The organism is Ruegeria sp. BHSB172 (assembly GCF_059613165.1).
Genome location: NZ_JBXWRZ010000008.1, coordinates 53,934 through 109,455, shown reverse-complemented (window position 1 = coordinate 109,455; position 55,522 = coordinate 53,934). Strand labels below are relative to the sequence as shown.

General features: G+C 63.6%; 55 protein-coding genes, 1 tRNA gene and 1 riboswitch (2 of these 57 only partly in view). Of the genes, 23 read left to right on the top strand and 33 right to left on the bottom strand.

Annotation, left to right across the window (positions count from 1 at the left end):
* From AC2FM3_RS06760 to AC2FM3_RS06745, 4 genes are all read right to left on the bottom strand, one after another.
* Positions 1-192, bottom strand: partial view of an exodeoxyribonuclease VII small subunit gene (locus tag AC2FM3_RS06760; RefSeq protein ID WP_496680127.1) — the 5' portion only. 51 nt of this gene lie to the left of the window's left edge; only the first 192 of its 243 coding nucleotides appear in the window; it begins with the start codon at positions 190-192; the stop codon falls past the left edge of the window.
* Positions 189-1,115 carry a histone deacetylase family protein gene (locus AC2FM3_RS06755; protein ID WP_496680126.1) on the bottom strand — a complete coding sequence of 309 codons (927 nt, stop codon included), beginning with the start codon at positions 1,113-1,115 and terminating at the stop codon, positions 189-191. The genes AC2FM3_RS06760 and AC2FM3_RS06755 overlap by 4 nt, the downstream gene beginning before the upstream one ends.
* 69 nt (positions 1,116-1,184) lie before the next feature.
* Positions 1,185-1,886, bottom strand: a complete 702-nt coding sequence (locus AC2FM3_RS06750; RefSeq protein WP_496680125.1) for a response regulator — start codon at positions 1,884-1,886, stop codon at positions 1,185-1,187.
* A complete protein-coding gene (locus AC2FM3_RS06745; protein WP_170391323.1) occupies positions 1,883-2,395 on the bottom strand; it encodes a MarR family winged helix-turn-helix transcriptional regulator in 513 nt (170 codons plus the stop codon). The genes AC2FM3_RS06750 and AC2FM3_RS06745 overlap by 4 nt, the downstream gene beginning before the upstream one ends.
* 158 nt (positions 2,396-2,553) lie before the next feature.
* Between AC2FM3_RS06745 and AC2FM3_RS06740 the strand changes: the two genes are divergently transcribed.
* Positions 2,554-3,420, top strand: a complete 867-nt coding sequence (locus tag AC2FM3_RS06740) for a branched-chain amino acid aminotransferase (protein WP_170340845.1) — start codon at positions 2,554-2,556, stop codon at positions 3,418-3,420.
* 59 nt (positions 3,421-3,479) lie between these two features.
* On the opposite strand, the gene cobO is transcribed toward AC2FM3_RS06740, so the two are convergent.
* The 5 genes from cobO to AC2FM3_RS06715 all read right to left on the bottom strand — a co-directional run bounded on the left by cobO (position 3,480) and on the right by AC2FM3_RS06715 (position 7,397).
* Entirely contained in the window at positions 3,480-4,079 is a 600-nt protein-coding gene (cobO, locus tag AC2FM3_RS06735) for a cob(I)yrinic acid a,c-diamide adenosyltransferase (RefSeq protein ID WP_496680123.1), read from the bottom strand.
* A 56-nt stretch (positions 4,080-4,135) separates the two neighbouring features.
* Entirely contained in the window at positions 4,136-5,071 is a 936-nt protein-coding gene (locus AC2FM3_RS06730; RefSeq protein ID WP_496680121.1) for a DMT family transporter, read from the bottom strand.
* A 32-nt stretch (positions 5,072-5,103) separates the two neighbouring features.
* On the bottom strand, positions 5,104-5,778 hold the full coding sequence (locus AC2FM3_RS06725) for an HD domain-containing protein (RefSeq protein WP_496680119.1): 675 nt from the start codon (positions 5,776-5,778) through the stop codon (positions 5,104-5,106).
* Positions 5,762-6,862, bottom strand: a complete 1,101-nt coding sequence (gene aroC / locus AC2FM3_RS06720) for a chorismate synthase (protein ID WP_496680117.1) — start codon at positions 6,860-6,862, stop codon at positions 5,762-5,764. Before aroC ends, AC2FM3_RS06725 begins: the two co-directional genes overlap by 17 nt.
* A 94-nt stretch (positions 6,863-6,956) precedes the next feature.
* On the bottom strand, positions 6,957-7,397 hold the full coding sequence (locus AC2FM3_RS06715) for a 6,7-dimethyl-8-ribityllumazine synthase (RefSeq protein ID WP_496680116.1): 441 nt from the start codon (positions 7,395-7,397) through the stop codon (positions 6,957-6,959).
* Between the two features lie 117 nt (positions 7,398-7,514).
* Positions 7,515-7,669: riboswitch (FMN riboswitch) on the bottom strand.
* Between the two features lie 54 nt (positions 7,670-7,723).
* Here AC2FM3_RS06715 and AC2FM3_RS06710 point away from each other — a divergent pair.
* Positions 7,724-8,338 (top strand): FMN-binding negative transcriptional regulator, encoded by a 615-nt coding sequence (locus AC2FM3_RS06710; RefSeq protein WP_496680114.1) that lies wholly within the window; start codon positions 7,724-7,726, stop codon positions 8,336-8,338.
* Positions 8,339-8,350: 12 nt separating this feature from the next.
* On the opposite strand, the gene AC2FM3_RS06705 is transcribed toward AC2FM3_RS06710, so the two are convergent.
* On the bottom strand, positions 8,351-8,794 hold the full coding sequence (locus AC2FM3_RS06705) for a c-type cytochrome (RefSeq protein ID WP_496680113.1): 444 nt from the start codon (positions 8,792-8,794) through the stop codon (positions 8,351-8,353).
* 473 nt (positions 8,795-9,267) lie between these two features.
* Between AC2FM3_RS06705 and petA the strand changes: the two genes are divergently transcribed.
* The 6 genes from petA to AC2FM3_RS06675 all read left to right on the top strand — a co-directional run bounded on the left by petA (position 9,268) and on the right by AC2FM3_RS06675 (position 13,564).
* A complete protein-coding gene (gene petA, locus AC2FM3_RS06700) occupies positions 9,268-9,828 on the top strand; it encodes a ubiquinol-cytochrome c reductase iron-sulfur subunit (RefSeq protein ID WP_496680112.1) in 561 nt (186 codons plus the stop codon).
* A gap of 12 nt (positions 9,829-9,840) precedes the next feature.
* On the top strand, positions 9,841-11,172 hold the full coding sequence (gene petB / locus AC2FM3_RS06695; RefSeq protein WP_496680111.1) for a cytochrome b: 1,332 nt from the start codon (positions 9,841-9,843) through the stop codon (positions 11,170-11,172).
* An 18-nt stretch (positions 11,173-11,190) separates the two neighbouring features.
* Positions 11,191-11,976 (top strand): cytochrome c1, encoded by a 786-nt coding sequence (locus AC2FM3_RS06690; RefSeq protein ID WP_496680110.1) that lies wholly within the window; start codon positions 11,191-11,193, stop codon positions 11,974-11,976.
* 210 nt (positions 11,977-12,186) lie between these two features.
* Complete coding sequence (locus tag AC2FM3_RS06685; RefSeq protein WP_496680109.1) at positions 12,187-12,435, top strand: PepSY domain-containing protein; 249 nt, start codon at positions 12,187-12,189, stop codon at positions 12,433-12,435.
* An 8-nt stretch (positions 12,436-12,443) separates the two neighbouring features.
* On the top strand, positions 12,444-13,019 hold the full coding sequence (locus tag AC2FM3_RS06680; protein WP_496680108.1) for a cytochrome b/b6 domain-containing protein: 576 nt from the start codon (positions 12,444-12,446) through the stop codon (positions 13,017-13,019).
* Positions 13,016-13,564, top strand: a complete 549-nt coding sequence (locus tag AC2FM3_RS06675; RefSeq protein ID WP_496680107.1) for a helix-turn-helix transcriptional regulator — start codon at positions 13,016-13,018, stop codon at positions 13,562-13,564. The genes AC2FM3_RS06680 and AC2FM3_RS06675 overlap by 4 nt, the downstream gene beginning before the upstream one ends.
* Here AC2FM3_RS06675 and mtaB read toward each other — a convergent pair.
* Positions 13,546-14,802, bottom strand: a complete 1,257-nt coding sequence (gene mtaB / locus AC2FM3_RS06670) for a tRNA (N(6)-L-threonylcarbamoyladenosine(37)-C(2))-methylthiotransferase MtaB (protein WP_496680105.1) — start codon at positions 14,800-14,802, stop codon at positions 13,546-13,548. The genes AC2FM3_RS06675 and mtaB overlap by 19 nt on opposite strands.
* On the bottom strand, positions 14,799-15,641 hold the full coding sequence (gene dapF, locus AC2FM3_RS06665; protein ID WP_496680103.1) for a diaminopimelate epimerase: 843 nt from the start codon (positions 15,639-15,641) through the stop codon (positions 14,799-14,801). Before dapF ends, mtaB begins: the two co-directional genes overlap by 4 nt.
* Before the next feature lie 211 nt (positions 15,642-15,852).
* Between dapF and AC2FM3_RS06660 the strand changes: the two genes are divergently transcribed.
* Positions 15,853-15,928, top strand: a tRNA-Lys gene (locus AC2FM3_RS06660).
* Between the two features lie 513 nt (positions 15,929-16,441).
* On the opposite strand, the gene AC2FM3_RS06655 is transcribed toward AC2FM3_RS06660, so the two are convergent.
* The 7 genes from AC2FM3_RS06655 to AC2FM3_RS06625 all read right to left on the bottom strand — a co-directional run bounded on the left by AC2FM3_RS06655 (position 16,442) and on the right by AC2FM3_RS06625 (position 22,799).
* Positions 16,442-16,972, bottom strand: coding sequence for a thermonuclease family protein (locus tag AC2FM3_RS06655; protein ID WP_496680102.1), 531 nt, complete (start codon positions 16,970-16,972; stop codon positions 16,442-16,444).
* A 189-nt stretch (positions 16,973-17,161) separates the two neighbouring features.
* Positions 17,162-18,346, bottom strand: a complete 1,185-nt coding sequence (locus tag AC2FM3_RS06650; RefSeq protein WP_496680100.1) for a site-specific integrase — start codon at positions 18,344-18,346, stop codon at positions 17,162-17,164.
* Positions 18,347-18,610: 264 nt separating this feature from the next.
* A complete protein-coding gene (locus AC2FM3_RS06645) occupies positions 18,611-19,144 on the bottom strand; it encodes a DUF3833 family protein (protein ID WP_496680098.1) in 534 nt (177 codons plus the stop codon).
* The gene (locus tag AC2FM3_RS06640; RefSeq protein ID WP_496680096.1) at positions 19,141-19,758 is read right to left on the bottom strand and encodes a DUF3833 domain-containing protein; all 618 of its coding nucleotides are present in this window, start codon (positions 19,756-19,758) and stop codon (positions 19,141-19,143) included. The genes AC2FM3_RS06645 and AC2FM3_RS06640 overlap by 4 nt, the downstream gene beginning before the upstream one ends.
* Entirely contained in the window at positions 19,755-20,978 is a 1,224-nt protein-coding gene (locus tag AC2FM3_RS06635; RefSeq protein ID WP_496680095.1) for an MFS transporter, read from the bottom strand. The genes AC2FM3_RS06640 and AC2FM3_RS06635 overlap by 4 nt, the downstream gene beginning before the upstream one ends.
* Positions 20,978-21,514, bottom strand: a complete 537-nt coding sequence (locus tag AC2FM3_RS06630; protein WP_496680094.1) for a hypothetical protein — start codon at positions 21,512-21,514, stop codon at positions 20,978-20,980. The genes AC2FM3_RS06635 and AC2FM3_RS06630 overlap by 1 nt, the downstream gene beginning before the upstream one ends.
* Entirely contained in the window at positions 21,465-22,799 is a 1,335-nt protein-coding gene (locus tag AC2FM3_RS06625) for an NAD(P)/FAD-dependent oxidoreductase (RefSeq protein ID WP_496680092.1), read from the bottom strand. Before AC2FM3_RS06625 ends, AC2FM3_RS06630 begins: the two co-directional genes overlap by 50 nt.
* Before the next feature lie 239 nt (positions 22,800-23,038).
* Here AC2FM3_RS06625 and AC2FM3_RS06620 point away from each other — a divergent pair, with 239 nt between their 5' ends.
* Entirely contained in the window at positions 23,039-23,764 is a 726-nt protein-coding gene (locus AC2FM3_RS06620) for an SDR family NAD(P)-dependent oxidoreductase (protein ID WP_496680091.1), read from the top strand.
* Between the two features lie 3 nt (positions 23,765-23,767).
* Here AC2FM3_RS06620 and AC2FM3_RS06615 read toward each other — a convergent pair whose 3' ends face one another.
* Positions 23,768-25,420: a DUF6504 family protein gene (locus tag AC2FM3_RS06615; RefSeq protein WP_496680089.1), complete on the bottom strand. Its 1,653-nt coding sequence runs from the start codon at positions 25,418-25,420 to the stop codon at positions 23,768-23,770.
* 66 nt (positions 25,421-25,486) lie between these two features.
* Positions 25,487-25,774 (bottom strand): I78 family peptidase inhibitor, encoded by a 288-nt coding sequence (locus tag AC2FM3_RS06610; RefSeq protein ID WP_496680087.1) that lies wholly within the window; start codon positions 25,772-25,774, stop codon positions 25,487-25,489.
* Between the two features lie 130 nt (positions 25,775-25,904).
* On the opposite strand from AC2FM3_RS06610, the gene AC2FM3_RS06605 reads away from it, so the two are divergent.
* Together AC2FM3_RS06605 and AC2FM3_RS06600 are read left to right on the top strand one after the other, a co-directional pair.
* Entirely contained in the window at positions 25,905-27,017 is a 1,113-nt protein-coding gene (locus AC2FM3_RS06605) for an S-(hydroxymethyl)glutathione dehydrogenase/class III alcohol dehydrogenase (protein ID WP_496680086.1), read from the top strand.
* Between the two features lie 89 nt (positions 27,018-27,106).
* Entirely contained in the window at positions 27,107-27,826 is a 720-nt protein-coding gene (locus AC2FM3_RS06600) for an NYN domain-containing protein (RefSeq protein ID WP_496680084.1), read from the top strand.
* A gap of 8 nt (positions 27,827-27,834) precedes the next feature.
* Here AC2FM3_RS06600 and AC2FM3_RS06595 read toward each other — a convergent pair whose 3' ends face one another.
* The 6 genes from AC2FM3_RS06595 to AC2FM3_RS06570 form a co-directional block, all read right to left on the bottom strand.
* The gene (locus AC2FM3_RS06595; RefSeq protein ID WP_496680082.1) at positions 27,835-28,773 is read right to left on the bottom strand and encodes a DMT family transporter; all 939 of its coding nucleotides are present in this window, start codon (positions 28,771-28,773) and stop codon (positions 27,835-27,837) included.
* 115 nt (positions 28,774-28,888) lie between these two features.
* Positions 28,889-29,302 carry a group III truncated hemoglobin gene (locus AC2FM3_RS06590; RefSeq protein WP_496680080.1) on the bottom strand — a complete coding sequence of 138 codons (414 nt, stop codon included), beginning with the start codon at positions 29,300-29,302 and terminating at the stop codon, positions 28,889-28,891.
* A gap of 16 nt (positions 29,303-29,318) precedes the next feature.
* The gene (locus AC2FM3_RS06585; RefSeq protein WP_496680078.1) at positions 29,319-32,273 is read right to left on the bottom strand and encodes an error-prone DNA polymerase; all 2,955 of its coding nucleotides are present in this window, start codon (positions 32,271-32,273) and stop codon (positions 29,319-29,321) included.
* A 283-nt stretch (positions 32,274-32,556) separates the two neighbouring features.
* Positions 32,557-33,015: a hypothetical protein gene (locus AC2FM3_RS06580; protein WP_496680076.1), complete on the bottom strand. Its 459-nt coding sequence runs from the start codon at positions 33,013-33,015 to the stop codon at positions 32,557-32,559.
* A 19-nt stretch (positions 33,016-33,034) separates the two neighbouring features.
* Complete coding sequence (locus AC2FM3_RS06575; protein WP_496680074.1) at positions 33,035-33,601, bottom strand: hypothetical protein; 567 nt, start codon at positions 33,599-33,601, stop codon at positions 33,035-33,037.
* Between the two features lie 304 nt (positions 33,602-33,905).
* Positions 33,906-34,898 (bottom strand): ABC transporter ATP-binding protein, encoded by a 993-nt coding sequence (locus AC2FM3_RS06570; RefSeq protein ID WP_496680072.1) that lies wholly within the window; start codon positions 34,896-34,898, stop codon positions 33,906-33,908.
* Positions 34,899-34,987: 89 nt separating this feature from the next.
* Between AC2FM3_RS06570 and AC2FM3_RS06565 the strand changes: the two genes are divergently transcribed.
* From AC2FM3_RS06565 to polA, 3 genes are all read left to right on the top strand, one after another.
* The gene (locus AC2FM3_RS06565) at positions 34,988-35,164 is read left to right on the top strand and encodes a zinc-finger domain-containing protein (protein ID WP_005980050.1); all 177 of its coding nucleotides are present in this window, start codon (positions 34,988-34,990) and stop codon (positions 35,162-35,164) included.
* An 81-nt stretch (positions 35,165-35,245) separates the two neighbouring features.
* The gene (locus AC2FM3_RS06560; protein WP_496680070.1) at positions 35,246-35,716 is read left to right on the top strand and encodes a hypothetical protein; all 471 of its coding nucleotides are present in this window, start codon (positions 35,246-35,248) and stop codon (positions 35,714-35,716) included.
* Between the two features lie 70 nt (positions 35,717-35,786).
* Positions 35,787-38,588 (top strand): DNA polymerase I, encoded by a 2,802-nt coding sequence (polA, locus tag AC2FM3_RS06555; RefSeq protein WP_496680068.1) that lies wholly within the window; start codon positions 35,787-35,789, stop codon positions 38,586-38,588.
* Positions 38,589-38,637: 49 nt separating this feature from the next.
* Here the strand turns inward: polA and AC2FM3_RS06550 are convergent, their stop codons facing one another.
* Positions 38,638-38,868, bottom strand: coding sequence for a DUF2798 domain-containing protein (locus tag AC2FM3_RS06550; RefSeq protein WP_496680066.1), 231 nt, complete (start codon positions 38,866-38,868; stop codon positions 38,638-38,640).
* Between the two features lie 76 nt (positions 38,869-38,944).
* Positions 38,945-39,697 carry a hydroxypyruvate isomerase family protein gene (locus AC2FM3_RS06545; protein WP_496680064.1) on the bottom strand — a complete coding sequence of 251 codons (753 nt, stop codon included), beginning with the start codon at positions 39,695-39,697 and terminating at the stop codon, positions 38,945-38,947.
* A 174-nt stretch (positions 39,698-39,871) separates the two neighbouring features.
* Between AC2FM3_RS06545 and AC2FM3_RS06540 the strand changes: the two genes are divergently transcribed.
* Entirely contained in the window at positions 39,872-40,816 is a 945-nt protein-coding gene (locus tag AC2FM3_RS06540) for a DMT family transporter (protein ID WP_496680063.1), read from the top strand.
* On the opposite strand, the gene AC2FM3_RS06535 is transcribed toward AC2FM3_RS06540, so the two are convergent.
* Positions 40,813-41,394, bottom strand: a complete 582-nt coding sequence (locus AC2FM3_RS06535; RefSeq protein ID WP_496680061.1) for a DUF1285 domain-containing protein — start codon at positions 41,392-41,394, stop codon at positions 40,813-40,815. The two genes, AC2FM3_RS06540 and AC2FM3_RS06535, sit on opposite strands and share 4 nt — an antisense overlap.
* A 65-nt stretch (positions 41,395-41,459) precedes the next feature.
* On the opposite strand from AC2FM3_RS06535, the gene AC2FM3_RS06530 reads away from it, so the two are divergent.
* The 6 genes from AC2FM3_RS06530 to AC2FM3_RS06505 all read left to right on the top strand — a co-directional run bounded on the left by AC2FM3_RS06530 (position 41,460) and on the right by AC2FM3_RS06505 (position 50,884).
* Entirely contained in the window at positions 41,460-42,467 is a 1,008-nt protein-coding gene (locus tag AC2FM3_RS06530) for an AAA family ATPase (protein ID WP_496680060.1), read from the top strand.
* The gene (locus tag AC2FM3_RS06525; protein ID WP_496680059.1) at positions 42,464-43,339 is read left to right on the top strand and encodes a DUF58 domain-containing protein; all 876 of its coding nucleotides are present in this window, start codon (positions 42,464-42,466) and stop codon (positions 43,337-43,339) included. Before AC2FM3_RS06530 ends, AC2FM3_RS06525 begins: the two co-directional genes overlap by 4 nt.
* On the top strand, positions 43,336-46,098 hold the full coding sequence (locus AC2FM3_RS06520; RefSeq protein WP_496680058.1) for a DUF4159 domain-containing protein: 2,763 nt from the start codon (positions 43,336-43,338) through the stop codon (positions 46,096-46,098). Before AC2FM3_RS06525 ends, AC2FM3_RS06520 begins: the two co-directional genes overlap by 4 nt.
* Positions 46,095-48,137 (top strand): hypothetical protein, encoded by a 2,043-nt coding sequence (locus AC2FM3_RS06515; protein ID WP_496680056.1) that lies wholly within the window; start codon positions 46,095-46,097, stop codon positions 48,135-48,137. Before AC2FM3_RS06520 ends, AC2FM3_RS06515 begins: the two co-directional genes overlap by 4 nt.
* 65 nt (positions 48,138-48,202) lie before the next feature.
* Positions 48,203-50,413: a response regulator gene (locus tag AC2FM3_RS06510; protein WP_496680054.1), complete on the top strand. Its 2,211-nt coding sequence runs from the start codon at positions 48,203-48,205 to the stop codon at positions 50,411-50,413.
* Positions 50,414-50,740: 327 nt separating this feature from the next.
* Positions 50,741-50,884, top strand: coding sequence for a hypothetical protein (locus AC2FM3_RS06505; protein WP_496680052.1), 144 nt, complete (start codon positions 50,741-50,743; stop codon positions 50,882-50,884).
* Here AC2FM3_RS06505 and yaaA read toward each other — a convergent pair.
* The 3 genes from yaaA to AC2FM3_RS06490 form a co-directional block, all read right to left on the bottom strand.
* A complete protein-coding gene (gene yaaA, locus AC2FM3_RS06500; protein ID WP_496680050.1) occupies positions 50,875-51,645 on the bottom strand; it encodes a peroxide stress protein YaaA in 771 nt (256 codons plus the stop codon). The two genes, AC2FM3_RS06505 and yaaA, sit on opposite strands and share 10 nt — an antisense overlap.
* A gap of 34 nt (positions 51,646-51,679) precedes the next feature.
* A complete protein-coding gene (gene recQ / locus AC2FM3_RS06495; RefSeq protein ID WP_496680048.1) occupies positions 51,680-53,719 on the bottom strand; it encodes a DNA helicase RecQ in 2,040 nt (679 codons plus the stop codon).
* A 76-nt stretch (positions 53,720-53,795) separates the two neighbouring features.
* The gene (locus AC2FM3_RS06490) at positions 53,796-54,083 is read right to left on the bottom strand and encodes a YggT family protein (protein ID WP_005980077.1); all 288 of its coding nucleotides are present in this window, start codon (positions 54,081-54,083) and stop codon (positions 53,796-53,798) included.
* A 131-nt stretch (positions 54,084-54,214) separates the two neighbouring features.
* Here AC2FM3_RS06490 and AC2FM3_RS06485 point away from each other — a divergent pair, with 131 nt between their 5' ends.
* Positions 54,215-55,522, top strand: the 5' portion of a protein-coding gene (locus AC2FM3_RS06485; protein ID WP_496680046.1) for an MFS transporter. Its footprint extends 60 nt past the window's final position; the window shows 1,308 of its 1,368 coding nt (coding positions 1-1,308); it begins with the start codon at positions 54,215-54,217; its stop codon lies off the right edge, out of view.

The window sequence follows — 55,522 nt, the reverse complement described above, 5'->3', positions numbered from 1 at the left end:
CGTGATGGCGGCCACTTTCTCCTCGGCGCGCTTCAGCTCTTCCTCGCAGCGTTTCTTCAGCTTGGCGCCGCGCTCGTACAGGGCGATCGACTGGTCCAGCGCCACGTCGCCGCGCTCCAGTTGGCCGACCACGGCCTCCAGCTCTTTCATCGCCTGCTCGAATGTCATCTGTTCAACGGGGGTCTCGGTCATCGGGCTGCCTTCATCAGTTCTTCAACATGGGCGCGTGTGGCTTTGGCCAGTGCGTTCAGATCATACCCACCTTCCAGAGTCGAGACGATACGGCCGTCACAGACCTCATCGGCAATGGCGCAGAGCTCGGCGGTGATCCAGGCGAAATCCTCGGTTTCCCAGTTCAGATTGGCGAGCGGATCCTCCTTGTGGGCATCGAACCCGGCAGAGATCACGATCAACTCGGGGCGGAAGCTGCGCAGCCGCGGGAACGCCTTGTCACGCCACGCCGCCCGCATTTCCGCGCCGCCCGTGCCTGGCGCCAAGGGCAGGTTGAGCACGTTGCCATGCGCACCGGTTTCATCAGGTCGCCCGCTTCCTGGCCAGAGTGGCATCTGCTGGCTTGTGATGACCAGCGCCCGCGGCTCGTCCCACAGAATGTCCTGCGTGCCGTTGCCATGGTGAACGTCGAAATCCACCACCGCCACGCGGGCCAGACCATGATGGTCCAGCGCGTGTTTCGCCGCCAGCGCTGCGTTTCCGAACAGGCAGAACCCCATGGCTGTCGCGGTCTCGGCGTGATGCCCGGGGGGGCGGATCGCGCAGAACGCGTTGCGGGCCTCTCCGCCCAGCACCATGTCCACGGCACGAACCACCGCCCCCGCCGCGCGATAGGCCGCGTCCACCGAGCCGGGCGACATGAAGGTGTCGGCGTCGATCTGCGTAAATCCCTCCGCCGGCCGCGCATCGCGGATGCTGCGGATGTAGCTTTCGGGATGGATGCGCAGCAGGTCGTCATCCGCCGCCAGCGGCGCCGTCACCCTGTTCAGATCCAGCGGTTGCAGCACGTGCAGGATGTGCTCCAGCCGCGCGACGCGCTCGGGGTGACCATCTGGTGTGACATGCCCGAGGCAATCTGCATGGGTCAGAAGTGCAGTTTTCATGGCTGTCCCCTGTTCATCTGGCCAACAAATATCCTCGCCGAAGGCAAGAATCGCCGCGCAGCGGCAAAATCAATCCGGCGCCAGCATATAGCCCGCGCCCCGCACCGTCTGCAGATAGCGCGGCTGCTTGGGGTCTTGCTCGATCTTGCGGCGCAGGCGCGTGATCTGCACGTCCACCGCACGCTCCTGCGCCTGCCCCTTGTCGCGCCCCAGATCCTCGACCAGCTTCGACCGGCTGATCGGCTCGCCCGGCTGGGCCGAAAAGATCTTCATCAACTGGCTTTCGGTGGCGGTCAGCCGCACCGGCTCTTCGCCCTGCCACATCTCGCCGCGTTCGATGTCATAGCGGATCGGCCCCAAATGCAGGATCTTGGTGGCCGTGTCCTGCGATGTGGTTTCCGGCATCCGCCGCAGGATTGCGTTGATCCGCAGCAGCAGTTCCTTGGGTTCGAACGGCTTGGCCAGGTAATCGTCTGCTCCGGCTTCCAACCCGGCGATCCGGTGCTCGGTCTCGCCGCGTGCCGTCAGCAGCAGAATCGGCGTGTCATGCGTCTCGCGCAGGGCACGGGTCAGGCTGACACCATCCTCGCCCGGCATCATCACATCCATCACGATCAGGTCGAAATCCAGCCCCGACAGGACCCGCCGCGCATGGGCGGCATCACGCGCCGCGGTCACAAGAAATCCGCTGCGCATCAAGAATTTCTTGAGCAGATCACGGATGCGTTCGTCGTCATCGACGATCAGAAGATGGGCGTCCACGTCGCTCATGAAGTTGAATCCCGCAGTTTCGTGTAAGCCCGACGCATATCAGCATCCATCATCGCTTCAAGAACCTTGCGGAACCCGGCAACCGCCTCGGGGCCGGCTTCCTTGTAGGCCGCGCGCATCCGGGCGCGCTGGGCGTCCGACAGCTGCGCCTCGAGCGCCTTGCCCTTTTCAGTCAGGTACAGGTGGCGTTCGCGCTTGTCGACGGTGCCGACCCGGCTCTCGACAAGGCCGTCGTCGATCAGCGTGCGCAGCACCCGGTTCAGCGACTGCTTGGTCACCCCCAGGATCGCCAGCAGGTTGTTCACCGTGGTGCCCGGCGCACGGTTGATGAAATGGATCGCCCGGTGATGCGCCCGGCCATAGGCCATTTCGCTCAGAATGCGGTCGGGGTCGGCGGTAAAGCCGCGATAGGCAAAGAACATCGCCTCGATCCCCTGCCGAAGCTGTTCATCTGTCAGAAACAACAGGCTTTCTCCGCCAAAGACCGGGGCGGGGCGGATCTCGGACATATCGGGCCTCATTCGTTACACGCCCCGACTTTAAGTCAGCGTTATTGACATTCCAAGGGCGGACAGGTATCGAATCGCAGTTTTTGCGCAATTTTGTGTCCGGGTCGGACCTAAGTGGCGCAACAATCGGAAATGTGACCCGGGTCAGGAGGTTTCGGATGGCGGGATATGACGATCGTGACGGTGTCATCTGGATGGATGGCGAATTTGTGCCCTGGCGCGATGCCAAGGTGCATGTCCTGACCCATGCGATGCACTATGCCAGCTCGGTCTTCGAGGGCGAGCGTGCCTATAACGGCAAGATCTTCAAAAGCCGCGAACATTCCGAGCGGTTGATCAAATCGGCCGAGGCGCTGGACATGCCGATGCCTTACACGGTTGATCAGATCGAGGCGGCCAAGGCCGAAACGCTCGAGAAAAGCGGCCTCAAGGACGCTTACGTGCGCGCGCTGGTCTGGCGCGGCTCGGGCGAGGATATGGGCGTGGCCTCGGCGCGCAACCCGGTGCGCATGGCCATCGCGGTCTGGCCCTGGGGCGCCTATTATGGCGATGCCAAGATGCAGGGCGCCAAGCTGGACATCGCCGAGTGGAAGCGGCCCAGCCCGGAAACCATCCCGGTCCATGCCAAGGCGGCGGGGCTGTACATGATCTGCACCATCTCCAAGCACAAGGCCGAGGCCAAGGGCTGTTCCGATGCCTTGTTCATGGATTACCGCGGCTATGTGGCCGAGGCGACCGGCGCCAACGTGTTTTTCGTAAAGGATGGCGAAGTGCATACGCCGCTGGCCGACTGCTTCCTGAACGGCATCACCCGCCAGACGGTGATCCAGATGCTGAAAGACAAAGGCATCACCGTACACGAACGCCACATCCTGCCCGAGGAGATGGCCGATTTCGAACAGTGCTGGTTGACCGGCACCGCGGCCGAGGTCACGCCGGTGGGCCAGATCGGCGAGTACACTTTCGAGGTCGGCGACCTGACCCGCGAGATCGCCAACGACTACGAACAGCTGGTCCGCAGCTGATGCATACGAAAAACGGGCGCCGTTGACGGGCGTCCGTTTTTTCTTTCGCGTCGAAATATTCAGAAATCGATGCCGCGCTGGGCCTTGATGCCGGCCTGAAACGGGTGCTTTTCTTCGGTCATTTCGGTGACCAGATCGGCATAGTCGCGCAGCGCCTGCGGCGCGTCGCGCCCGGTCAGAAACACGCTGGTCCGGTCCGAGCGCGCCTTCAGCCCCTCGATCACCGCGTACACCGACAGATATTCATAGCGCAGGGCGATGTTGATCTCGTCCAGCACCACAAGGTCATAGTCGCCGCTGGCCATCAGGTCGCGCGCCTTGTCGAAGGCGGCGGTGGCGGCGGCGATGTCGCGGTCGCGGTCCTGGGTGTCCCAGGTGAAGCCTTCGCCCATCGTGTGCCAGGTGACCAGTTCGCGCTCTTCGAAGAACCGCCGCTCGCCGGTCTTCCATTTGCCCTTGATGAACTGCACCACGGCGACCTTCTGGCCCCAGCCCAATGCGCGGATCACCACGCCGAACGCGGCCGAGGATTTGCCCTTGCCCTTGCCGGTGTTGATCAGCACCAGCCCGCGGCCGGGATCCACGGCCTCGGACACTTTCTTGCGGTGCTGGGCCTGCACCTGTTGCATCTTCTGTTTGTGGTCCTGTGCGTCGCTCATGGCAAAACCTCGTTGATTGTCCGCGCCAACCTAGGCGATGGGCGCGAAAGGTAAAGTCAGGGTTTGTGATCGGTCAGCGACCGCGCCTTGCCGCGTTCCAGACCCAGCTGGTGTTCGCGCCAGATCACCACCGCATTGCCGGCGATCACCAGCGCCGCCCCCAGCAGGATCGCCAGGGTCGGCAGTTCGTCAAACCAGACATAGCCGATGAAGATGGCAAACAGCATCGATGTATAGTCATAGGGCGCCAGCATCGAGGCCTGCCCGAACCGGTAGGACGAGGTCACCAGAATCTGCGCGACGCCGCCGATCAACCCCATCGTGATCAGTATCAGCAGCTGGTTCAGGGTGGGCGCGGTCCAGCCCCAGAACACGGTCAGCGCCGACAGCAGCGTGGCGGTCATCGAGAAATAGAAGACGATCGCGGCGGGATGGTCGACCTGCACCAATTGCCGAATGTGGATCTGCACGAAGCCGCGGGCCACGGTCGCGCCCAGCACGCACAGCGCGCCGATCGTGGCGCCGGTGCCCAGATCGGCCGAGCCCAGCCGCGGCCAGATCATGATCAGCACGCCCAAAAGCCCGATCGCCACCGCGCCGATGCGGATCAGGCGGATGCGCTCGCCCAGCAGCAGCGCCGCCAGGATCAGGGTGAAGATCGGGGTGGCATAGCCGATCGCCGTAACCTCGGGCAGGGGCAGCAGGCTGAGCCCGGTAAAGGTCAGACCCATGGCGGTGGTGCCCAGCACTCCGCGCCAGAAATGGCCCATGGGCTTCCTGACGACAAAGCCCTGCGCGAGTTCCCCGCGCGAGATCAGCCAGGCCACGATCACCGGCACCGCGAACAAGGAACGAAAAAAAACCATCTGGCCCGGCGGGAAATCGGCTGACAGCGCCTTGACCAGCGCCGACATCGCCGTGAACAGGAACAGGGCGCTGAGTTTCAGCGTCACGGCAAGCACGGGGCGGTGAGAGGTCAGGGATTGGGCCATCGGCGCGAGCCTGCGCCTTTGCGCGGCAAAGATCAACGGGTCGGATTGGGGCGTGTCCAGCTGTCGGGCAGGGGGCTGCCGATCTCTTCGGCGAATTCGGTCAGAAACCGGATCATGCGCCGGACCCGTTGCTGCGCGATCTGCCGTCCGGCCTCGGTCAGCATGTCGTCGGGCAGGGCCAGCAGCTTCACCTTCCAGTGGTCGATCGAATAGTGCAGATCGTCCAGCGGCCGGTGGGCTGCGAACGGATCGGCCGGATCATAGAGCGTCCGCCCCAAAGCGCCGGACACCGAGAAATTCCGCGCGATCCCGATAGCGCCCAGCGCATCCAGCCGGTCGGCATCGCGCAGGATGCGCGCCTCGGGCGTCTCGGGCGGGATGTTGGCGGAAAAACTGTGCGCCTCGATCGCGTGGCGGGTGGCGGCGATCTGGGCATCGCTCAGGCCTAGTTCCCGCAGAACAGGCTCGGATTCTTCGGCCGACCGGCGCGAGGCCAGGTGCCGGTCGGGGTCGTTCTTGGGCAGGTTGACCAGATCGTGCAGATAGCAGGCCGCCAGCAGTACGGTCCTGTCGGTTTGCGCATCGGCGATGGTGCGGGCATTGACCCAGACACGGTCTAGATGGGCCAAGTCATGGGCCGGGTCGGTGATCATCCGCTGCGCGACGACCGCGCGCAGGCGGTCGCGCAGCTCAGCCAATCCGTCCACGGTTTTCACCGATCTGGCCGCGATGCAGCAGCAGGTGATCCAAGATCACGCAGGCCATCATCGCTTCGCCCACCGGCACGGCGCGGATGCCGACGCAGGGGTCGTGGCGGCCCTTGGTGATGATCTCGGTCTCTTCGCCCGATTTGGTGATGGTCTTGCGCGTGGTCAGGATCGATGAGGTGGGCTTGACCGCGAAACGTACCACGATGTCCTGCCCGGTCGAGATGCCGCCCAAGATGCCGCCCGCGTGGTTCGAGCTGTATTGCGGGCCGTCCTGGCCCATGAAGATCTCGTCGGCATTGGCCTCGCCGGTCAGCTCGGCGGCGGCCATGCCTTCGCCGATTTCCACGCCCTTGACAGCGTTGATCGACATCATCGCCGCGGCCAGATCGGTGTCGAGCTTGCCATAGACCGGCGCGCCGAGGCCCGCGGGGACGCCGCGCGCCACCACTTCGACCACCGCGCCGACCGAATTGCCGGATTTGCGCAAATCGTCCAGATAGGCTGCCCAGTCCTCGGCGGCTTTTGCATCTGGGGTCCAGAACGGGTTCTGTTCGATCTGCGCCCAATCAAAGTTGGCCCGGTCGATCCGGTGCGGGCCGATCTGGGTCATGTAGCCGGTGATCTGGACGTTGGGCGCGATCTGCTTGATCGCCTCGCGCGCCAGCCCGCCCGCGGCCACCCGCGCCGCCGTTTCGCGGGCCGAACTGCGCCCGCCGCCGCGATAGTCGCGGATGCCGTATTTCTGCCAATAGGTGATGTCAGCATGGCCGGGGCGGAACTTTTCCATGATGTCCCCGTAATCCTTCGAGCGTTGATCGGTGTTCTCGATCATCAGCTGGACGGGCGTGCCGGTGGTCTGGCCTTCGAACACGCCCGACAGGATTCTCACCTGATCGGGCTCGCGCCGCTGGGTGGTGAACTTGTTCTGGCCCGGTTTGCGCTTGTCCAGCCAGTGCTGGATCATGCCCTCGTCGATCGGGACGCCGGGCGGGCAGCCATCGACCGTGGCGCCCAGCGCGGGGCCGTGGCTTTCACCCCAGGTGGTGACGCGGAAAAGGTGTCCAAAGCTGTTCATCGACATGGGGCATGCTCCTTTGAGGGTCGTGATTAACGGCGAGAGCCTGCCGCCTCAAGCGGATTTGCGGTCGGGGCATCGCTGCCCCAACCCAGTGTGCCTAGGCCGCACGGGTCAGTGCGGCGCGGGTTTCGACGATTTTCAGCGCCGCCCGGGCTGCCTCGCGCCCTTTTTCCACGAAATGCGCGCGGTAGATGGCGGTGTGATGGTCGGTTTCCTGGTACTGGTGCGGCGTCAGCGACACCGACAGGACCGGCACGCCGCTTTCGAGCCCTGCGCGCATCAGCCCGTCAACGACGGCCTGCGCCACGAAATCGTGCCGGTAGATGCCGCCATCGACGACAAAGGCCGCGCAGGCCACGGCGGCATAGCGGCCCGTCTGGGCCAGGTCGCGGGCCAGCAGGGGCATTTCGAACGCGCCCGGCACGTCGAACACATCGACCTGATCGGTGGGGATCAGCTCCAGAAATCCGTCCAGCGCGCGGTCGACGATATCGGAATGCCAGTTGGCTTTGACGAAGGCATAGCGGGTGTGTGTCATCATGATCTCCTTTCAGCTTGGTGGCCTGCTGGCGGATGCGAACGGTTTCGCTGCCAGCGCGGCATGACACGTCACCCAAGGCGATCACGGACAGTCGCGCCCTTGGCGGGGCGCGCTGCTCGTTCTCTTTCATCCGGACTGTAACCGTCGGCTCTGGCCTCTCACCAGATCTGCTGACACTCTGCCGGTTGGATGGCAGAGCCGCTCGCGGGCTGGCGGGCCTGGGCCCGCATACCGCCGGTGGGGAATTCCGCCCCGCCCTGAGAACGGCGCGACCTTGCCAAGCGCACGCGCGATCTGCAAGACCTGTCGACAGGAGGACGGCCATGCACCCCAACCCAGCCTTTCGCGCCGAGGACCGCGCGCGCCATGTGGAGTTTGCCCGCAGCCGGGGGTTCGGCGTACTGGCGCTGTCCGCTGACGGCCCGCCATTGATCAGCCATGTGCCCTTTCTGCTGTCCGAGGATGGCGCGGTGGCCGAGCTGCATCTGGTGAGGTCGAACCCGATCGTGCGGGCGCTGGCCGACCCGAAGGTGGCGCGGATCGCGGTTCAGGGGCCCGACGGCTATGTTTCGCCCGATTGGTACGGGGTCGCGGATCAGGTGCCCACATGGAACTATGTGGCGGTCCACCTGACCGGCTGGCTGGAATTGCAGCCCCAGGACCGGCTGAGCGATCTTCTGGATCGGCAATCGGCCTTTTTCGAAGAGCGGCTGAAGCCCAAGCCGCTCTGGTGCGCCGACAAGATGGACCCGGCAGCGCTGGAGCGCATGATGCGCATGATCGTGCCCTGCCGGTTGCAGATCACTCAGATCGACGGCACCTGGAAACTGAACCAGAACAAGCCCGAGGCGGCGCGGCTGGCCGCCGCCGGGCATGTCGAGCAATACGGGATCGGCACCGAGCTTGGTCAACTGGCCGCCCTCATGCGCGAAGTCTGATCCGATTACGCTTCAGTCGCTGAACGTCGCCAGATAGGCGGCGATATCCTCGGCGCCTTGCTTCAGCTTGATGCTCATGTTCGGGCGGGCGGTGTCGTCGTTCAGGAAGTCCCGGATGAACCCGATCGGGTCGCGGGCGTAGGCGGCGATGTTCTCTTGCGTCCAGACCAGGCCGTTTTCACCAGCGCGGATCATGTCATCGGTGAACATGCCGATGGGCAGCCGTTCACTGCCGTTCAGATAATCGTTTTCGGTTCCTGCGGTCCTGCCGACCACGCCATAGAGATTCGGGCCCGTGATGCCGCCTTTGACCAGAACCTCGCCATCCTTGATGATGGCGTGGCAGGACGAGCAGCGGTTGTAGAGTTTCTCGCCGCGCGCGGGGTCGCCTTCAGCCCAGGCTTGATGGGTGGCGGCGACCGTGACCAGCAGGACGGCGGTTCTGAATAATGTCATGGGACTCCTCGATCACTGCGTTCGCGCGCGCGCCGAATTGCGTCAAATCTGACTGGTCCGCAACCCAAAAATGCGCGCCATGGTTGTTGAAAAAATGACTTGAAAATAAAAATTTGGCGGATTCTCGGTCGGCCACTGCCCCGGATGCTCGAGGGCCTGCCGGTCCGTATGGTGATGCCCGGCGCTCATTGTGCGCGGGCCCGGATCACCGCCCGGCCGGAGCGACGACGCCCCGGGATTCGCCTGCCGCGTGATTCGCGCGTTCACCCAGGGATTTCCGCCGTTTCGGGGCAAAGTTCTTGAAAAATGACCCCCGCATTGTGACATGAATGCCCAGATGCGGCGTAGTGCGCGCCTATGACCGCTGGACGAACCGTTTTCTCCCGGCTAGATACCCGCGATGAGACGCCGCTTTGATGCGGTGCTGATGCATGTTTGCCCGAAAGCCGGGCGCTGGAATCGGAGAAAACCTCGTGTCCCACGCAGAAGACCACGAAGGCACCCGCAGAGATTTCCTCTACTACGCCGCCGGCGGCGCAGGTGTCGTTGCGACGGGTGCCGCCGTATGGCCCCTGATCAACCAAATGAACCCCTCGGCGGACGTTCAGGCGCTGTCCTCGATCCGCGTGGATGTCAGCGGTGTCGAGGTCGGCACCCAGATCACCGTCAAATGGCTGGGCAAGCCGGTGTTCATCCGCCGCCGTACCGAAGAAGAAATCCAGCTGGCGCGCGAAGTGTCGCTGGACGAGTTGCCGGATCCGATTGACCGCAACGCCAACAAGCCTGGCCTGCCGGCCACAGACGAGAACCGCACTCTGGACGAGGCTGGCGAATGGCTGGTGATGATGGGGGTGTGCACTCATCTGGGCTGTGTGCCGCTGGGTGACGGTGCAGGCGACTTCCAAGGCTGGTTCTGCCCGTGCCACGGGTCGCACTATGACACCGCGGGCCGCATCCGCAAGGGCCCGGCCCCCGAGAACCTGCATGTTCCGGTTGCCGAGTTCCTCGACGAAACCACCATCAAGCTGGGTTAAGGAGGCGCGCTGATGTCCGGTATCCCGCACGACCATTACGAGCCGAAGACCAAGGGCGAAAAGTGGCTGAACAGCCGCCTGCCCATCGTCGGCCTTCTTTACGACACCCTCTTGATTCCCACACCCAAGAACTTGAACTGGATGTGGATCTGGGGGATTGTGCTGGTCTTCTGCCTGGCACTGCAGATCATCACGGGTATCGTCCTGGTGATGCACTACACCCCGCATGTCGATCTGGCCTTTGCCAGCATTGAACACATCATGCGCAACGTAAATGGCGGCTTCATGTTGCGGTACCTGCACATGAACGGCGCCTCGCTGTTCTTTGTGGCCGTCTATATCCACATTTTCCGCGGTCTGTACTACGGTTCCTACAAGGCCCCGCGCGAGGTGACCTGGATCATCGGCATGCTGATCTATTTGCTGATGATGGCCACCGCCTTCATGGGCTATGTTCTGCCTTGGGGGCAGATGTCCTTCTGGGGCGCAACCGTGATCACCGGCCTGTTTGGCGCGATCCCCTTCGTTGGCGACGCGATCCAGACCTGGCTGCTGGGCGGACCCGCCGTGGACAACGCCACGCTGAACCGTTTCTTCTCGCTGCATTACCTGCTGCCCTTCGTGATTGCGGGGCTGGTCATCGTGCATGTCTGGGCCTTCCACACCACCGGCAACAACAACCCCACCGGGGTTGAGGTTCGTCGTGGATCGAAAGCAGAGGCCGAGAAAGACACCTTGCCGTTCTGGCCCTATTTCGTGATCAAGGACCTGTTTGCGCTGGCTGTCGTGCTGGTCGTGTTCTGGGCAATCGTCGGCTTCATGCCGAATTACCTGGGCCACCCGGACAACTACATCGAAGCCAACCCGCTGGTTACGCCCGCGCACATCGTGCCCGAATGGTACTTCCTGCCGTTCTACGCGATCCTGCGTGCCTTCACCAGTGAAGTATGGGTCGTGCAGTTCGCCAGTTTCATCACCGGTGGCATCATCGACGCCAAGTTCTTTGGTGTTCTGGCGATGTTCGGTGCAATCCTGGCCATGGCGCTGGCGCCCTGGCTGGACACTTCGAGTGTGCGGTCGGGCAAGTACCGCCCCATGTTCAAGTGGTGGTTCTACCTTCTGGTCATCGACTTCTTTGCCCTGATGTGGCTGGGAGCCATGCCCGCAGAGGAACCCTATGCGACCTTCTCGCTGATCGCCTCCGCCTACTGGTTCGCCTATTTCTTCGTGATCCTGCCGATCCTCGGCGTGATCGAGAAGCCCGAGCCGCAGCCGGAAACCATCGAAGAAGACTTCAACGCGCATTACGGCAAGGCTGACGCCGAAGCCACGCCGGCCGAGTAAGAAGAGGGACGGGAAACCATGTTCAAGAAACTTGCAATCGGCGCCGCGTTTGCCATCGCTCTTGCTCCTGCTGCGGTTTCCGCAGCCGGGGGCGGCGAACAGCACATCGAAGACTTCGCGTTCTCGTTCGAAGGGCCATTCGGCACCTGGGATCAGAACCAGCTGCAGCGCGGCCTGCAGATCTATACCGAGGTCTGCGCGGCCTGCCACGGCCTGAAATACGTGCCGCTGCGCGATCTTACGGCGTTGGGTTACTCGGAAGAAGAAGTCATCGCCTATGCGGCTGGAACCTTTGAGGTGTTCGACCCCGAGCTGGACGATTTCCGTCCGGCCAAACCGACAGACCATTTCCCCGAAAATGACGGTGTGGGCGCACCAGACCTGAGCCTGATGGCCAAGGCGCGTGCGGGCTTCCACGGGCCTTACGGTCTGGGAATCAACCAGCTGGTCAAGGGCATGGGTGGTGCGGAATACATCGCCTCGTTGCTGGACGGTTATACCGGCAAGGAAAAGGAAGAGGCCGGCACGGTTCTGTATGAAAACACTGCCTTCCCCGGCGGCTGGATCTCGATGGCCCCGCCCCTGTCGGACGATCAGGTCGAATTCGCCGATGGTCACGAAGCCACCGTCGAATCCATGTCACAGGACGTTGCTGCGTTCCTGATGTGGACGGCCGAGCCGAAGATGATGGAGCGCAAGCAAGCCGGCTTTGTCGGCGTGCTGTTCCTGACCATCCTGTCGGTGCTGTTGTACCTGGTGAACAAGCGCCTGTGGGCGCCGGTCAAGGGTAAGAAATCCGCCTGATCCGTCAGGGACCATACCAAAGACACCAAGGGCCCCGCGCATCGTGCGGGGCCCTTTTTCTTGCCGGTCCGTTGGCGGGTTCCTGCCGTCAGCGTCGGCTTATCCCGGCCATCTAAGCCCAAAGAATATGGTGCCGCGTGCCACCTGCCGGCAGTTTCCGTTTAGCGCCGGACTGCATGGCGCGTTCACCTGAACCGAGGAGACCACCACATGAAATTCCCTTTCATCGCAGCCGCTTTGCTTGTTGCCGCCCCCGCGCTGGCCGCCGATCTGGCGCCCGACATGGAACTTGGCAAAACCGAAGACGCCGTGCGCAGCGCACTGATCGAGCTTGGCTATGACGTGCGCAAGATCGAAGAGGAAGACGGCGAGATCGAAGCCTATGTCGTCAAGGACGGCGAAATGGCCGAGGTCTATGTGGATCCGGCAACCGGCAAGGTCTCGAAGGTCAAGGGGTGAAGTCGGACATGCCCGGTTTCAACCTGGCCGAAGGTGGGCGCGACAGCGTCCGCCTGGTGCACGTTTGGGACCCGTTGGTGCGCGTGATTCACTGGTCTGTGCTGGCCGGTGTGTTGTTGAATGCGGTCGTCACGGACCCCGAAGGGGACCTGCATGAAATCATTGGATATGCCACCCTGGGTCTTGTCTTGTTGCGGCTTGTCTGGGGTTTTCTGGGGGTCCAGACGGCGCGGTTCACGGCGTTTCCGCCCAACCCCCGGGCCGCGCTGGCCCATACGGGCGAGATCCTGCGTGGAGACCGGACCGTTCACCTGTCGCACAACCCGCTGGGGGCGTGGATGGCCTACAACATCTGGGCCACGCTGATTGTGATCTGCATCACGGGGATCATGATGGGCACCGTTCGGTTCTTTGGGTTCGAATGGGTCGAAGAACTGCACGAGCTTGCGTTCAACTGGCTGATGGTCTCGGTCGTACTGCACGTCTGCGGGGTTGTGCTGGACCAGCGCAGGACCGGTGTTGCTTTGGTCAAAGCCATGATAACAGGAAGCAAGAACATTCCTGATGGAATTTCGACAAAATGAAGAAACACATTCTCGAAACTCTTTGGCCCGGGGATACGGATGTGCGCCGGGCCAAGATTCTGACCGCGATGATCATTGTCCAGGTCTTGTGTGCCACGTTCTTTCTGATCGATGTCATTCTCGATTTCGATGCGGGCGGGCACCCGACGCATCTGGCGCTGGAAACCTTCGTTGCGGTTGTTCTGGGCGCTGGAATCTGGGTTCTGATGGTCGAACTGCGGGCGCTGCTGGTTCGGATGGAGCAGGCAAGGCAGGGCTTGCGCGTGGCACGGGGGGAATTGGCCCAAGTGATCGATGGCTTCTTTGATCGCTGGGGCCTGACCGGCGCGGAACGTGACGTTGGCCTGCTGATCCTCAAAGGATTCGACAACGAAAACATCGCGCGTATCCGGGGCCGGGCGGTCGGAACCGTGCGCGCGCAATCCGCGTCAATTTATGCCAAGGCAGGTGTGGATGGCCGGGCCCGGTTGATCAGCGTGTTCTTCGAAGAGCTTCTGGCCAATGATACCCCAACCGGGGACGCCGGTCAGGCGGTCAGCCGTTGACCATCCAGTCCGATGATCCGGGCCGTCACGATCTGTCCTTCGGGTTGCGGAGTCGTGAATGAAACCTCGGTGAACTGCTCGGTCCGGCCCATGTGGGGATTCTCCGTCAGGATGTGATGGGTCTTGCCCAGCTGTGCCGCCAAGTGCTTGGCAACCTGCGCGTCGCCGGCCGCCCGCAGCCGCGCGGCACGATCCTTGATGACGGCGCCGTTGACCTGCTGCGGAATGCGCGCGGCGGGGGTGCCTTCGCGTTTGGAATAGGGAAAGACGTGCAGCCAGGTCAGGTCGCAGTCGGTCACCAGTTTCAGCGAGTTCTGGAAATGCGCCTCGGTTTCCGTCGGAAAGCCCGCGATGATGTCGGCGCCAAAGGTGATCTCGGGGCGCAGCTTGCGGACCTCTTCGGTGAATCGGATGGCATCGTCGCGCAGGTGGCGGCGCTTCATCCGTTTCAGGATCAGGTCGTCGCCATGCTGCAGGGACAGGTGCAGATGCGGCATCAGGCGCGGCTCGGTCGCGATGGCCTGCATCAGATTCTCGTCCACCTCGATCGAATCGATCGAGCTGATGCGCAGGCGCGGCAGATCGGGCACCAGTTTCAGGATGCGCATGACCAGATCGCCCAGCTTGGGGCTTGCGGGCAGGTCGGCCCCCCAGGATGTCAGGTCGACGCCAGTCAGCACGACCTCGTTATAGCCCCGGTCCACCAGCCGCTTGATCTGGTCCACCACCACGCCCGCCGGGACGCTGCGCGAGTTGCCGCGGCCATAGGGGATGATGCAGAAGGTGCAACGATGGTCACAGCCGTTCTGGACCTGCACATAGGCGCGCGAGCGGGTGCCGAATCCGTCGATCAGGTGGCCGGCGGTTTCGGTGACCGACATGATGTCGTCGACCTGCACGGTCTCGGTCTCGCCGATGAAATCGGCGGCCATGCCTTTCCAGGTCTCGGGGCGCATCTTTTCCGTGTTGCCGATCACCGCATCGACCTCGGCCATTTCGGCAAAGGTCTGCGGTTCGGTCTGCGCCGCGCAGCCGGTCACGATCAGGCGCGCATTCGGGTTCTCGCGGCGCAGCTTGCGGATCTCCTGCCGGGCCTTGCGCACGGCCTCGGCGGTGACGGCGCAGGTGTTCACGATCACCGCATCCGTCAGCCCGGCCTGTTGCGACAGCTCTTTCATCGCCTCGGTCTCGTAGGCGTTGAGCCGGCAGCCCAGCGTGGTGAATTTCGGCGGGTTCATCCCAGCGTCCTCAGGAATTCGGGCGTCAGCGTGCCCGAGAAGACATGGCAGGTGGGGCCGGTCATCCAGACGCCGTCCTCGCGCCAGTCGATCCAGATGGTGCCGCCGTCCAGCTCGATCTGCACCTTGCGCCCGGTCAGGCCACGCCGCGCCGCCGCCACGGCCGTGGCACACGACGACGAGCCCGAGGCCAGCGTGATGCCCACGCCACGCTCCCACACCCGCATGCGGATGTGATCCGGGCCGATGATCTGGGCGATTTGCACATTGGTGCGCTGCGGATAGAGCGGGTGATGCTCATAGCGCGCGCCGAATTCCTCCAGCGGAATCGCCTCGGCGTCTTCGACGAAGAAGGTGCAATGCGGGTTGCCCATGCCGGTGGCCACCGGTCCGCCTTCGATCGGCAGTTCCAGCGTATCCACTTCTTCGGCCAACGGAATATCGGCCCAGTCCAGCTGCGGGTGCCCCATGTTGACCGAGGTCAGCCCGTCGCCTGCGTCCCGCGCCAGCAGCGTGCCGTGGCTGGTGGTCAGCGTCAGTTCGGATTTGCCGCTTTCCTGCATCAGGAACCGGGCGATGCAGCGGGTGGCGTTGCCGCAGGTGGCCGAGATCGACCCGTCGGCATTGTAGAACACCAGATGCGCATCCGATTCGCCGTTTTCGATGACGGCCAGCTGGTCGAATCCGACCCCGAATTGCCGGTGTCCGATCCCGCGCGCCAGCGCCGGCGTGATCTGCACCGGATGCGCGCGCGCGTCCACAATGACGAAGTCATTGCCAAGCCCGTGCATCTTCATGAAGGGCAAACCAGTGTCGGGTCGCTGTTGCATGGCGGGCATATAGCCTTGCCGCAGACATGAATCCAGCCCGGCGCGAAGATTCCTGAAAAAAGGGGTTGACCCCCCGCCGCCTCAACCCTAATTAGGCCGCCTATCGGGACGCCGGGAACACACTGATTTCAGGCGGAACGCGGTGCAAAAAAGGTCTTGTACCCGGTGGGGAAAATGCCTTAGACAGCGCCACGGATCACAACGATCCAATGAAAAGAGTGGGCCGTTAGCTCAGTTGGTAGAGCAACTGACTTTTAATCAGTGGGTCGCAGGTTCGAATCCTGCACGGCTCACCACTTTTTCCAATATAATCAATAACTTGTGGGTGTGAGGATTTTCTTGCGCCGGTACGCTTCATCTGCCGGAAGCAATACGGAAGCACCGTAACAGCCATTTTCACCGCTATTAGCCGTTGCAACTCCGTCACATTTCCCGCGTATGGACGAGGCGATCTCGAAACAGGGTTTCCGTTCGCTGTGCGCCAATTAGGTCCCGAACGCGTGCCACCAGTTCATCGGACAAGTCTGAGTTAACTTCATCCCGCAAGGTCATGCCGAAGTCTATTTCGTCCGCCACGCCGATTTCTCCGCCGAAAGTTTATTGGCCTGATGCGATTGCGTCCTGCTGTTGGCCGAGCAAGAGAAGCCCTTGCTATGGTTTCAGGGTGCTCAAATCTTCCTAATTAAACGATACGTAGGGAACCAGCTGCCCTAGCCATCCAACAATTTAAGTCCTACGCAGCGTGTAGGTAATTACTTTACTACGCATAGGCGCGGCTTGTGTAACGAGCTGCAAGCAAATTGTTGACCTTACGAATCAAAGCTCTTCAAGCGGCCTTGCTGTCTGGCAGCGGCGCGCCACAATTTTTTTCTGATCCCCGGCGGCTCAAGGTGCCGATACTTGCCGCCCGAGAATTTGGGCCAATCGAGTGCCAGACCTTGTCGCACGAGTTCCGCTGCAATGTCGGTTCCGTCCGGCAGAAAGCAATTCGCCACGATACGGTCGTAAGAAACCTCTTCCCTGATTACTGCCGTAACGACCTTACCTTTACACATCCCAATCACTGCGTACTTGGCCTTCTTTCCCCAAGGGTGATCAAGTTCGGGGGCGTCTATTCCCGCTATCCTGATCTTAGTGCCGCTGATGACAATAGTGTCGCCATCAATTACGTGACACTTGCCCTTTAAAGTTTCTGTTGTCGGAACTCTAACGGGCTGGTGCTCACCAGTTGAGCGCTTAGGGGGAATGCGCGGTCGCGAGGAATTCCGCGTCGAAAAGTCAAAAACTTGCGCACTTTTTGAAGGAGGTCGAAAGAAAATACGAAGCAGCGCCTTGAACATTGTTCCCTTTCAAGTGACCAGATAATGCAATGCACTCGATATTGATGATCTGTAGCGACAAAAACAAGGCGACCTTTTGAAGGTCTTTCGTCAAGTTTAAGGCCGTCAGCCGTTCATACCTATCCTATACATAGGGAACTGGCGGCCTGAATTGCCGAATGAATTGGGTTCTACGTAACGTATTAGTTTCTATCTAACGACCCGCAGGCGTGCGGCACGTGGATCTTTATGTACGGCACGCGCCAGACGCGCTGCCACCGATCCCGCCGCGCGCTGCACCGCATCGTCGGCCAGATGCGCATAGCGCAAGGTCGTGGTCAGGTTCTTGTGCCCCATGATTTCCTTGAGGGTGAACGGGTCGATCCCGTCCTTCATCGCCACCGAGGCATAGGTGTGCCGCAGATCGTGTATACGCACGTCGTCCAGCCCTGCCGCCTTACGTATACGCCGCCACGGCTTTTGCAGATTGTTCAACGGCCCATGTTCCGACTCGCCTAGAATTACGTAGGGGTTTCCCGGTTGCCGGGGCAACTCCATCAGAATGTCATAGGCTTCGCGAGGCAACGGGATGCGCCGCCGCCCGGTCTTGCTGTCGGGCAGTTCCAGATGGTGCGTGGTCACATAGTCCCAGCGCAGCGTCAGAATCTCGCTGAGGCGGCATCCGGTGTAGATTAGCAGCAGGAGTGCTGAAACCACGTAAACGGACTCTGTGCCCGCTTCCAGCGCCTCTGCCAGCACCTCGCCAAGCCGTACCTGTTCTTCGTCTGACAGGTAGCGTTTCTTTTCTTCTTCGCGATACTTCTTGATGCGGCGGGCCGGGTTCGATCCCGGCTGCCGCAACCCCCAGTCTTCGGCCAGGTTGAACAGCTTGGACAACATCGCCGCCGCCCGGTTGGCCTGATACGGGGTTTCGCGCAAGGCATGGTGAAACGCAACCACATCAGCGCGGGTCACTTCCGCAATGGGCAACGGGCCAAGCCGGGGCCGGATGAAGCGACGGATGATGCTGTGATAATCGCGGGCGGTGGTCGGCTTGCAATGCTGCTCGACATATTCTTCCAGAAAACGGTCGCAGAGCCCCGCCACGGTCGGTGCGCGGCGCTTGGCCTGTCTCTCGGCGGATGGGTCGGAGCCGCGCGCTACGTCGCCCAAAAGCTGCTTGGCCCGTGTCCGGGCCTCGTCGGCGGTCAGGACCCCATGCTGGCCGATGGTGATGCGTCGGGTGCGGCGTCCGGCCCGGTACTGGATCAGGTAGGTCTTCTTGCCGGAAGGATAGACCCGCAATCCGAAGCCGCGCATGTCCCGGTCCCAGACGAAGTATTCTTCATCTGAAACGGTAAGCCCTTCGACGGCACGCTTGGTCAGTTTGAACATATCCAGAACACTCCTTGCTTCCGGCCTGCTTCCGGAAGCTATACGGAAGCAAATGGCGGCGAATTCTGGCGTTAGTCATGGCGTCAGGGCGCAGTCACGGTGAATGTAATTATTTGTTTTTGCGTGATTTTTGTCAGTGTGGCGAAATCTGGCGAAATGCGGCGAAATCGCACTGGCCGTTCTTTTAATCAGTGGGTCGCAGGTTCGAATCCTGCACGGCTCACCACTTTTTCCTAAGACTGACCAGGACGCCGCGTGGCGTGGTTACTTCTTTTCGAAGAACAGCACGACTTCGCCCAGCCGGATGCCAAAGCGCGACACGTAGGCGCGGTTCAGCAGGCGGTCATCGTCCAGCAGCCACATCCAGTCATCGAAATCGACGCGCATCGTTCCGTCTTTCACCGGCAGGTCGATGCGGTATTTCCAGTTGAACGTATCGCCGCGCTCGGTTCCCGACGCGGTGCCCAGAACGCCGGGCGCGGTGCCGGTCCAAGTATCCTCGCCGGTTTTGGTCAGGGTCCAGATGCGCTGTTCAGTGGCGCCGTCGTCATAGACGAAATCTTCGACCAAGGTCAGCGTCTTGCCGTCCCATGTCCCGTTGATGTCGACCGTGAACCGACGGGGGATGTTGCCCAGTACGTCCTGGAACTGCCCATAGGCCACGGTGTGGCCCTCAAAGAACTCTTCGAGGTTCAGCTGGCGGTCCGACAGAAAAGTGCTCGGAACTTTTGGTTTGAAGGCGCAGGCCGCCGTCAGCAGCAGGCACGCGAACGCCAGTCGTTTGATGAGACGGGTCATTGCAGGGCCCTCGGGTCGGCGGTGCGGTCATGACCGTTTGCGCCGGGCACATGCGCCGTCTTTTCTGGCGGGGCGGGGCGCATCGTGGCGACCAGCTCGGCCACCTTCAGGCCGAACTTGCGCATCTCCGAGCGGTTCATGATCGCGCCGCTCTCGGTCAGGTACATCCAGTCGGTGACGTCCAGGGTATGGCCCCCGGCATCTTCGGGCAGAACGATGCGATAGGTCAGCCTGACCGTCGCGCCCGAGATCACGCCGCGGCCTTCGCCGACGATGTCGTCGGCGGTTGCGGTAAAGCTGTTGCCTGCGCCCATGGTCAGGTACCATTTTCGGTTCATCTGCTTACCGTTCGAATAGGTGAAATACTCGGTCAGAGTGCCGGAACTGCCGTTCCATTCCCCGATCATCCGCGCCACGAAGCTGTTCGACATCTTGCCAGTCGGGCCATAGATCAGCCCTTCGGACAGGATTTCCCCGTTCAGATTGTCCTTCAACGAGAAATCGGGGCCGGTTCCGGCATAGTCCGACGGCGATTGCGAGCGAAAGCTGAGAAGGCGGGCTTTGACCGTGATCAGGGCCAATACGGCCAGTGAGGCAATCAGGAGAAATGTCATTTTGCGGGTACCTCTGTAGGCAGCGTCAGGACCATTCCGAACGCGCCGAGTTTCAGGATGCAGGGCAGCACGGCATAGGCGAGGTTGAGCGTTTCCAACGCCTGCGCCGAATTCGCCTGACCGGGCACAAAGCCGCTGCGTTCCAGCAGCGGAAGGGTGAAGAATGCGGCCAGAGCCAGCCCCAGTTTGCCGGCGAAAGACCAGATGCCGAATGCGGCCGAGGCATTCAGCCCCGCGCGTGTCAGCACCACCGAGAACATGGCCGGCAGAACCACCATGTCCGCCCCCAGCGCCGCCCCCGACGCCAGGCAGATCACCGCGAACCCGACCAGGTTGCCGGGCGCCAGCATGGCCGCGCCGACAAAGCCCAGAATGGCCAGCGGCATCGCAATGATCAGAGTCTGTTTCGGGCCAATCCGGTTGCTGAGCCGCGCCCAGAGCGGCACTGTGGCCCCGGCGCTGAGGAAGAACAGGATCAGCAGTGGCCCGGCCTTGCCCGGCAATTGTAGCCGGTCCTCGACGAAGAACAGGAACAGGGTCGAGGTGATCGCAACCGGCAGGCTGTTGACCAGCGCCAGCGCCAGCAGACGCAGGGCCCCGGCCTGACCCAGCCCGTCGAACGAAAGCCCCTGCCCGGTGATGGGCGCGCGCCGCCAGATCGGCAATGTCAGCACCATCGTGGCCACTGCCAGCCCGCCTAGAAACAGCCCGAAGGCCGGGTAGCCCTGCGCGCCCGCGCCCAGGGCCACGAACAGCGCCGGAGCACTGGCGGCCAGGACCACGCCGGCCAGTTGCCCGCCTTCACGAAAGGCGGCGAGGGTCATCAAATCGCGCGGCGTGGCCTGTTTGGCCAGCGTCGCGCTGCGACCATAAAGCAGGATGGTGCCCAGGCTGTAGGCGGAAAACAGCAGGATCAGGATCGCCACGAGGGCTCCGACGCTCGCCCCCTGCGGCAGTGAGAACAACAGTGGAAAACCGACCGCCAGACCCCCTGCGGCCAAGACGGCAAAACCCATCTGTGCGCCGGGCCAGCGGTCAATGGCCCAGCCGATCAGCGGGTCTTGCACCAGATCCACCAGCCGGATCAGCAGCAGAACCGTGCCGATCACGCCCAGGCCGATCCCGAGGTTCACCGCTGCGAAACGCGGCAGGTGGATGTAGAGCGGGATACCCGCCGCAGCAAGCATCAGCGCATAGAGGCTGACACGCGGATACAGCATCACTGACCCCGCAGCTGTCGCGTAAAGGCGGCGGACCGGGTGTTGTTGCCCAGGAAGATCGACATGAAACTGCGCTTGATCCCCGGATGGGACAGGGTGCAGGTCTTGCGCCCGTTGCGCCAGAACTCGATCGCGTCGGGGCCTTTGGTGACAGCTACATAGCTGTCACCGGCACCGACCGCCTGATAGCAGGTTTTCAGCTGCGCCTCGATCGGGGCGCTGTTGCCTTGCCGGGCCATCTCGTCCAGCGTGGAGTCGATCAGCGCCTTTTGCTTCAGCGATTTCCGATAGGTCAGCTTCAGCCCGAAATCCTGCGACCAGTTCAGCGGACCGCCGCCTTTGGTGAACAGCTGCGCATCATAGATCGGCAGGCCGAGGAACCGGAAGGTGGCGGTGCCACGCTGTTCGGCATCGGGCAGCACGTTGGTGACGGGCGTGGCCGCCAGCCCGGCAGGGGCCAGCAGAACCAGGCTCAGGATCGCTGCGTTACGGGCTGGCCGTAACTGGGACAGCGACGCTTGGATCAGGTCTCGCATTTTCAGCTCCGATGGTTTGCGGATCGCCGTTCAACAGCCCGACCACATGCATCGCGCTGGCGATTCCGTCTTCGTGGAACCCATGCCGGTTGTAGGCGCCGGCGAACCAGGTCCGATTGCGGCCCTGCATCTCGCGGATCTGGCCCTGCGCCTTCAGCGCGGCCTTGTCGAACACCGGATGGGCGAATTCCACCTCGTCATAGATCTTGTCGGGTGCGATGTCGGTGGACGGGTTCAGGGTGACGAACAGGGGGTCGCTTTCGGGGATGTTCTGCAACCGGTTCATCCAGTAGGTCACGCCCACCTTCCCCGCCTGCGAGCGGTAGGTCCAGCTGGACCAGCAGGCGCGGCGGCGCGGCATCTGGCTAGGATCGCAATGCAGCACCGCGCGGTTGGGCTGATACCGGATCGCGCCCAGCGCCGCGGCCTCGTCGGCGGTGGCGTTCTGGCCCAGAATGGCCAGCGACTGGTCGGAATGGGTGGCCAGGATGATCTCGTCATATTGATCCGAGCGTCCCTGCGTCTGAACGGTCACGCCCAAGGCGTCGCGTTCGACGCTCGAGACCGGCGCGCCCAGGCGGATGTCGCAACCCCGGCCGCGCAACGCGGATTCGAGCCGCCGGACATATTCGATGCTGCCACCCTTGACGGTCCACCACTGGTGCTGGGCGCCGCGTTTGCTGGACAGCAAGGCGTGGTTGCGGAAGAACTGCACCAGCGACCGCGCCGGGAACTGATCGACGAACTCCACCGGAGTGGACCAGATCGCGCCGCACATCGGCATCAGATAGTTGTTACGGAACCAGTGGCCCAATCGCATCTGGTCAACCAGTTCACCAATCGTAGTGTCATCATCCCGAGCGGCCTCGGGCGCTTCTTTGCCAAAGCGCAGGATGTCGGCGATCATCTTGTAATAGGACGGCCGCACGAGGTTGCGCTTCTGCGCGGTGATGGTGCGCAGGTTGTTCAGGCCATATTCGATGCGTCCATTGTCGATGGTTGCGCCAAAGCTCATCTCGCTTTTCATGACCGGCACGTCCAGTTCACCGAACAGCTTGGTCAGATAGGGATAGGTGGCATAGTTGAATACGATGAACCCGGTATCGACCGGTTGGTCGCCGTTGCGGCCTGCCATCACAGTGCGCGCGTGTCCGCCCAGACGGGGTTCGGCCTCATATAGGGTGACGTCGTGACTTTCTGACAGGTAATAAGCCGCTGATAATCCTGAGATGCCTGCGCCTACAATTGCGATTTTTTTCCGTACGCCCCGGGTTTCGTCGAACATGCCATCCTCTTTATGCGACATTTTACAATAGGATACGCAGGGTAGGCCGGAGCGGATCAAATCCGCGCCATGTTTTTCCCTGATTCCCGCTGATCGGTGGGCAGTGCGTCAGGATTGCATCAATCGCGGTTGTTGGTGATCCGAGGCCCGCCCGTCCGCGTAATGAGCAATGTTATGATCGAGACAACCCAACCCAAAACCGCGGCTGTTCACGCTTCGGCATATGCGAACCGCCCGGCATGAGCAGTTTTGACCGAAAAACCTACTGGATCGTAGGCGCCAGCGAAGGGCTGGGCAGGGCGCTCGCCGAGGCCTTGGGCGGTCAGGGCGCACACCTTGTGCTGTCCGCGCGCAATGCCGAGCGGCTAGAGCAGATCTGCGCCGCGCTGCCCAATGCTCGCGCGGTGCCGCTGGACGTGACCGATCTGGCGCAGGTGCGCCGCGCCGTCGCCGAGATCGGCCCGGTCGATGGTCTGGTCTACAACGCCGGGGCCTATGAGCCGATGCGCGCGCAGGACTGGCAGACCGAAGCCGCGCTGGCCATCAGCGACGTGAACTATTCAGGCGCGCTGCGGGTTCTGGGGGAAACCGTGCCGGCCATGGTGCAGGCGGGGCGCGGGGACATCACTCTGATCGGGTCGCTGGCGGGCTATCACGGACTGCCTGCGGCGATCGGGTACGGGTCCAGCAAGGCGGCGCTGATCTCGTTGGCCGAAACGATGCGGCATGACCTGGCCGGAACCGGGGTGACGGTGCGCATCGTCAATCCGGGGTTCATCAAGACCCGGCTGACCGACAAGAACAGCTTCAAGATGCCAATGCTGATGGAGCCCGAAGACGCCGCGCAGCGCGTGCTGCGCGCAATGGCGCGCCGGCGCTTCCGTACCGACTTTCCGGCGCCGTTCTCGTGGGTCATCCGGCTGATCGATTACCTTCCGGATTTTCTGGTCTATCGCGGAAAATAGACTCTAACCAAAGCGCCCTTGGCAGAACCAGCCTGCCGACATGGTGCCGCCATGGCCGTAGAACAGCCATAGCCGCTCGCCCTGCTCGGTCACCACCACCCAGTAATCGCGCACGCCGCTGCGCCAGTTGGGGTCATCCAGCCACCATTCCGGCGCGATCCGTTCCGGGCCGGTGGCCTGCGCCAGTTGCCAGTCGCGCCCGCGCCAGCGGAAGCTGGTGGGCACATCCGGGTGGTCGGGGGCCATCACCGGCTCGGGCCTCCACATCAGCAGGGGGCGCGGGCGCGGCGGGGCGGGCCAGTCGCGCGCCGGTTCCGACCAGGCCGCCGCCAGCGTCTGCGCGGTTTTCTCGGGGATGTGCGAGGCCGCCGGGTGTTGCCGCGTGATCGCCTCGAGCCCCACCCGCGCGCCCAGTTTGCCGATCAGATCGTCCAGCGCGGTGTTCCCCTCCAGCCGGTTGCGGACGGCGCGGCTGGCCTCGGCATGGCCGGTCAGGGTGCGGGCATGCACCGGCTCGGTCTGCACCGCCGCAAGGCGCAGCATGTCGATGCCATAGCCTGCGTCGATCTGATCGATTTTCATCTCTAACAAAGGGCGAATGCGGTGTTTGTCATGGCTCGGGCGGGCCAGCCCGATCTCGACGATCTCGGCCGCCTGATCGGTGCGGTGCGCCTCGAGCCGCAGGGTCCGCGCCCCGCGCGCCTTTTCCTCCAGCCGCGCGCACAGGGTCGGCAGCATCCGGTCGATGGCGGCCATCACGTCCTCGGTCAGGCCGATCGGGTTGGGCAGGGTCATCCGCACCGCAAAGTGATGCGGGGGCCGCGCGGGCGAGACCGGCTCGGGCGCGCTGCCCATCGCCTGATCCAGCCGCAGAACCAGACCGCGCCCGAACCGGCGGGCCAAACTGGCACGCGGCTGGCCCAACAGGTCGCCGATCCGCCGCAGGCCCAGCCGGTTCAGCTGCGCCACGGTCTGGTCGTCCAGCCGCAGCGCCGCGATGGGCAGGGGGGCGAGCGCGCCATAGGCCTGCCCCGGTGGCGCGATCCGGGCCCCGCCGCCCACGGCCACCACCTGCGGCGCGGCGCCGCCCTTGGTCCAGTGCCGCCGCTTGCCAGCCCGGGCGCGGGTGGCGCGGGCCTCTTGGGAAATGGCGTCGCCATTGCGGTCCGAGGTGGCCTCTTGCCCGGCATAGCGCGCCAGCGCCCAGGCTGCGCCCAGCGTGTCGGCGATACCCATCTGCACGCTCAGCCCCATGTCGGCGCAGTCGGTCTCGATCACGTCCAGCAGCGCCTCTTCGCCGCCGAACAGATGGGCGCAGCCCGACAGATCGACGATCAGGCCATCGGGGGCCTCTTCGGCGACCCAGGGGCTGAACTTGCCCGCCCAGCGGCGCAGCGCGGTCAGAAAAGCAGCCTCGGCCGGGGCGTTGCGGGGGCGGGTGACAAGGGCCGCGCACATGGCATGCGCATCGCGCACCGGCTGGCCCACGTGCAGCCCGGCGGCCTGTGCCTCGGTATTCAGCGAGGTGATGACCTGCATGTTCGACTGTTCGGCCACCACCGCCAGCGGCCCGGAGTGCAGGCCCCGCGCGGCGCGGATCAGCCGTTCGGCCCCCAGACGAGGAAACCACAGCGAGAGTATTCGGCGTTTGGGCATCGGGCAGACATCAAAATGTTCTCATTTCGTTCTAAGCGAGAACCGTCCCCCGAGTCGAGTCCGCCCTTATCCGCAGGTCAGGCGCTGGATGATCCCGGCTCCGTTCACATAGACGTTCAGCCGGTCGATACGGTAATCCTGCGTGGCGATGTCGTCGGGGCCCAGAACGCGGCTTCGTTCCGGCAGGCTGGCCTGAATGGTCGAGACCGGCTGCCCGACGGAATCGGCAAATGGCTCTCCCTTGCAGAAGGCCAGATCCACCGGGGCGGGTTCGGCCTCCAGCGAGGCGGGCTCGGGCAGGTCGGTTTCGGCGCAGGCGGTCAGCAGGATCAGGATCGGGATGAACCGGTGCATTGGCGCTCCTCTTTTCGGCAATGTCGTTTCTGAAATATCAATGGCTTGGAGACCCTGCCATGAAAGCACAGTTGAAAACACCCTGCAATTGACGCAGGGTCGTGCGAAATTGACAGGGAGACATAGCAACATGCGAACCCGTGCCGCCGTTGCCCTTCAGGCGGGCAAGCCCTTGGAAGTGATGGAGGTGAACCTCGAAGGCCCCAAGGCCGGTGAGGTTCTGGTCGAGATCAAGGCCACCGGCATCTGCCACACCGATGAATTCACCCTGTCGGGTGCCGACCCCGAGGGGCTGTTCCCGGCCATTCTGGGCCATGAAGGTGCCGGTGTGGTGGTCGAGGTCGGCGAGGGCGTGACCAGCCTGAAGCCGGGCGATCACGTGATCCCGCTCTACACTCCCGAATGTCGCGAGTGTGAATACTGCCTGCACCCCAAGACCAACCTGTGCCAGGCCATCCGCGAGACGCAGGGCAAGGGCCTGATGCCCGACGGCACCTCGCGTTTCTCGACGCTGGACGGGGATCCGATCCTGCACTACATGGGCTGCTCGACCTTCTCGAACCATACGGTTCTGCCCGAGATCGCGCTGGCCAAGGTGCGCGAGGACGCGCCGTTCGACAAGATCTGCTATATCGGCTGCGGCGTGACCACCGGCATCGGCGCGGTGATCAACACCGCCAAGGTGGAAATCGGCAGCCGCGCCATCGTGTTCGGCCTGGGCGGCATCGGCTTGAACGTGATCCAGGGTCTGCGTCTCGCCGGGGCCGACCAGATCGTCGGCGTCGACCTGAACCCCGCCAAGCGCGAGATGGCCGAGAAATTCGGCATGACCGATTTCGTCAACCCCGCCGAGGTCGAGGGCGATCTTGTCCCCTATCTGGTGAACCTGACCAAGGGCGGTGCGGACTACACCTTTGACGCCACCGGCAACGTGCAGGTGATGCGCGCGGCGCTGGAATCGGCGCACAAGGGCTGGGGCGAATCCATCATCATCGGCGTGGCGCCTGCGGGGGCCGAGATCTCGACCCGTCCGTTCCAGCTGGTCACCGGCCGGTCGTGGCGCGGCACCGCCTTTGGCGGCGCACGCGGGCGCACGGACGTGCCCAAGATCGTCGACTGGTACATGGAAGGAAAGATCGAGATCGACCCGATGATCACCCACACCATGGGTCTGGACGACATCAACACCGGCTTCGACCTGATGCACAAAGGCGAAAGCATCCGGTCTGTGGTGATCTACTGACAATCGGAAATTGCAAGGGCGGGGTTTAAACCGCCCTTTTTGCCTCTTATCTTCAGAGCATTGATAAATACCTGAATAGAGAGACTAAATTGACCACTGAAGCAACGGAACGCCTGGCCGTTCTGATCGACGCCGAAAACGTCCCGGCTAAACACGTCGCCGAAATTTTCGAAGAAGTCGCCACATTGGGAGAGGCGAGCCTGCGCCGGATCTACGGCGATTTTTCCGGCGGTATCCCGCAGGGTTGGAGCGCCGAGAAACTGGCGGAATACGCCATCGTACCGCACCAGCAATTCGCCAACACAACCGGCAAGAACGCCGGAGACATCGCCATGGTGATAGACGCGATGGACATTCTGCATTCGGGCCGTTTCGACGGGTTCGTGCTGGTGTCCTCGGACAGTGATTTCACCCGGCTTGCCAGCCGCATCCGCGAGCAGGGTTTGAGCGTGTTCGGGATCGGCGAGGAAAAGACGCCCAGCGCCTTCAAAAACGCCTGCAACCGCTTCATTCGCATTGAGAACATCAAAAAGGAAGAAACGAATGGCGGCGAGAGGGCAAAGACAGCTCAGCTCAAAAAAGAGATAAATCATGCATTCCAGTTAATCCGGAATGTCGTGCTCAAATCCGAGGAACCGGACGGATGGGCGGGCCTTGGCTGGGTGGGCAGTCAGCTGAGCATGAACTATCCGGATTTTGACACGCGAACCTATGGCTTCAAGCGGTTGAGCGACTTGGTACGAGCCACCGGGAAGTTCGAGGAAACAGGCGAAAACGGCGGCCTGAAGATCAGGCTTAAAGATCAGTAGAAGCCGCACTACGACCCTGGCCGCGCCGAGGCGCCGGTGTCGGAACGCGGCGAACGCACGCGCAGAACCGGTTTGTTCGGCGATACATTGGCCCGGCTCTCACGCCAGACAACGAATACTCCGGACGCGATGATGATACTGGCCCCGACTGCGACCCAGACATCTGGGCGTTCGCCAAAGAAAACCATACCAAAGATCGTGGCCCAGATGATCTGGCTGTACTGGCTGGGGGCGACCACGCCAGCGGGCGCCGCGCGATAGGCCAGGATGATCAGGTGCTGGGCGATCACCGAAAACACGCCGACCAGCGCCATCATGGCCAGATGAAGCAGGGACGGCGGCTGATAGACGGCTGGTTGGGCCAGGCTCATGACCACGATCGCCAGCAGCATCGGATACAGGATCAGCACCGCCGAGCGTTCCTCGTTTCCGATCTTACGCACCAGCACGGATGCGAACGCGCTGCAGAACGCAGCCGTCAGGGCGGCAATGTGGCCCAGGGTGATTTCGGTCGCGCCGGGGCGCAGGACGATCAGCACCCCGATCAGGCCCACGCCCACCGCGGCCCAGCGTTGGGCGCGCACGACCTCGCCCAGTATCGGGATCGACAGGACGGTGACGATCAGCGGAAAGGAAAACAGCAGCGAGTAGACTTCGGCCAGTGGCAGGACTGAGAAGGCGTAGAAGGCACAGGACATACCCGTGACCATCAGCCCCGAGCGCAGCATGACCAACCATGGATGGCGAGGCAGGAAGTTTCCAGTGGCCTTGTCCGCCAGAATCGTGACCGCCATCGGCACAAAGGAAAACAGCGTGGCGAAAAAGATGATCTGCAGCACCGAATAAGTGCCGCCCAGCGTCTTGATCAGCGCGTCATGGGTGGCAAAGACGGCAAAACCGAGAAAGGCAAAGCCAAGTCCCTGAACGGTGGAGTTCTGTTTGCTCATATGGCTGGCCCCGGGCGGTTGGATGCAGTGGTAGGTGTCTGAGGCCTGATTAAACCCAATCGGCAGAGTCGGATAGCCCAAACTTTACCGCTAACATTCCTGCGGGACCGGCCGTTCAGCGCAAGATCGGCGGTGCCCCGGCCGGTTGGCGGGCGGCCGCGACACCGGCCTGCATTCCCGCCCTGATACGGCGGGCCAGCGCCACCCAAGGAGTGGCCGTTTCCGGGGGCAGGGTGCCGTGGGCGACCTTTTCGAACAGGTCCAGCCAATGTGCGAACATCTCGGGTTTCACGTCCGGACGCTCGACATGCACGCGCTGCGGATTGCCGCTGTAGACGCGCTCGAACAGGATGGCGTTGCGCCAGAAAGCGGCGATCTGGTCCTCATGTGCGGGCCAGTCGGTGACGTAACGGTTGAAGATCGGGCCTAGCAGGGCGTCCTGCCGGACGCGGGCGTAGAATGCGGTGACCTGCGCCCGGATCTGGTCGGACGTGGCGGGAAAACGTGGGGGTAGCACGGGCCGGGACATGGTCGGGGCTTTCAATTCAGGCTCTGTTCCGAGCCGATACCGCGTTTTCCGGCCCGGATGCAGGGGCGGAATTGTCGCGCTGCCCCGGCGTCAGCAGGTGCCGCAGCAGGGCCACCGGATGCGCCCGCAGGCTCAGGCGGGTGGCGACGTAATCCTCGACCACCTGTTCGCCCAGCGACATCTGCGGCAGATGGGCGGCGGGCTCGTCCAGCGCCTCACCTTCCAGATCCTGCGCGAACAGTGGCAGGGGCCTGGCGGTGGCGATCGCCTTGGCCTGCCACAGAGCCTCGCGCCGGGTCAGGCCGCAGGCGGCAAAGGCATCGGCCTCGGCCAGACGCTCGATCACCGAGGGGCCAAGGCCCGCGCGGCGCCAGACGTCGTCGACCTGGTGGTAGCCGTTGCCGCGCGCGGCGGTCAGCCAACTGGCGTCCTCCTCGCTTAGGCCCTTGATCTGGCGAAAGCCCAGCCGCAGGGCCAGCCCGCCATGGCCGTCGGGCTCCATCACGTTGTCCCAGAAGCTGGCATTGATGCAGACCGGGCGCACCTGCACGCCATGTTCGCGCGCATCGCGCACGATCTGGGCGGGGGCATAGAACCCCATCGGCTGCGAATTCAGCAGCGCGCAGGCGAAAATCCCCGGATGGTGGCACTTGATCCAGGCGCTGGCATAGACCAGCAGCGCAAAGCTGGCCGCGTGGCTTTCGGGGAAGCCGTAGGAGCCGAACCCCTCGATCTGCGAGAAGCAGCGTTCGGCAAATTCGGCGTCATAGCCGTTGCGCTGCATCCCGCGCAGGAACAGGGTGCGGAATTCGCTGACATTGCCATGCTTCTTGAAGGTCGCCAGAGACCGCCGCAGCCGGTCGGCCTGTTCGGGGGTGAAGCCCGCGCCGACGATGGCGATCTGCATCGCCTGCTCCTGAAACAGCGGCACGCCCAGCGTCTTACCCAGCACCTCGCCCAGTGCGTCCGAGGGGAAGCTGACCTCCTCCTCGCCGTTGCGGCGGCGGATATAGGGATGCACCATGTCGCCCTGGATGGGGCCGGGGCGGATAATGGCGACCTCGATCACCAGGTCATAGAAATTGCGCGGCCGCATCCGGGGCAGGAAGTTCATCTGCGCTCGTGATTCCACCTGGAACACGCCCACCGAATCCGCGCGGCACAGCATGTCATAGACCGCCGGGTCTTCGGGCGGCAGGGTGGCGAGCGTATAGCTGGTCTGGTGGTGCTGGGCGATCAGGTCAAAGGCCTTGCGGATACAGGTCAGCATGCCAAGGCTCAGGACATCGACCTTGAGGATGCCTAGGGAATCGATGTCGTCCTTGTCCCAGCAGATGACCGTGCGGTCCTCCATCGTGGCGTTTTCGATGGGCACCAGCTCGTCCAGACGGCCCTCGGTGATGATGAACCCGCCTACATGCTGGGACAGGTGGCGGGGGAAGCCGTTGATCTGATGTACCAGTGTTAGAGTCTGTTTTAGTCGGCGATCCTCTGGGTCGAGGCCGATCTCGCGCATCCGCTCGGCCTCGAGACCCGCGGTCGAGAAGAACCCCCACAGCTGCGAGGACAGGGCGGAAATCGTGTCCTCGGTCAGGCCCATGGCGCGGCCCACCTCGCGGATGGCGCGCTTGCCGCGATAGTGGATCACCGTGGCGCACAGCCCCGCGCGGTGGCGGCCATAGCGTTCATAGATGTGCTGGATCACCTCTTCGCGGCGTTCATGTTCGAAATCCACGTCGATGTCGGGCGGCTCGTCCCGCGCCTCGGAGACGAAGCGTTCAAACACCATGGTGCCCATCTCGGGGCTGACCGAGGTGACGCCCAGGCAATAGCAGACCACCGAATTGGCCGCCGACCCGCGCCCCTGGCACAGGATCCCGCGGCCGCGGGCAAAATGCACGATGTCGCGGACGGTCAGGAAGTAGGGCTCGTATTTCAGCTTGCCGATCAGGGTCAGTTCATGCGCCAGCATCGCCTTGACCTTTTCGGGCGCGCCGGCGGGATAGCGCCATTTCAACCCTTCATGCGCCAGCCGATGCAGGCGCTGGGCGGGGGTTTCGGTGCCGCTGACCTCGCTGGGATATTCATAGCGCAGCTCGTCCAGCGAGAAGGTGAGTTCCTGGCTGAGCGCATACGCGCGGGCCACGGCGCCTTCGTGCCCCTTGAAGATGCGCAGCATCTCGGCCTCGGACCGCAGGCGCTGTTCGCCATTGGCCAGCGCGTGGCGGCCCAGATCGTCCACCTTGCGGCGCAGCCGGATCGCGGTCAGCACATCGGCCAGCCGGCGGCGCGACCCGTGATGCATCATCGGCGCGGCGCTGGCGATGGTGGGCAGGCCCAGATGGCGCGATTCAGTCTCTAACACTTGGAAAAATGCCGTATCCGCCCCGTCATAGCGGGGATGCATCAGCAGGTGCATACGCCCGGCAAAGCGGCGCGTCAGCTGTTGCGCCTGTGTCCGCCATCCGCTCGCGCCGCCGGTCGGACGGCCCGCCTGTGGCCAGAGCAGCAGGTGCAGACCGTCGGAAAACTCCAGCAGGTCGGACAGGTGCAGGATGCAGTCGCCCTTGGCCGCGCGCAGCCGTCCGGTGGACAGGAGGCGGCACAGGTTGGCCCAGCCCTGCCGGTTGATGGGCAGGGCGGTGACGGGCGGGGCATCGGTAAAGATCAGCCGTGCCGCCGGGATCAGGCGCGGCACCGCATGCACCGGGAACGAGGGCGGTTTCGGGATGTGATTGGGGCAGGGCGGGCCGATGGGCGTGTTCCGCTCCTCCCACGCGCGGCGTTCACGCACCTTGCGGGCGATCTCGCGCGCCTGGGTGTGGGCGCGGACGATGCCGGCCACCGAGTTGTCATCGGCGATGGCGATGGCGGGCAGGCCCAGGGTGACGGCGCGCTCCATGTACTCCTCGGGGTGCGAGGCCCCGGTGAGGAAGGTGAAGTTCGACGTGATCGACAGCTCGGCATACATGGCGAGTCGTCATTATATTCTTGTTTTGTTCTTTTTCGAGTCCTTGTCTGCATTGCGCAGGAAACGGGTTGTCGATTCAGGTCCGGTGAAGTTTTGGTTCGAGCCCTGAGCGGACGTGTCGTGCATTCGCAGCAAACATCACCTTGGCTGGCTTCAAAGCTATCTTTGCATTTGTGAACCGATTGGATTGCAGCTTGGAAATCTACCTTCCGATCAGCGCGAAATCTGGGCTCAGCTCGCCACAGAGATATGGCTGTTCTTGCGCCCCGTGGTCGAAATGTAACTATTTGATTTCGAAGCTTTCAGTTGCGTGTAAACTCAGTTTCGCCCGCGCGTAAGCCGGTTTCCAATTCAATGTTGTCATAAAGCAAGGCGCGCAAAGTTTGCATCCGCCACCATTACACGCATTCTTAAAAAAGGTGAGATTTCTTAACAATGTCTGTCGACCGACCTTTATCTCACTCTTGGAGAGCATGAACTTCAGGTCTGTCTGAGGCACGACCCCTTCGTTCACGTGTAAGCCACAGACTGCTGCCTTGCCCCCAACATTTATTGATGCATACGCGATTATTGTTTCCCCTTTCTGCTGCGCAAGCCACGTTACGGTCGTTTTTCTGAACTGCTGTTCATTGCCTTTTAGCGCGAGGCATCCTTCCAGAAACTGCCCCTCTGCATGCGTGGCTGAAACGGAACAGGCGAGGAGGGTCAGTACGATTGCGATTTTCGAAAGAGTAAAACTCATGGCCTCGCTCCCGGTCTGACTACGGTTTGTTCGACAGTGAGCATTCGATTGCCCGTTTGAACGCCTTTGAGAGATCATCTCCATCGTTCGGAAAAGTCACAAGCAGTCTGCCGCGGTTATCATGAATAGAAATCGGCTTACCCTGCGAGATGAAGGAGCGGAACGTGGCCATGGAGATCGGGCGGCCAGCAAGAAAGTTGTGGCTCATCCCGGAAATCATCGAGCCTCCATAAAGTGCCTCAGGAATCCGAATTTCCCGCGAACCGGACTTCAACGTTAACTTTTTCCTGCCGAAGGAATAATCCCATCCCTTTTTGGATGCGTAGAACGACCAAGCCTGATCATTCTTCGCCTCGAACTCTAAGGATCCATCTTTGGAAAACAGCACCGCGCTACAGAGCGTATAGCGCCCTTTCTGTCCAGTTTGGGCTATGACAAATGTCGCAGGCTTCTTCACCACATACCAATACCCGAATCGTTCAACTTTTTCGCTCTTGCGGGTAGCCGGATCGGCCCACGCGACAGTCGAAAAACAAATGAGCGAAAGCAGGAAAAATGCAGGTCGAGATACTCTTGCTAGGGTCATCAATGGGCAAACTCCTACCTTTCAGAAAATTCAATTCGAGTAGCTTTCTCAGGATAGGGTTCCTCCGGCTTCCGTCATTGAGGTATGTCAAACTCTCGCTGGCTGGCAAAATGACCTGCCCCTGGTTTGCGTTACCTGGCCAACACCGTGCTTCGCCCATGTTTCCGCAAAACAGTTGTGCCTGGTGAACGAAGCGAAAGACAACTTCGTCCACAATGCGCTTATGCAAGGGCGGCGTGGCGAGTGGTCTTGGTTGTTCTGCAAAAAACCTCATCTGCCCAGACCGAAGTGGCACGGTGCCTAGTCACAGCTTGACCCGGTGCAGGCCTCGGCGCGGCTGGTTCTGATCATCGGCCGGGGCATCGTCAGCGCGCGCGGAGGTCAGGGCCAGGAACACGTCCTCGAGATCGGCCTCCTCGGTGCGCACGTCGCGGATGCGGATGCCGGCCAGACGGACCGCCTCGAGCACCTGCTCGGCGCTGGTTTCCGGGCTGCGGTAGTGCAGCGCGAGGCTGCCGTCGTCGCGCAGGCTGGCCTGAACGCCGGGGGCGGCGGGCAGGGCGGTCACGGGGGCCTCGGGGGTGATGACCATGGTGCGGCCGTCCATGCGGCCCAGCAGGTTGGCGGTGCTGTCCTGCGCGACCTTTTCCCCGTGGTTGATGATGGCGATCTCGTCGCACATCTCCTGCGCTTCTTCCAGGTAGTGGGTGGTCAGGATGATGGTCATGCCCTGCTGGTTCAGCTTGCGCACATTGGCCCACAGCATCTGGCGCAGTTCAATGTCCACGCCGGCGGTGGGTTCGTCCAGCACCAGGATTTTCGGGTGGTGCACCAGCGCCTTGGCCAGCAGCAGCCGCCGCCGCATCCCGCCCGACAGCGTGCGGGCATAGGCCTCGGCCTTGTCGCTGAGGCCGACCAGTTCGAGGATCTCGTCGCTGCGCCGCTGCGATTTGGGAACGCCGTAAAGTCCCGCCTGCACCTCGAGCGCGCCGCGGGGGGTGAAGAACGGGTCGAGGTTCAGCTCCTGCGGCATCACCCCGATGGCCGCACGGGCCTGGCGCGGGTTGCGGTCCTGGTCATAGCCCCAGATCGTAACCTGGCCGGCGGTCTTGATCACCAGCCCTGCGAGAATGTTGATCAGGGTCGATTTGCCTGCGCCGTTCGGCCCCAGCAGGCCAAAGACCGACCCGCGCGGGATATCCAGGTCAATGCCCTTCAGCGCGTGTTTCTCGGGTTGGCCCTTGCCGCCGCGATAGGTTTTGCGCAGGCCGCGAAGGCTGATCGCTGCATCGGTCATTGCTGGCTCTTGCCCCCGGTTTCTTGATCGCTCATAAACGCACCTAATGCATGCCCGCGAGGCCGACAACCAGTGAAGGATCGCACGCCGTGACAATCGAAGCTCCGGAAACCAAGATCGTCGAGACAAGCCGCGTCGCCTGCGATGGCGGCGAGGGCGCGCTGGGCCATCCGCGCGTCTGGTTGCAGATCCCCGAAGATCAGGGCTGGGTCGAGTGCCCCTATTGCGATTGCAAATATGTTCTGAAGGACGCACAGCAACACTGATTGCCCGCCCAACCGCAGTCCGCCCAAATCTCGCCGCGATTTTCATCCAGTGCGTTGGTGTGACAAACGTGGGTGTGAATGATGACCGATATGACTGCTGCTGATTCCGGGAATCCGGTTTTTGGATGGGTTGGCTTTTGCCTTGCGGCACTGGCCCTGTTCGCAGCCCTGTTCGTGTTCTGGGCAGGGCCATTCGCGCCGCAGCAATCCACCGGCGTGACTCTGGGCGAACTGGCCGCCGAGTTGGGTAAATCGACCCTGCGGGCCGCCGCGGGGATGGAGCAGCCCGCGCCGATCGCACCCACCCGCGATCTGGATGACTTTCTGCAGATCGGTGTCGCCATGCTGGGCGGGTTGGCGATCGTCGTCTCGGTCATCGGCATCCTGCGGCACGAAAAACGCCGCCCGGCCATTGCCGGTGTGGTCATCGGAACCGGCGCGATCCTGTTCCAGTTCTTCGCAATGGCGTTTTTCGCGTTCCTTGGCGCGCTGGTCATCATGGCGCTGCTGAACAGTTTCTCGGATGTTTTCAGCGGTCTGTTTGGCGGCTAGGGCGCGTTCCTGACTGGTCACCCGGCTGCCCCTGTGGCAGAACCGTCCCTGACTGACGGGGAGAGCGCGCATGAGCACATTCGGAAAAGGCTGCCATCTGCATCTGATCGACGGATCGGCCTTCATCTTTCGCGCCTATCACGCCCTTCCGCCGCTGACGCGGAAATCGGACGGGCTGCCGATTGGCGCCGTTTCGGGCTTTTGCAACATGTTGCAGCGTTACGTGGATGGCGACCACGGCCCGGACGCGCCGACTCATCTGGCGGTGATCTTCGACAAGGGCTCGCACACCTTCCGCAATGACATGTACGACCTCTACAAGGCCAACCGCGAGGCGATGCCCGAGGATCTGCGCCCGCAGATCCCCCTGACCCGGCAGGCGACCGAGGCCTTCAACATCCCCTGCAAAGAACTGGAGGGGTACGAGGCCGATGACATCATCGCCACGCTGGCCTGTCAGGCGCGCCAGGCCGGGGGGCGGGTGACCATCGTCAGTTCCGACAAGGACCTGATGCAGCTGGTGGGCGACGGTGTCGAAATGCTGGACGCCATGAAGAACAAGCGCATCGACCGCGAGGGGGTGTTCGAGAAATTCGGCGTCTATCCCGAGCGCGTCGTGGATGTGCAGGCGCTGGCCGGTGACAGCGTCGACAACGTGCCGGGCGCGCCGGGGATCGGGATCAAGACGGCGGCACTGCTGATCAACGAGTTCGGTGACCTGGAGACGCTGCTGGACCGGGCCGAGGAGATCAAGCAGCCCAAGCGCCGCCAGACCCTGATCGAGAAGCGCGACCAGATCGAGCTGTCGAAGAAGCTGGTGCAGCTGGATTGCGATATGCCGCTGGATTTCACGCTGGACGATCTGGAGCTTCGCGACCCCGACCCGGACAAGCTGTTGTCGTTCCTGGCCGAGATGGAGTTCCGCACGCTTTCCAAGCGGATCGCCGAGAAGCTGGGGGTCGAGCCGCCGGTGATCGCGGATGCGCCCGCGCCGGTCGCGTCGGATGATCCGCCGGCTGACGAACTGCCGTTCGATGCCAGCAAATACGAATGTGTGCGTGATGCCGCGGCCTTGCAGAAATGGATCGATCAGGCGCATGAACGCGGCTGGGTGGCGGTGGACACCGAGACAACCGGCCTGAACGAGATGGTGGCCGATCTGGTCGGCATTTCGCTGTGCATCGAGCCGGGCGAGGCCTGCTATATCCCGCTGACCCACCGCGACGGTGCCAGTGACGACCTGTTCGGCTCGGACGCGCTGGCCGAGGGGCAGATGCCGCTGGATGAGGCGCTGGAGATGCTCAAGCCGGTGCTGGAGGATCCGTCGATCCTGAAGATCGGGCAGAACATGAAATATGACGCCAAGATCTTTGCACGCTACGGCGTGGATGTCGCCCCGATCGACGACACGATGCTGATGTCCTATGCCATGCATGCGGGTGAGCATGGACACGGCATGGACACGCTGTCCGAACGCTATCTGGGCCACACGCCGATCCCGATCAAGCCGTTGCTGGGTTCGGGCAAGTCGGCGATCACCTTCGACAAGGTGCCAATCGACGAGGCCACCGCCTATGCCGCCGAGGACGCCGACATCACCCTGCGCCTGTGGAAGCTGTTCAAGCCGCAGCTGCACCGGGTTCAGGTGACCACCGTCTATGAAACGCTCGAGCGTCCCCTGGTGCCGGTTCTGGCCGAGATGGAGATGCATGGTATCAAGGTCGACCGTGACGTGCTGAGCCGCATGTCGAACGCGTTTGCCCAGAAAATGGCTGCGTTAGAGGCTGAAATCCACGAGTTGGCGGGCGAGAATTTCAATGTCGGCTCGCCTGCGCAGCTGGGCGAGATCCTGTTCGACAAGATGGGCCTAGAGGGCGGCAAGAAGGGCAAGACCGGCAAGTATTCGACCGGTGCCGACGTGCTGGAAGATCTGGCGACCGAGCATGAGCTGCCGCGCCGGGTGCTGGACTGGCGGCAACTCAGCAAGCTGAAATCGACTTATACCGACGCGCTGCAGACCCATATCAATCCCGATACGGGGCGGGTGCATACGTCTTATGCCATCACCGGGGCGAACACGGGGCGTCTGGCCTCGACCGATCCGAACCTGCAGAACATACCGGTGCGCACCGAAGAAGGCCGCCGCATCCGCGAGGCTTTCATCGCCGAGCCGGGCAATGTTCTGGTGTCGCTCGACTATTCACAGATCGAGCTGCGCATCCTCGCGCATATCGCCGATATTCCGGCCTTGAAACAGGCCTTTGCCGATGGGCTGGACATTCACGCCATGACCGCGTCGGAAATGTTCGACGTGCCGCTGGACGAGATGACGCCCGAAATCCGCCGCAAGGCCAAGGCGATCAATTTCGGCGTGATCTACGGCATTTCGGGCTTTGGTCTTGCGCGCAACCTGCGCATTCCGCGGGCCGAGGCGCAGGGCTTCATCGACCGCTATTTCGAACGCTTCCCGGGCATCCGGCGCTATATGGACGACACCATCGCTTTCGCCAAAGAGCATGGCTATGTGCAGACCCTGTTCGGGCGCAAGATCCACACGCCCGAGATCAACGCCAAGGGGCCGCATGCGGGGTTCGCGCGCCGCGCGGCGATCAACGCGCCGATTCAGGGCACCGCGGCGGACGTGATCCGGCGGGCGATGGTGCGGATGCCTCAGGCGATCGACGGGCTGCCGACCAAGATGCTGCTGCAGGTGCATGACGAACTGCTGTTCGAAGTGGCCGAGGACGCGGTGGACAAGACCATCGAGATTGCGCGCGACGTAATGGAGAACGCGCCTGATCCGGCGGTGAAGCTGGACGTGAAACTGACCGTGGATGCGGGCAAGGGCGCCAACTGGGCCGAGGCGCATTAGGCAAGCGCCGTGCCACTCATCAAGCCCGGCGGACCCTCTTCGCGGCAGGTCAGGCCTCGGGCCTGACCAACAGCGCGACCAGCCGACGGGTCAGCGGAGCCACGAACAGAACCACTGCGAAGGCCACCGGCCAGCTGACGCTCCAGGCGCCCATCCAGCTGGACAACGTGCTGGGGCCGAGGCCGACCTCTTTCACCGTGGCGATGCAGGTCACGATGCAGGACATCAGCCCGGACAGGATGAAACCGAACAGGACGGGGGCAAAACGGGCTGGGATCATGCGGCTGTTCCTCTGCTGATTTGCCTTTTCATATGCAGCATTCGAAATGTGATTTCCAGTGCGCAGGCGCACAGGCCTATCGCATCCAGTGCAGAGAGGCGTCGGTGCGCCGGGTCGAGGGCGTGTATTCGGCGCTGACCCAGCCGTCATAACCGCTGTCGTCGATTGCTGCGAACAGTGCGGTGAAATCGGTCTCGTCCCGGCCGGGTTCCGACCTGTCGGGGGCCGATCCGATCTGAATATGCACGATCCTGTCGCGGAATCTGTCCCAGACGGCCTGCGCATTGCCATGGATCATCCGGGCATGAAAGCTGTCGAATTGCAGGCCCACATTCTGGCGGTCGATCCGGTCTAGGCACGCGGCGGCCAGATCATAGTCGTTCAGAAAATACTCGGGCTGCGAGACCGGGTTCAGCGGTTCGATCGTGAACTGCTGATGCGGCGCAAAATCCGCGGCCCATTGCAGGTTGCGCACGAAACAGTCCTGCGCGTCCGCTCCCGAGGCATAGCCCGCCATCACATGGATCAGGCCGGGCCTCAACGCCTCGGCATAGCGCAGGACGCGGCGGATGTCGGACCGGAACCGCCCCTCGCCCCCCGGAACGGCCGCATAGCCGGGCTGGCCGCCGGTATAGTTGGGCGGCGGCGCGTTGATCAGTACCAGGTCCAGCCCGTTTGCCAGCAAAGCGCGGCGGGTTTCCTTGGCCGCCAAGTCATAGGGAAACAGGATCTCGACCGCTTTGAACCCTGCATCCGCCGCCGCCTTGAACCGGTCGAGATAGGGCAGCTCGGCAAAGAGCAGCGAGATATTGGCGGCAAATCGGGGCATTGTCCTCTCGGGCTGATGGCGCGCCGACCTTAGTGGCGTGCGGCGTGCAGAGGAAGGGTTTGAAAACGACAATATGTCGAAAATCGGCCAGACCGGCGCGGGCCGATTGTGAAGGGTCGGGGTGTCGCAGCGAATCATTTTCCTGGCGCTGCACCAACAAAAGGGTTGAAACCGATGGCGATGAGTCCGGACCCCGTTCGCGGGCCCAGTTTCACTGCGACCGGTGCGCGGCAATCCGCCCTGTCCGGAAACGGGCTGGCGGTGGCGTCGATGCTGACCTGGGCGGCCGGTTTCCCGGCGGCCGAGATCCTGTTGCAGTCCTGGCCGCCCGTCGCCCTATGGGCAGCGCGGCTGATGCTGGCGGTGGCAGTGATGGTGCCGATCTGGATCTGGATCGACGGACCCGGCGCCGTGCTGCGCGCCCGATGGGGACATGCGGTGCGGGTCGGCGGTTTTGGCCTGGGGCTGGGCATGTTCCTGATCATCCTGGCGCAGAAGCTGACCGACCCGGTGACGGTCGCCATCATCGCCTCGTGCGCACCGCTGGTGGCCACCCTGCTGGAACTGGCCGCGGGAACCCGTCGCCTGCGCGCGAATTTCGCGCTGGGCGTGGTCGTTTCGATCATCGGCGGGCTGATCGCCACCAGCGCCATCGCGCCCGCGCAGCTTGGGCTGGGTGCGCTCTGCGCGGTCGGGTCCACGACATTGTTCTGCTGGGGCAGCATGGCCACGGCACGCGATTTCCCGGACCTCAGCCAGACCGGCCGCACCACCATCACGCTGGCCGGTGGCGCGATCGTGGCCTCGGTGCTGATCGGACTGGCCAGCCTGGCCGGGTTCGACCTCCGGCCCCAGGGTGCCATCGACACGCTGCAGGCCGGGATGCTGGTCATCTACGCGCTGATATCGCTGGGGCTCAGCCAGGTTCTGTTCATCGCCTCGGTCGGCAAGCTGGGCGTGGCGCTTGCCTCGTTCCACATCAACGTGGCCCCGTTCTATGTGATGGTCATCATGCTGGTGTTGGGAGAAGAGTGGAACTGGACCCGTGCGCTGGGCGCGGCGGTGGTGGCGCTGGCCGTGGTGCTGGCGCAGGACCGGCCCGGACGGCAGACGGCCTAGCTGTCATCCACCATGTCCGATGGCGCGATGGCAAAGAACTGCCCGCCCGACCAGACGCCGAACTGCCCGTCGTGATGGGTGGCGATGTCCACCAGCCGATAGAAGCTTTTGCGGTCGATCCGCGCCTCGAGGTTCGATCGCACCAAAAAGTAGGGGCTCGGCTCACTCGTTTCGGGGTCGATGACCACCCGGATCGGATGATCCGGCCCGGCCGTCACCGTATCGCCGACATGGGTGGTAAACGTCAGAACCTGATTCTCGCCCGCGCCGGTCCGGTCGAAATCGACCGCCACAAACGGCGCGTCTTCGACCGTTATGCCGACCTTCTCGACCGGGGTGACCAGGAAATAGGCGTCCCCTTCTTTCTTAAGAATCGAGGAAAAGAGCCTCACAAGCTCGAACCGGGTGATGGGCGACCCTAGATAATACCAAGTGCCATCGCGCGCGATGCGCATGTCCAGATCGCCGCAGAACGGAGGATTCCAGCTGTCGACAGGGGGCAGACCCCGCGGTTTGGCCGCCTTGACCGAGGCCGCCAGACCCTCAGGGGACGGTTTCACAGGATTTTGTCCGCTCATTGTTTTTGCCATTTCCTCGCAGCGCGATACACTTCATCTATACTAAGTCCACGGAAGGGAAAGTCATGACCGAACCTGCCGACCTCGTGTCCGAGATCGAAGCGCTGGAAGCGAAACTGCAACAGGCCAAATCCTCGATCACCCGCCGCTTCATCGGGCAGGAGAGGGTCGTCGACCTGACGCTGACCGCGCTGCTGTGTGGCGGTCATGCCCTGCTGATCGGGCTGCCGGGCCTGGGCAAGACGCGGCTGGTGGAAACCCTGTCCACCGTCATGGGCCTGCATGGCAACCGCATCCAGTTCACCCCCGACCTGATGCCGGCCGACATTCTGGGGTCCGAGGTTCTGGACACCGCCGAGGATGGCAGTCGCCATTTCCGATTCATTCCCGGCCCGATCTTCTGTGAACTCTTGATGGCGGACGAGATCAACCGCGCCAGCCCGCGCACCCAGTCGGCGCTGCTGCAGGCGATGCAGGAACGCACGGTGACCGTCGCGGGCGAGGATCGCGCGTTGGGCGTGCCGTTCCACGTTCTGGCCACCCAGAACCCGATCGAACAGGAGGGCACCTATCCGCTGCCCGAGGCCCAGTTGGACCGTTTCCTGGTGCAGATCGACGTGAACTATCCCGACCGCCAGACCGAGCGTGACATCCTGCTGGCCACCACCGGCGTGGCCGAGGAGGAAGCGCACCAGATCTTCACCAAGGAAGAATTGCTGGCCGCGCAGGTTCTGCTGCGCCGGATGCCGGTGGGCGAGTCGGTGGTCGAACTGATCCTTGATCTGGTGCGCGCGTTCCGCCCCGAAGAACCCGGCGTGTCCGAGCGCGTGTCCGAGACCGTCGCCTGGGGCCCCGGTCCGCGCGCGGCGCAGGCGCTGATGATGACGGTGCGGGCGCGGGCGATGCTGCAGGGCCGGCTGGCCCCCAATGCCGAAGATGTGCTGGACATGGCGCGCCCGGTGCTGAGCCACCGGATGGCGCTGAACTTCGCCGCGCGGGCGCGCGGTGACAGCCTGGCCGACCTGATCGAAACCACCGCGGCCGGGCTTGTCCGGGCCGAGGCGGCCGCGTGAACGCGGTCCGCACCCTTCGCGAAAGATCCGAGGCCGAGGCGTCCCGGCTGCCGCCGCTGTTGGCGCGGGCCGAACACCTGGCCGGAACCGTGCTGCTGGGTGATCACGGCCGGCGGCGTTCGGGGTTGGGCGATGATTTCTGGCAATACCGACCGGCCCAGATCGGCGACAGCCGGCGGATGATCGACCATCGCCGCTCGGCCCGCGGCGATCAGCAATATGTGCGCGAACGCGAATGGCAGATCGCGCAGTCGATCATGCTGTGGGTCGATCAGGGTGCCTCGATGCGCTTTGCGTCCGACAAATCCCTGCCCACCAAGGCCGACCGGGCCCGCCTGCTGGGGCTGGCCACGGCGATCCTGCTGGTGCGCGGGGGCGAGCGTGTGGGTCTGACCGGAACCACCCTGCCGCCCCGGCGCGGCAATGCCCAGATCATCCGGCTGGCGCAGGCCCTGTCCGAAGATACCGAGGCCGACTACGCCCCGCCCGAGCATCGCGCCATGATCCCCCATGCCCGCGCCGTGTTCATCTCTGACTTCCTCGGTCCGCTGGACGAGGTCGAACTGGCCCTGACCAAGGCCGCCGATCGCGGCGTGCGTGGCGTGTTGCTGCAGGTTCTGGACCCGGGCGAGGAGAGCTTCCCCTATCGCGGGCGCACCATCTTCGAAAGCGTCGGCGGCACGGTCCGGCACGAGACCCTCAAGGCCGGAGACCTGCGCGATCGCTATCTGGCGCGGCTGGCGCGACGCAAGGATGACCTGACCCGCCTGTGCCGGGTGACTGGCTGGCAACTGGGCCTGCACCACACCCAAGACAGCGCGCAGGCGGCCCTGTTGTGGCTTTATCGTGCGCTGGACGGAGGGGCGCGATGACAGTTCTGGCGGGCATCGGCTTTACCGCGCCGTGGGTGTTGCTGGGTCTGCTGACCCTGCCGATCCTTTGGCTGATCCTGCGCGCCGTGCCGCCCGCGCCGATCCGACGGCTGTTCCCGGCGGTGACCCTGTTGCTGGGCCTGAAGGACGACGAGAGCGTATCCGACCGCACCCCGTGGTGGTTGTTGCTGCTGCGCATGCTGGCGGCGGCGGCAATTATTGTCGGTCTGGCCGGCCCGGTGCTGAACCCGTCGCGCGACGAAACCGGATCGGGGCCATTGCTGCTGGTGCTGGATGCCAGCTGGGCCGGGGCCACGCGCTGGCCCGCCACACTGGATCAGATCGACGCGCAGCTGACCGAAGCCGGACGGGCCGGGCGCCCGGTCTCGATCCTGCGCCTGACCGAGCCGGAACCGCCCGTCTTCCAGACCGCCGAGGCCTGGCGCAACCGCCTGCCCGGGCTGGTTCCGCAGCCGTGGCAGCCGGACGCGGCGCAGATCGAGCAGGCGTTGGCCGACTTGGCGGGGGTCGAGGGCAGGTTCGACGCGCACTGGTTCACGGACAAGCTGGACTATCCGGGCCGCGAAACCCTACTGTCTGCGCTGCAGGCGCGGGGCGCGGTCACGGTCTATCGCGCGGCGGCGCCGACCCTGGCGCTGCTGCCGGCCACCTATCAGGATGGGGCGATCCGGCTGACCGCGGTGCGCGCCACAACCGGACCGGCGCAGACCGTCACCATCAATGCACAGGGGCGCGACCCGGCGGGCGTGATGCGCCTGCTGCAATCGGTTGAGGTCAGCTTCGACAGCGGCACGACCCAGGCGCAGGCCGATCTGGCGTTGCCGTCCGAACTGCGCGCCCGCATCACTCGGTTCGAGCTGCAGGGCCAGCGGTCGGCCGGGGCGGTTTCGTTGACCGATGACAGCCTGCGCCGGCGCGAGGTCGCCCTGATCGCCGGAACCGTCAACCGCGAGGGGCTGGAGCTGCTTTCGCCACTGCACTACCTGACGCAGGTGCTGATCCCCACTGCCGATTTCGTCGAGGGCGGGCTGGCCGAGGTTCTGCCTGCCAACCCGGATGTGATCGTGCTGGCCGATGTGGCCAAGCTGACCCCCGCCGAACAGGCCGGATTGGTCGAATGGGTCGAACAGGGCGGGCTGCTGCTACGCTTTGCCGGTCCGCACATGGCGGCCAGTGATCTGGGCCGCGATGCCGAAGACGTCCTGCTGCCGGTGCGGCTGCGCAGCGGTGGCCGCTCGGTCGGCGGCGCGATGAGCTGGGGCGAAGCCAAGGGGTTGGCGCCTTTCCAGGAAGGCTCGCCCTTTTACGGGTTGCGCATCCCCGACGATGTGACCGTCAGCACCCAGGTGATGGCGCAGCCCGACCCGAACCTGGCCGACCGGGTGATCGCCGCGCTGTCGGATGGCACGCCGCTGGTGACGCGCAAGCCGCTGGGCCTGGGTCAGGTGGTGCTGTTCCATGTCACCGCCGATGCCGAATGGTCGACCCTGCCGCTGTCGGGCCTGTTCGTCGAAATGCTCGACCGGCTGGCCGTGGCCTCGGCCGCCAAGACGCGGCAGGTCGAACAGCTGCAAGGCACCACGTGGGAGCCGATTCAGGTGATGGACGGGTTCGGAACCCTGTCCGACGCGGGCAATCTGGCCGGTGTCGATGGCCCCGCGCTGGTGTCCGGCGCATTGGGGCCCGACCTGCGCCCGGGTCTGTATGAAAGCGGCAAGCAGAAGCTGGCCCTGAACGTGCTGACCGAGGACAGCACGCTGCGCCCGATAAGCTGGCCTGCGGATGTGCCCATCAAGGGGCAGGAGGTCAGTGCCGAGACCCCGATCGGGGGTCTGCTGCTGAGCCTCGCCCTGATCCTGCTGGCGGTTGACGTCGTGGCCTCGCTGGCGCTGTCGGGGCGTCTGGGGCTGGCGCGGGCGGCGGCGGTGGCGCTGGGCGCGGTTCTGATCGTACCGCAGGCGAAGGCGCAGACACCGGAAGAGACCGAATTCGCCCTGCGGGCGACCAAGGAATTGGTGCTGGCCCATGTCCTGACCGGCAATGCCCAGGTCGATGATGTCGCCCATGCCGGGTTGCGCGGCCTGTCGCAGACCCTGACCTATCGCACATCCGTCGAACCGGCCGAGCCCATGGGTGTGGACCTCGAACGTGACGAACTGGCCTTCTTCCCGCTGCTCTACTGGCCGATCACACCGGATCAGCCCCAGCCCTCGGCTGAGGCTTATGCCAGGCTGAACGCCTATCTACGATCGGGCGGGATGATCCTGTTCGACACGCGCGATGCCGACATTGCCGGATTCGGCGCCGCCAGTCCCAATGGGCGCAAGCTGCAGCAGCTGGCGACTCCGCTGAATATCCCTGCGTTAGAGCCTGTTCCGCGCGATCACGTCCTGACCCGAACCTTCTATCTGTTGCAGGATTTCCCAGGGCGCTATGCCGGAACCGAGATCTGGGTCGAGGCCGCGCCCCCAGACGCTGAACAGATCGAAGGCATGCCCTTCCGCAACCTCAATGATAACGTCACTCCGGTGGTGATTGGTGGCAACGACTGGGCCGGGGCTTGGGCAGTCGACCGGAACGGGCAGGCGTTGCTGCCGGTCGGGCGCGGCTATGCCGGAGAACGCCAGCGCGAGCTGGCCAACCGGTTCGGCGTCAATCTGGTCATGCACGTGCTGACCGGGAATTACAAATCCGATCAGGTGCACGTGCCTGCTTTGCTTGACAGGTTGGGCCAATGACCGGTTCCGTCATCTTTGACCCGCTGATCCCGTGGCCCGCTCTGGTCGCCATTGGTTCGATCGCTTTGGCCGCGACGGTCCTGGCGCTGTGGCGCGGGCTGTCGGGCTGGGCGTTGCGCGGTCTGGCGGCGCTGGTACTCTTGGCGGCCTTGTCCGGCCCGGTCTACCAGATCGAGGACCGCGCTCCGCTGACCGACATCGTGCTGATGATCGAGGATGAAAGCGCCAGCCAAACCCTATCTGACCGCGCCGAACAGACCACGCAGACCGCCGAGGCCCTGGCTGCCGAGATCGAGGCTCGCGACAACACCGAACTGCGCCGCATCACCGTGGGCGACGGCGACGGGGACGAAGGCACTCAGGTCATGGCAGCGCTGAATGCGGCGCTGGCCGAGGAACCCCGCGCCCGCATCGCCGGTATTCTGATCCTGTCGGACGGCATCGTGCATGACGTCGATCAGGCCCCGGATCTGCCCGCGCCAATGCACCTGTTGCAGACCGGTCGCGCGCAGGATTGGGACCGCCGCCTGATCGTGCGCAACGCTCCCGCCTTTGCCATCATCGGCGAGCCGGTCACGCTGACCCTGCGGGTCGAAGACAGCGGCGCCGCGCCCGCCGGTGCAGTCTCGGCCCCGTTGGAAATTGCCGTGGACGGTGGTGAGCCGCAGCAATTCAGCATCCCGATCGGCGTGGATGTCGAGCTGCCGGTGACCCTGCCCCATGGCGGGCGCAACGTCATCCAGTTCACCGTTCCGCAGGCTGATGGCGAACTGACCGACCGCAACAACACTGCCTTGATCCAGATGAACGGGGTGCGCGATCGGCTGCGCGTTCTGCTGGTCTCGGGCTCGCCGCATCCGGGCGGGCGCACCTGGCGCAATCTGCTGAAATCCGACAGCTCGGTCGACCTGGTGCATTTCACCATCCTTCGCCCGCCCGAGAAACAGGACGGGGTTCCGGTGGACGAACTGTCGCTGATCGCATTCCCCACGCGTGAGCTGTTTCTGGAGAAGATCAACGATTTCGACCTGATCATCTTTGACCGCTACAAGCGGCGCGGCATCCTGCCGGCGATCTACCTGGACAACGTGACCAACTATATCAATGATGGCGGGGCGGTGCTGATCGCGGCCGGGCCGGATTTCGCGACCGCCGACAGCATTTTCCGCTCACCCCTGTCCGCGATCCTGCCCGCACAGCCCACGGCCCGCGTGATCGAGGATCGCTATGTGCCCACGGTGACCGACCTGGGTCAGCGGCACCCTGTGACCTCCGATCTGGGCGAGGACGGTGAATGGGGCGCATGGCTGCGGCAAATCGACGTCCAACAAAGCGCGGGCGAGGTGTTGATGACCGGGGTCGACGACCGGCCGCTGCTGGTGCTAGACCGGGTGGGTGAAGGGCGCGTGGCGCTGCTGGCCTCGGATCACGCCTGGCTGTGGAGCCGCGGATACGAGGGCGGTGGCCCGCAACTGGAACTGCTGCGCCGTCTGGCTCACTGGATGATGAAGGAACCCGAGCTCGAGGAAGAGGCGCTGTGGGCCGAGGCCAACGGCCAGTCGATGCGCATCATCCGCCAGACCCTGAACGAAGAGGTCGGCCCCGTCACCGTCACCCGCCCCAATGGCGAAACGCTCGAGGTGCCGCTGCGCGAGATGTCGCCCGGCCGGTTCGAGGCGCAGTATTTCGGCCCAGAGATCGGCCTCTACCGCTTGCAGGAAGGGGACCTGACTGCCGTGATCGGCCTGGGCCCGGCCGCGCCGCGGGAATTCGAGCGCACAATCGCCACCCCCGAGATTCTTGCGCCGGTCATGGCGGCCATGCGCGGCGGTGCGATCCGTGTCGAGGACGGGCTGCCGGCCATCCGCAACGTGCGCGCGGGACGCCCGGCGGCCGGACGCGGCTGGATCGGGCTGACCCCGCGCGAGGCGTATGAAACCCGCGACGTGACTCAGGCGGGCCTGCTCCCGCCCTGGCTGGTTCTGCTGCTGGCGGGGGGCTTTCTGTTGGCCGGCTGGCTGCGTGAGGGGCGTGGCTGAGGCGTTTTAAACAGATTTTCACGCTCTGCCGGAATCCTGTGTCCGAACGGACCGGGAAAATAACAATGAGCCTTGCTGAAAAACTGGCACAGGAACGGCGCGCGCGGTTGGCGGCCGAACGCATGTTGGCATTGAAACAGGCCGAATTGTCGTCGGCCAATCAAAAGCTGGGTGAATACGCCCTGGCGCTGACCAAGCGGATCGGCGAAACCCAGGCCGAGGTTGCGACCGTTCGGGACGAGAATGAAAGGGTCAAATCCGACCTGACCATCGCACATGCCAAGATCGAAGTGGCCGAGCGCCGCCTGTGGCATTCGATCCAGACCATTCAGGACGGGTTCGCATTCTTTGACGGCAATGATTGCCTGATCAGCGCCAATACCGCCTATCTGAGCGTATTTGAAGGGCTGGATGAGGTCGCGCCAGGCGTCTCGTATCAACGCATACTCGATCTGCTGACCGACGAGGGGATCATCGTCATCGCCGACGAAGAGGCCGAGACGTGGAAAGCCCGTATGCGGCGGCGCTGGGCCCGGATGGCCCCTCCGCCCGAGGTGATCCAGCTGTGGAACGGGCAGTACATCAAGCTGATCGACCAGCGTGGGCAAGGGGGCGACGTGGTCAGCCTGGCGCTGAACATCACCGCCTCGGTCCAGCACGAGACGCTGTTGCAGGCCGCGCGCGACAAGGCCGAGGCAGCCAACCGGGCCAAGTCGGCCTTTCTGGCCAACATGAGCCACGAAATTCGAACCCCGATGAACGGCATCGTCGGGATGACCGACCTGTTGTCGGAAACCCCGATGAACGACGAACAGCGGCTCTATGTCGATACGATCCGCGCCTCGGGCGAGGCGTTGCTGGTCATCATCAACGACGTTCTGGACTACTCCAAGATCGAGGCCGACAAGCTTGAACTGCATCCCGAGGAATTCGACCTGGAACGTTGCATCCTCGAGGTCGCGACGTTGCTGCAACCCACGGTGCGCGACAAGGGTCTGACCCTTCTGGTCGACTACGACCTGTTTCTACCCACGCTGTTCGTGGGCGATCCGGGCCGCGTGCGGCAGGTCCTGACCAACCTGGTCGGAAACGCGGTCAAGTTCACGCCCCAGGGGCATGTGCTGATCCGGGTCACCGGGGTGCCGAATGCCGAACGGAAGACTTGCGACATCCAAGTCGCGATCGAGGATACGGGCATCGGGATTCCGCCCGACAAGATCGACCACATCTTCGGCGAGTTCAACCAGATCGAGGACGCCAAATCCCGCGAGTTCGACGGCACCGGGCTTGGGCTGGCCATCAGCAAGCGGCTGATCACGATGATGGGCGGCGCCATCTGGGTTGAAAGCGATCCTGGCAAAGGGTCCTGTTTCGGGTTCCGCCTGACGCTGCCCACCGCCGAGGGGGCGCAGCCCGCCCCGCCGCCGGATCTTGCGGACCGGTTGAAACATGTCGTCCTGGTCGAGGATCTTGCCGTCAACCGGGCGATTCTGGGCAAGCAGCTGCGACGGCTCGGGGCCGAGGTGACGGACTGCGCCACCGGCACCCAGGCCTTGTCGGCGATGCAAGGGTCGGTGGATCTTGTGCTGTGCAACCATGATCTGCCCGACATGGATGGGTTGGAACTGGCGGCGACGTTGCGCAGCCGGGGCTGGGACAAGGTGCCGATCGTGCTGATTTCGGCGAATCCGGGCATCATTCATGCTGACCCCAACCACCACCTGATCCAGGGCGTTCTGAAGAAGCCGATCCCGCGGGCTGAACTGTTCTCGCGCCTGATGGATTTGGGGGGTGGTGTATTGCCGCGACCCAGAGCGGCGGACTTTGCCACTGCCCCGGTGCGCATGGCGAGCGGGAAACGACGTCTCATGCGGGTTCTGGCGGCCGAGGACAACCGGACAAACCAGCTGATCCTGACGAAAATGACCAAGGGCCTGAACATCGAGCTGCGACTGGCGGCCAACGGGCTCGAGGCGGTCGCGGCCTATGACGAATTCGAACCCGACCTGATTTTCATGGATATTTCGATGCCGAAGATGGACGGCAAGCAGACGACCGAGGAAATACGGCGCAAAGAGATCGGAACGGGCCGGCACGTCCCGATCGTGGCCCTGACGGCCCATGCGATGATGGGCGACAGAGAAAATATCCTTGCGGCGGGTCTGGATCATTTTCTGACCAAGCCCCTGCAGAAGAAGCTGATCTGCGAAATGATCCAGGCGCATTGCCCGACGGGTGCTCAACCCGTCATTGTCGAGCCAGCCGGTGCGGTTTAGGCGGGCGCCATGTCACAGGAACGAGGTTTTCGCCCCCGCGCCTTGGGCGAAATTGCAATACGCTGCGCCAACATGGCGGCGATGGTTGACTTCTAGGAAAACGTCATCGGGCTGACCCGCCTGCATGGCGGTCATGATAGGGCGATCGCATTCTTTCGGATTGCAGAAGGGTTCGACGGGCACACACAGGTTTTGGCGCTATTTCACCATGGGGCAGCGCCGCGGCCGGGTTTACACCCCACTGGTGCCGACAAACCCATGACTGGGGCGCAATCGTCGCTGCACCATATCGCCTTGTCTCTTCCGTTTGCGGAACAGGAGGTCGTCATGCGCTGGTATGATCAAATCGGCCAGCCCTATCGCGTCGAACGGTTCGGCTGGATCGGTTGGTGCGGCGTGTTTACCACGGACCCCGAGGGCAACACGGTCGAGCTGGTGGCGTATGACGCCTCGATGCTGGATCAGGCCTGATAGGGGCGCACGAATACCGGTTTGTCCGGTTCCGACAAATCAGACCGATACACATAGCCGCCGGTGTCGAAATCCTGCAGGCTCTCCGGATCGGTCAGTCGGTGTTGAATGATGTACCGCGCCATTGAGCCGCGAGCCTTCTTGGCGAAAAAGCTGACGATCTTGGGAGCGCCACCCTTGTCCTCCATGAAGACCGGGGTGATGACCCGCAGTTTCAGGGCCTTGGGATCGACTGCGCCGAAATATTCCTGGCTGGCGCAGTTCACCAGCGTATCGGTGCCCAGTGCCTCGGCCTGCGCGTTCAGCGCCTTGCTCAGCTGGTCGCGCCAGTAGTCGTACAGGTTCTTGCCGCGTCGGGTTTTCAGCCGGCTGCCCATTTCCAACCGATAGGGCTGAATGGCGTCCAGCGGGCGCAGCACGCCGTAAAGCCCCGACAGGATGCGCAGATGGTCCTGCGCCCAGGCCAGTTCCTCAGCGTCCAGCGATGCCGCCTCGAGCCCCTGATAGGTGTCGCCGGCAAAGGCCAGTGCGGCCGGCCGGGTGGCCTCGGGCGGCGGCGCGTCGGCAAAGGCGCGGAACCGGTCGCGGTTCAGCCGGGCCAGATCGTCGCTGAGGCTCATCAGCTTTTTCAAACCCCCCAGCGTCAGGTTGCGCGCGGTTTTCGCCAACCGGATCGCGTCGTCCTGAAAATCGGGCTGGGTCGGTGCAACGTCCCGCTCTGCCCAGTCCAGCCGCTTGGCCGGAGAGATCACCACCAGCATGTCTGCCCCCTTGTTCGTGCCTGCCCGTCGATACCTAGCCCGCCGCGCGCAGCACGTCCAGAAATGCGGCGGCGAAACGTTCGGCGCGGCGGTCGCCCAGAATCTGCTCCAGCGCGCGTTCGTCGCCAGGGCGCATCTGCGCCACCTTGGCCAGTTGCGCGGCAGAGCAGCTCAGCGGCTTGTCGATCCCGTCCGGGCCTCGGGCCAGCTGCGCCTGCACCTCGAGCAGTCGGTCGTAGATATCGCCCTGTTCGCGCCCTGCCAGCTTGCGGCGCGCCGGATGCAGCGCCTGCGCCTCGCCTGCGATCACCTCAAGGAAGGTATCGCCATAGCGATCAAGCTTTTTCGCGCCAACACCGCCGATCCGGGCCATCTCGTCCAGCGTCATGGGACGTTTTTCCGCCATCTCGATCAGCGTGCGGTCGGGAAAGATGACATAGGCGGGCACGCGGGCGGCCTCAGCCAGCGCGCGGCGCTTGGCCTTGAGCGCCGAAAGCAGGGGCGCGTCCTCCTCTGAAACCATCATCTTGACCGCGGGCCGCCGGGTGGCCTTGCGCAGCGTATCCTTGCGCAGGGTGATCTGCGCCTCGCCCTTCAGGATCGGCTTGGCGGCCTCGGTCATGCGCAGCGCGCCGTGGCGTTCGGGGTCGGGGCGCACCAGGTCGTGACCCATCATCTGTCGGAAGATCGCCTGCCATTGCGGGCGCGACCAGTCCTTGCCAATGCCGTAGGTGGGCAATTCGTCATGCCGCCGCGTGCGGATCTTGTCGGTGTCGTTGCCCAAGAGGATGTCGATCAGGTGGCCCGAACCAAACCATTCCTCGGTGCGCAGGATTGCAGACAGGGCCATGCGCACGGGGGTGGTGCCGTCGAACAGCTCGGGCGGGCTGTCGCACAGGTCGCATTTGCCGCAGGGCTCGGCCTGTTCCCCGAAATAACCCAGCAGAGTCTGGCGGCGGCAGTGCAGCGCCTCGGCCAGACCCAGCAGCGCGTTCAGACGGGCATGGTCGGCGGCGCGGCGTTCAGGTGGGGCCAGACCCTCGTCGATCTGGCTGCGGCGCAGGCGGATGTCGTCGGGGCCGAACAGGGTCAGGGTCTCGGCCGGCCCGCCGTCGCGGCCGGCGCGGCCGATTTCCTGGTAATAGGCCTCGATCGATTTCGGGAGGTCCGCATGGGCGACCCAGCGGATGTCGGGCTTGTCGATGCCCATGCCGAAAGCCACGGTGGCCACCACGATCAGCCCGTCCTCGCGCGCGAAGCGGGTTTCGACAATGCGGCGGTCCTCGGCCTCCATCCCGCCGTGATAGTGGCAGGCGCTGTGGCCTTGTTCGCGCAGGGCCTGCGCCAGCACTTCGGTCTTGTTGCGGGTGCCGCAATAGACGATGCCCGACTGGCCCCGGCGTGCGTCGGCGAAATCCAGGATCTGCTTGCGCGGGCTGTCCTTGGCTGCAAAGGCCAGGTGGATGTTCGGGCGGTCGAAGCCACGCAGGAACTTGCGCGGGGGCTTGCCGTCGAACAGTTTCTCGACGATTTCGTCTTGCGTTTCCGCGTCCGCCGTGGCGGTGAAGGCGGCCAGCGGCACGTCCAGCGCGCGACGCAGCTCTCCGATCCGCAGGTAGTCGGGGCGGAAATCATGACCCCACTGGCTGACGCAATGGGCCTCGTCCACGGCGATCAGGCTGACATTGATCCGCCGCAGCATCCCCAGCGCCGAGCCCGCCGCCAGCCGTTCGGGCGCCATGTAGAGCAGCTTCAGCCGCCCGGCCTCGAGCGCCTCCCACACGGCGTCGGTTTCCTCGGGCGTGTTGCCCGAGGTCAACGCACCAGCCTCGACACCGGCCTCTTGCAGCCCTCGCACCTGGTCGCGCATCAGCGCAATCAGCGGCGAGATCACCACGGTGACCCCGTCGCGCAGCAGGGCAGGTAGCTGATAACACAGGGATTTGCCGCCCCCGGTGGGCATGATCGCCAGCACGTTCTCGCCGGCGGTCACGGCATCGACGATCTCTTCCTGCCCGGGGCGGAACTCATCGAATCCAAAGACATCTCGCAGCAGAGGCGCGGCGTCGAACATGTGCGGGGGTGCCCTGTTTCAAGATTTGACTGCTCTTGAACGGACAATCACACAGTCGGAATCGGGGAACAAGAGGTCAGTAGAAATAGACCGCGTTGTTGATGAGGATGATCCGCAGCGCATAGACCCCGATCAGCACCACCAGCGGCGTCAAGTCCAGACCGCCCATGTTGGGCAGAATGCGGCGGATCGGGCCATAGATCGGCTCGAGCAGGCGGTTCAGGCCGTACCAGATCTGGGCGACCAGCTGTTGATGCAGGTTCAGGACCTGGAAGTTGATCAGCCAGCTCATGATCACATGGGCCAGGATGATGAACCAGACGATGTCCAGGATCAGCAGCAGGATTTGGATCAGCGACAGCATGGGCACCTCGTTTTCCGTACGGGCTGAGACCTAAGTGCCCGGGCGGCAATAGGCAAGCCCGCAGTCACAGAACGCTTGCGAAATGGCCCGAAGGCCCGTCTTATGAAATCAAAATCAGGCAAGGGGCAGAGATGGCAGAGATTTCCAAGCGCAGGCGCATCTGGGGCTGGTGGTTTTTCGACTGGGCCAGCCAGCCGTATCACACCCTGTTGGTGACCTTTGTCTTTGGCCCTTATTTCGCCGGCGTTGCGGCTGAATTCTATGCAACCGCAGGGATGGATGCCGAAGCTGCCGCCGCGCAGGCGCAGACGGTCTGGGCCAACTGCCTGACGATCACCGGGCTGATCATCGCTTTCGGCGCGCCGCTGTTGGGGGCCATGGCCGATGTCTCGGGGCGGCGCATCCCATGGATCTTTGCCTTTTCCGTGATGTATGCCGTGGGGTCTGCGGCGCTGTGGTTCACGCTGCCGGACGGGTCGAACATGTGGCTGATGCTGTCGGCCTTCGGTCTGGGCTTCGTGGGGGCGGAATACGCGCTGATCTTCATCAACTCGCAATTGCCCGATCTGGGTGATGACAACGAGGTGGGCGAGATCTCGGGCTCGGGCTTTGCCTTCGGCTATTTCGGCGGGCTGATTTCCCTGGCGATCATGCTGGCGCTGTTCGTCGAGCAGCCCAACGGCAAGACGCTGATCGGGATGGAGCCGCTGTTCGGGCTGGACGCCGGCGCGCGCGAGGGCACGCGCTTTGTGGGGCCGTTCACCGCCGGGTGGTTCATCCTGTTCATGGTCCCGTATTTCCTGTGGGTTCGCGACGATCCGGCAGCCGACAAAAAGGGCAGCGTATCCGAAGCGCTGCGCCTGCTGGGAAAATCCGTGGCCGCTCTGCGGTACCGGGTCAGCCTGGCCAGCTATCTGGGGTCATCGATGTTCTACCGGGATGCGCTGAACGGGCTGTACAGTTTCGGCGGCGTCTATGCGCGGCTGGTGCTGGAGTGGGACCTGATCAAGATCGGCATCTTCGGCATCATCAGCGTGCTGGCTTCGGCGGTCTTCGCCTGGATCGGCGGCAAGCTGGACCGGAAATTCGGCCCCAAGCCGGTGATCCTGACTGCGATCTGGGTCTTGATCCTGGTTTGCACCACCATCGTGTCGATGGACCGGTCGCAGATCTTCGGCATCGCCCTGCCCCAAGGGTCGGGCCTGCCGGACATTGTGTTCTTTGGCTGCGGCATCCTGATCGGCGGGATGGGGGGCATTCTGCAATCTGCCAGCCGGTCGTTGATGGTGCGCCACACCGACCCGGCCGCCCCGGTCGAGAGCTTTGGTCTTTATGGTCTGTCGGGCCGCGCCACCGCTTTTGCGGCGCCATTGATGATCGGAATTGCAACAACCGCGACCGGCAGTGCGCGGTTGGGGGTGTCTCCGATCGTCGGGTTG

Excerpts from the sequence above, each read along its gene's own strand:
- AC2FM3_RS06560 (WP_496680070.1), top strand. The coding sequence starts at position 35,246 with ATGACCGATATGACTGCTGCTGATTCCGGGAATCCGGTTTTTGGATGG.
- AC2FM3_RS06585 (WP_496680078.1), bottom strand. The coding sequence starts at position 32,273 with ATGTATGCCGAGCTGTCGATCACGTCGAACTTCACCTTCCTCACCGGG.
- AC2FM3_RS06610 (WP_496680087.1), bottom strand. The coding sequence starts at position 25,774 with ATGCACCGGTTCATCCCGATCCTGATCCTGCTGACCGCCTGCGCCGAA.
- AC2FM3_RS06540 (WP_496680063.1), top strand. The coding sequence starts at position 39,872 with ATGGCGATGAGTCCGGACCCCGTTCGCGGGCCCAGTTTCACTGCGACC.
- AC2FM3_RS06730 (WP_496680121.1), bottom strand. The coding sequence starts at position 5,071 with ATGGCCCAATCCCTGACCTCTCACCGCCCCGTGCTTGCCGTGACGCTG.
- yaaA (WP_496680050.1), bottom strand. The coding sequence starts at position 51,645 with ATGCTGGTGGTGATCTCTCCGGCCAAGCGGCTGGACTGGGCAGAGCGG.
- AC2FM3_RS06680 (WP_496680108.1), top strand. The coding sequence starts at position 12,444 with ATGCCCGGTTTCAACCTGGCCGAAGGTGGGCGCGACAGCGTCCGCCTG.
- AC2FM3_RS06575 (WP_496680074.1), bottom strand. The coding sequence starts at position 33,601 with ATGACCCTAGCAAGAGTATCTCGACCTGCATTTTTCCTGCTTTCGCTC.
- AC2FM3_RS06520 (WP_496680058.1), top strand. The coding sequence starts at position 43,336 with ATGACAGTTCTGGCGGGCATCGGCTTTACCGCGCCGTGGGTGTTGCTG.
- AC2FM3_RS06755 (WP_496680126.1), bottom strand. The coding sequence starts at position 1,115 with ATGAAAACTGCACTTCTGACCCATGCAGATTGCCTCGGGCATGTCACA.
- AC2FM3_RS06550 (WP_496680066.1), bottom strand. The coding sequence starts at position 38,868 with ATGATCCCAGCCCGTTTTGCCCCCGTCCTGTTCGGTTTCATCCTGTCC.
- mtaB (WP_496680105.1), bottom strand. The coding sequence starts at position 14,802 with ATGAACCCGCCGAAATTCACCACGCTGGGCTGCCGGCTCAACGCCTAC.
- AC2FM3_RS06690 (WP_496680110.1), top strand. The coding sequence starts at position 11,191 with ATGTTCAAGAAACTTGCAATCGGCGCCGCGTTTGCCATCGCTCTTGCT.
- AC2FM3_RS06545 (WP_496680064.1), bottom strand. The coding sequence starts at position 39,697 with ATGCCCCGATTTGCCGCCAATATCTCGCTGCTCTTTGCCGAGCTGCCC.
- polA (WP_496680068.1), top strand. The coding sequence starts at position 35,787 with ATGAGCACATTCGGAAAAGGCTGCCATCTGCATCTGATCGACGGATCG.
- cobO (WP_496680123.1), bottom strand. The coding sequence starts at position 4,079 with ATGAGCGACGCACAGGACCACAAACAGAAGATGCAACAGGTGCAGGCC.
- AC2FM3_RS06745 (WP_170391323.1), bottom strand. The coding sequence starts at position 2,395 with ATGTCCGAGATCCGCCCCGCCCCGGTCTTTGGCGGAGAAAGCCTGTTG.
- aroC (WP_496680117.1), bottom strand. The coding sequence starts at position 6,862 with ATGTCGATGAACAGCTTTGGACACCTTTTCCGCGTCACCACCTGGGGT.
- dapF (WP_496680103.1), bottom strand. The coding sequence starts at position 15,641 with ATGCCCGCCATGCAACAGCGACCCGACACTGGTTTGCCCTTCATGAAG.
- petB (WP_496680111.1), top strand. The coding sequence starts at position 9,841 with ATGTCCGGTATCCCGCACGACCATTACGAGCCGAAGACCAAGGGCGAA.
- AC2FM3_RS06710 (WP_496680114.1), top strand. The coding sequence starts at position 7,724 with ATGCACCCCAACCCAGCCTTTCGCGCCGAGGACCGCGCGCGCCATGTG.
- recQ (WP_496680048.1), bottom strand. The coding sequence starts at position 53,719 with ATGTTCGACGCCGCGCCTCTGCTGCGAGATGTCTTTGGATTCGATGAG.
- AC2FM3_RS06655 (WP_496680102.1), bottom strand. The coding sequence starts at position 16,972 with ATGTTCAAGGCGCTGCTTCGTATTTTCTTTCGACCTCCTTCAAAAAGT.
- AC2FM3_RS06505 (WP_496680052.1), top strand. The coding sequence starts at position 50,741 with ATGCGCTGGTATGATCAAATCGGCCAGCCCTATCGCGTCGAACGGTTC.
- AC2FM3_RS06615 (WP_496680089.1), bottom strand. The coding sequence starts at position 25,420 with ATGCCCAAACGCCGAATACTCTCGCTGTGGTTTCCTCGTCTGGGGGCC.
- AC2FM3_RS06625 (WP_496680092.1), bottom strand. The coding sequence starts at position 22,799 with ATGTTCGACGAAACCCGGGGCGTACGGAAAAAAATCGCAATTGTAGGC.
- AC2FM3_RS06595 (WP_496680082.1), bottom strand. The coding sequence starts at position 28,773 with ATGAGCAAACAGAACTCCACCGTTCAGGGACTTGGCTTTGCCTTTCTC.
- AC2FM3_RS06715 (WP_496680116.1), bottom strand. The coding sequence starts at position 7,397 with ATGACACACACCCGCTATGCCTTCGTCAAAGCCAACTGGCATTCCGAT.
- AC2FM3_RS06620 (WP_496680091.1), top strand. The coding sequence starts at position 23,039 with ATGAGCAGTTTTGACCGAAAAACCTACTGGATCGTAGGCGCCAGCGAA.
- AC2FM3_RS06740 (WP_170340845.1), top strand. The coding sequence starts at position 2,554 with ATGGCGGGATATGACGATCGTGACGGTGTCATCTGGATGGATGGCGAA.
- AC2FM3_RS06580 (WP_496680076.1), bottom strand. The coding sequence starts at position 33,015 with ATGAGTTTTACTCTTTCGAAAATCGCAATCGTACTGACCCTCCTCGCC.
- AC2FM3_RS06650 (WP_496680100.1), bottom strand. The coding sequence starts at position 18,346 with ATGTTCAAACTGACCAAGCGTGCCGTCGAAGGGCTTACCGTTTCAGAT.
- AC2FM3_RS06635 (WP_496680095.1), bottom strand. The coding sequence starts at position 20,978 with ATGCTGTATCCGCGTGTCAGCCTCTATGCGCTGATGCTTGCTGCGGCG.
- AC2FM3_RS06750 (WP_496680125.1), bottom strand. The coding sequence starts at position 1,886 with ATGAGCGACGTGGACGCCCATCTTCTGATCGTCGATGACGACGAACGC.
- AC2FM3_RS06675 (WP_496680107.1), top strand. The coding sequence starts at position 13,016 with ATGAAGAAACACATTCTCGAAACTCTTTGGCCCGGGGATACGGATGTG.
- AC2FM3_RS06570 (WP_496680072.1), bottom strand. The coding sequence starts at position 34,898 with ATGACCGATGCAGCGATCAGCCTTCGCGGCCTGCGCAAAACCTATCGC.
- AC2FM3_RS06640 (WP_496680096.1), bottom strand. The coding sequence starts at position 19,758 with ATGACATTTCTCCTGATTGCCTCACTGGCCGTATTGGCCCTGATCACG.
- AC2FM3_RS06685 (WP_496680109.1), top strand. The coding sequence starts at position 12,187 with ATGAAATTCCCTTTCATCGCAGCCGCTTTGCTTGTTGCCGCCCCCGCG.
- AC2FM3_RS06590 (WP_496680080.1), bottom strand. The coding sequence starts at position 29,302 with ATGTCCCGGCCCGTGCTACCCCCACGTTTTCCCGCCACGTCCGACCAG.
- AC2FM3_RS06645 (WP_496680098.1), bottom strand. The coding sequence starts at position 19,144 with ATGACCCGTCTCATCAAACGACTGGCGTTCGCGTGCCTGCTGCTGACG.
- AC2FM3_RS06515 (WP_496680056.1), top strand. The coding sequence starts at position 46,095 with ATGACCGGTTCCGTCATCTTTGACCCGCTGATCCCGTGGCCCGCTCTG.
- AC2FM3_RS06535 (WP_496680061.1), bottom strand. The coding sequence starts at position 41,394 with ATGAGCGGACAAAATCCTGTGAAACCGTCCCCTGAGGGTCTGGCGGCC.
- AC2FM3_RS06630 (WP_496680094.1), bottom strand. The coding sequence starts at position 21,514 with ATGCGAGACCTGATCCAAGCGTCGCTGTCCCAGTTACGGCCAGCCCGT.
- AC2FM3_RS06510 (WP_496680054.1), top strand. The coding sequence starts at position 48,203 with ATGAGCCTTGCTGAAAAACTGGCACAGGAACGGCGCGCGCGGTTGGCG.
- AC2FM3_RS06530 (WP_496680060.1), top strand. The coding sequence starts at position 41,460 with ATGACCGAACCTGCCGACCTCGTGTCCGAGATCGAAGCGCTGGAAGCG.
- AC2FM3_RS06605 (WP_496680086.1), top strand. The coding sequence starts at position 25,905 with ATGCGAACCCGTGCCGCCGTTGCCCTTCAGGCGGGCAAGCCCTTGGAA.
- AC2FM3_RS06490 (WP_005980077.1), bottom strand. The coding sequence starts at position 54,083 with ATGCTGTCGCTGATCCAAATCCTGCTGCTGATCCTGGACATCGTCTGG.
- AC2FM3_RS06705 (WP_496680113.1), bottom strand. The coding sequence starts at position 8,794 with ATGACATTATTCAGAACCGCCGTCCTGCTGGTCACGGTCGCCGCCACC.